Annotated in this window: 32 protein-coding genes (1 of these 32 only partly in view); 14 read left to right on the forward strand and 18 right to left on the reverse strand. The window is 36.4% G+C overall.

From position 1 onward, the window contains the following. From E0946_RS02255 to E0946_RS07220, 12 genes are all read right to left on the reverse strand, one after another. Nucleotides 1–1,116 carry the 5' end (the start) of a hypothetical protein gene (locus E0946_RS02255; protein ID WP_133200848.1) on the reverse strand. The gene continues 4,983 nt to the left of window position 1, outside the view, so only the first 1,116 of its 6,099 coding nucleotides appear in the window; its start codon is at nucleotides 1,114–1,116; its stop codon lies off the left edge, out of view. Nucleotides 1,117–1,120: 4 nt separating this feature from the next. Continuing rightward, nucleotides 1,121–1,909 (reverse strand): type III pantothenate kinase, encoded by a 789-nt coding sequence (locus E0946_RS02260; RefSeq protein ID WP_133200849.1) that lies wholly within the window; start codon nucleotides 1,907–1,909, stop codon nucleotides 1,121–1,123. 128 nt (nucleotides 1,910–2,037) lie between these two features. Then, entirely contained in the window at nucleotides 2,038–2,922 is an 885-nt protein-coding gene (gene era, locus E0946_RS02265) for a GTPase Era (RefSeq protein WP_133200850.1), read from the reverse strand. 60 nt (nucleotides 2,923–2,982) lie between these two features. Beyond that, nucleotides 2,983–4,224: an ornithine--oxo-acid transaminase gene (gene rocD / locus E0946_RS02270; protein WP_207930811.1), complete on the reverse strand. Its 1,242-nt coding sequence runs from the start codon at nucleotides 4,222–4,224 to the stop codon at nucleotides 2,983–2,985. Nucleotides 4,225–4,412: 188 nt separating this feature from the next. Continuing rightward, nucleotides 4,413–5,735 carry a UDP-glucose dehydrogenase family protein gene (locus E0946_RS02275; RefSeq protein ID WP_133200852.1) on the reverse strand — a complete coding sequence of 441 codons (1,323 nt, stop codon included), beginning with the start codon at nucleotides 5,733–5,735 and terminating at the stop codon, nucleotides 4,413–4,415. Continuing rightward, on the reverse strand, nucleotides 5,732–6,679 hold the full coding sequence (locus E0946_RS02280; RefSeq protein WP_133200853.1) for an NAD-dependent epimerase/dehydratase family protein: 948 nt from the start codon (nucleotides 6,677–6,679) through the stop codon (nucleotides 5,732–5,734). The genes E0946_RS02275 and E0946_RS02280 overlap by 4 nt, the downstream gene beginning before the upstream one ends. After that, nucleotides 6,676–7,251: a transcription termination/antitermination protein NusG gene (nusG, locus tag E0946_RS02285; RefSeq protein ID WP_133200854.1), complete on the reverse strand. Its 576-nt coding sequence runs from the start codon at nucleotides 7,249–7,251 to the stop codon at nucleotides 6,676–6,678. Before nusG ends, E0946_RS02280 begins: the two co-directional genes overlap by 4 nt. A gap of 5 nt (nucleotides 7,252–7,256) precedes the next feature. After that, on the reverse strand, nucleotides 7,257–8,660 hold the full coding sequence (gene ahcY / locus E0946_RS02290; RefSeq protein ID WP_133200855.1) for an adenosylhomocysteinase: 1,404 nt from the start codon (nucleotides 8,658–8,660) through the stop codon (nucleotides 7,257–7,259). Between the two features lie 47 nt (nucleotides 8,661–8,707). Beyond that, nucleotides 8,708–10,927 carry a polyribonucleotide nucleotidyltransferase gene (pnp, locus tag E0946_RS02295; RefSeq protein WP_133200856.1) on the reverse strand — a complete coding sequence of 740 codons (2,220 nt, stop codon included), beginning with the start codon at nucleotides 10,925–10,927 and terminating at the stop codon, nucleotides 8,708–8,710. 198 nt (nucleotides 10,928–11,125) lie between these two features. After that, the gene (gene rpsO, locus E0946_RS02300) at nucleotides 11,126–11,395 is read right to left on the reverse strand and encodes a 30S ribosomal protein S15 (RefSeq protein WP_133200857.1); all 270 of its coding nucleotides are present in this window, start codon (nucleotides 11,393–11,395) and stop codon (nucleotides 11,126–11,128) included. Between the two features lie 194 nt (nucleotides 11,396–11,589). Beyond that, nucleotides 11,590–11,892, reverse strand: coding sequence for a T9SS type A sorting domain-containing protein (locus tag E0946_RS02305; protein ID WP_133200858.1), 303 nt, complete (start codon nucleotides 11,890–11,892; stop codon nucleotides 11,590–11,592). Further along, nucleotides 11,852–12,034, reverse strand: coding sequence for a hypothetical protein (locus E0946_RS07220; RefSeq protein WP_207930812.1), 183 nt, complete (start codon nucleotides 12,032–12,034; stop codon nucleotides 11,852–11,854). Before E0946_RS07220 ends, E0946_RS02305 begins: the two co-directional genes overlap by 41 nt. A gap of 368 nt (nucleotides 12,035–12,402) precedes the next feature. On the opposite strand from E0946_RS07220, the gene E0946_RS02310 reads away from it, so the two are divergent. The 4 genes from E0946_RS02310 to E0946_RS02325 are packed head-to-tail and all read left to right on the forward strand — an operon-like array spanning nucleotide 12,403 to nucleotide 17,792. Beyond that, nucleotides 12,403–12,762 (forward strand): ArsR/SmtB family transcription factor, encoded by a 360-nt coding sequence (locus E0946_RS02310; protein WP_133200859.1) that lies wholly within the window; start codon nucleotides 12,403–12,405, stop codon nucleotides 12,760–12,762. Beyond that, on the forward strand, nucleotides 12,759–14,831 hold the full coding sequence (locus E0946_RS02315) for a heavy metal translocating P-type ATPase (protein ID WP_133200860.1): 2,073 nt from the start codon (nucleotides 12,759–12,761) through the stop codon (nucleotides 14,829–14,831). Before E0946_RS02310 ends, E0946_RS02315 begins: the two co-directional genes overlap by 4 nt. Nucleotides 14,832–14,886: 55 nt before the next feature. Further along, nucleotides 14,887–16,791 (forward strand): threonine--tRNA ligase, encoded by a 1,905-nt coding sequence (gene thrS / locus E0946_RS02320; RefSeq protein ID WP_133200861.1) that lies wholly within the window; start codon nucleotides 14,887–14,889, stop codon nucleotides 16,789–16,791. Nucleotides 16,792–16,823: 32 nt separating this feature from the next. Beyond that, entirely contained in the window at nucleotides 16,824–17,792 is a 969-nt protein-coding gene (locus E0946_RS02325; RefSeq protein ID WP_133200862.1) for a KpsF/GutQ family sugar-phosphate isomerase, read from the forward strand. A 2-nt stretch (nucleotides 17,793–17,794) separates the two neighbouring features. Here E0946_RS02325 and glmS read toward each other — a convergent pair whose 3' ends face one another. The 3 genes from glmS to E0946_RS02340 are packed head-to-tail and all read right to left on the reverse strand — an operon-like array spanning nucleotide 17,795 to nucleotide 22,402. Further along, nucleotides 17,795–19,630: a glutamine--fructose-6-phosphate transaminase (isomerizing) gene (gene glmS, locus E0946_RS02330; RefSeq protein ID WP_133200863.1), complete on the reverse strand. Its 1,836-nt coding sequence runs from the start codon at nucleotides 19,628–19,630 to the stop codon at nucleotides 17,795–17,797. Continuing rightward, nucleotides 19,627–21,645 carry an ABC transporter permease subunit/CPBP intramembrane protease gene (locus E0946_RS02335; protein ID WP_133200864.1) on the reverse strand — a complete coding sequence of 673 codons (2,019 nt, stop codon included), beginning with the start codon at nucleotides 21,643–21,645 and terminating at the stop codon, nucleotides 19,627–19,629. The genes glmS and E0946_RS02335 overlap by 4 nt, the downstream gene beginning before the upstream one ends. Beyond that, nucleotides 21,635–22,402, reverse strand: a complete 768-nt coding sequence (locus E0946_RS02340) for an ABC transporter ATP-binding protein (RefSeq protein WP_133200865.1) — start codon at nucleotides 22,400–22,402, stop codon at nucleotides 21,635–21,637. Before E0946_RS02340 ends, E0946_RS02335 begins: the two co-directional genes overlap by 11 nt. 718 nt (nucleotides 22,403–23,120) lie before the next feature. Between E0946_RS02340 and E0946_RS02345 the strand changes: the two genes are divergently transcribed. The 5 genes from E0946_RS02345 to E0946_RS02365 are packed head-to-tail and all read left to right on the forward strand — an operon-like array spanning nucleotide 23,121 to nucleotide 30,612. Next, nucleotides 23,121–23,870 carry a class I SAM-dependent methyltransferase gene (locus tag E0946_RS02345; RefSeq protein WP_133200866.1) on the forward strand — a complete coding sequence of 250 codons (750 nt, stop codon included), beginning with the start codon at nucleotides 23,121–23,123 and terminating at the stop codon, nucleotides 23,868–23,870. Further along, complete coding sequence (gene rho / locus E0946_RS02350) at nucleotides 23,871–25,130, forward strand: transcription termination factor Rho (protein ID WP_133200867.1); 1,260 nt, start codon at nucleotides 23,871–23,873, stop codon at nucleotides 25,128–25,130. 21 nt (nucleotides 25,131–25,151) lie between these two features. After that, nucleotides 25,152–26,270: an SPOR domain-containing protein gene (locus tag E0946_RS02355; RefSeq protein ID WP_133200868.1), complete on the forward strand. Its 1,119-nt coding sequence runs from the start codon at nucleotides 25,152–25,154 to the stop codon at nucleotides 26,268–26,270. Nucleotides 26,271–26,314: 44 nt separating this feature from the next. Continuing rightward, complete coding sequence (gene mutS / locus E0946_RS02360) at nucleotides 26,315–28,909, forward strand: DNA mismatch repair protein MutS (RefSeq protein WP_133200869.1); 2,595 nt, start codon at nucleotides 26,315–26,317, stop codon at nucleotides 28,907–28,909. Beyond that, a complete protein-coding gene (locus E0946_RS02365) occupies nucleotides 28,906–30,612 on the forward strand; it encodes a peptidylprolyl isomerase (RefSeq protein ID WP_133200870.1) in 1,707 nt (568 codons plus the stop codon). Before mutS ends, E0946_RS02365 begins: the two co-directional genes overlap by 4 nt. A 34-nt stretch (nucleotides 30,613–30,646) precedes the next feature. Here the strand turns inward: E0946_RS02365 and E0946_RS02370 are convergent, their stop codons facing one another. Both E0946_RS02370 and E0946_RS02375 read right to left on the reverse strand, forming a co-directional pair. Then, nucleotides 30,647–36,097, reverse strand: a complete 5,451-nt coding sequence (locus E0946_RS02370; protein WP_133200871.1) for a C25 family cysteine peptidase — start codon at nucleotides 36,095–36,097, stop codon at nucleotides 30,647–30,649. 67 nt (nucleotides 36,098–36,164) lie between these two features. Next, nucleotides 36,165–37,178, reverse strand: a complete 1,014-nt coding sequence (locus E0946_RS02375) for an LVIVD repeat-containing protein (protein ID WP_165942060.1) — start codon at nucleotides 37,176–37,178, stop codon at nucleotides 36,165–36,167. A 479-nt stretch (nucleotides 37,179–37,657) separates the two neighbouring features. Between E0946_RS02375 and E0946_RS02380 the strand changes: the two genes are divergently transcribed. From E0946_RS02380 to E0946_RS02400, 5 genes are all read left to right on the forward strand, one after another. Next, complete coding sequence (locus E0946_RS02380) at nucleotides 37,658–38,941, forward strand: hypothetical protein (RefSeq protein WP_133200873.1); 1,284 nt, start codon at nucleotides 37,658–37,660, stop codon at nucleotides 38,939–38,941. 146 nt (nucleotides 38,942–39,087) lie between these two features. Further along, a complete protein-coding gene (locus E0946_RS02385; RefSeq protein ID WP_133200874.1) occupies nucleotides 39,088–40,038 on the forward strand; it encodes an NAD-dependent epimerase/dehydratase family protein in 951 nt (316 codons plus the stop codon). A gap of 2 nt (nucleotides 40,039–40,040) precedes the next feature. Then, entirely contained in the window at nucleotides 40,041–41,030 is a 990-nt protein-coding gene (locus tag E0946_RS02390; protein WP_133200875.1) for a Gfo/Idh/MocA family protein, read from the forward strand. Between the two features lie 8 nt (nucleotides 41,031–41,038). Further along, nucleotides 41,039–42,334, forward strand: a complete 1,296-nt coding sequence (asnS, locus tag E0946_RS02395) for an asparagine--tRNA ligase (protein WP_133200876.1) — start codon at nucleotides 41,039–41,041, stop codon at nucleotides 42,332–42,334. Between the two features lie 97 nt (nucleotides 42,335–42,431). Beyond that, on the forward strand, nucleotides 42,432–43,646 hold the full coding sequence (locus E0946_RS02400; RefSeq protein ID WP_133200877.1) for an aminotransferase-like domain-containing protein: 1,215 nt from the start codon (nucleotides 42,432–42,434) through the stop codon (nucleotides 43,644–43,646). A 517-nt stretch (nucleotides 43,647–44,163) separates the two neighbouring features. On the opposite strand, the gene E0946_RS07475 is transcribed toward E0946_RS02400, so the two are convergent. Further along, a partial coding sequence (locus E0946_RS07475; protein WP_420885480.1) for a FlgD immunoglobulin-like domain containing protein occupies nucleotides 44,164–44,303 on the reverse strand: 140 nt, incomplete at its 5' end.

Raw genomic sequence — 44,303 nt, forward strand, 5'->3', positions numbered from 1 at the left:
AGTACCGTTTGCGGGAAGTAAATTAGGGTTTTTAATTATCCAAGCACCCGTAGGGTCTGTTTTTACTGCATTATTTACCCAACCTGCAGGTACATTGGAAGAAACATCAGCTTGAGTGTAAAGTTCATATACATCATAAGGATTTGCCAGATAATACATAGTTCTGGGGGCATAATCTCTACTACGAAAGATAGTAGAATCCGCCTGACTGGTTCCTACATAATGTTGAGTGTTTTTTTGTCCTTCTTCCGTACTGGCTATAAAAGTTAAATCCAGATTTTTGTATTTTAGTTTTGAGGTTATCCCAAAGAGTCCCTGTGAAGCAGCAGAGTAGCTTATATAACGAGAACCTGGTAAAGAAAGAGCTATATTTCCACCTTCAATGGTCTGAAATAACTCATCTTCGGTACCGGTGTATTTTATGTTGATATTATCAGGGTCAAAAAACTGCTGGTCCTGATTACTATTATATTTTAGATTAACTCCAATCTTCTCACCAATGGTTCCAGTTAAACGAAGATTGGTATCCTGTCTCATTTTAATATCCAGTTGACTGGCTGTATTAGTTTCATAAATAGCCACATTCTTTCTTTTGGTACTACCTACTTCCATACTGATTTTTTCTGTTCCATCTATGTTCAATCTTCCGGCAGAAGAACCCAAAACTTTTTGCACAGCTTTAGGAACGGCAATAGAGGGAAGATCAATGGAAAACTCTTTAATCATACCGGTTTTAGTAACTGTAGTCTGTTGAGCTTGAGTTAAATAAAGGGAAAGCATAGACTTATAAAAGGCTTTTTCTTGCAGATTGGCAAAATAGGTATCAAAAGAAAGAATCCGGGGTGGAACAAGGTCAAAATCATCTATTTTAGTATGAATAATAACCTTCTCCTCAGGATAATTTATCTGTTCTTTGGTGTCAGGTTCAAATTCCCTTATCCAGTAGGGTTGGCTCTTTATATAATTCAATCCTTTATATAATTTATAAACATCTACTTTATTATAAATCAAAGGATGATAACCTTCCAGATAGATGCGAGGTTGGGGTTGTTCTTTAGCAAAAGCCAGAATGATAATTGTCAGGATTATGAAAGTGAGACAAAAACGCTTTAACATCAAATTAATGACGGATGGTCTTGTAAGCCAAATAAAAACCGTCTAAGGTAATGGTTTTATCTACAATATCAACAGAAGGAACCAACGGATAGACTAAATCAGCAATTCCACCGGTCAATATAGTAACAATTTTTTGACAATCAGTATGGTGCGTCTTAATCTGTTGAATATAGCATTCCAACATATAAGCATGACCATTAACTATTCCTGAAAGCAAAGCATCACGTGTGTTTGTTCCTAACAGAACAGAGGGAGGAACTATTTCAATTTGAGAAAGTAGAGCTGCTCTTTCAAATAGGGCATCTGCACTTACTTTTAATCCTGGAGCAATAGCAGTTCCTTCAAAGCTTCCTTCTTTAGTTATAAATTGGATAGTAGTAGCAGTTCCCAGGTCAATAATGATACAATCCGAATCATATTTTTTTAATGCCCCAAAAGCATTTGCTATTAAATCAGCACCAATGAATGAGGGATCATCCACTTTATAACTAATACCCAGCGGACTGAGTGCATTAATCTCCCAGACCTCAGCACTAAAGTATTTTTGAAATAGATGCATCCAGATACGCATCAGTTCTGGAACTACAGAACCAATGACAATACTATTAATATTATTAAGGGATTCAGTATTCAGAAGGGGAATGAGCAAACTGAAATATTCATCAGCAGTACGATGTGCAGAACTGTAAAAACGTGCAAATCGTACCATTTCATCCTGCTGGTATATACCACAGGTTATGTTCGTATTTCCAATGTCCACCACCAGCGTAGTGGTTTCAGAATATTTCTCCATATTAATAACCACACAAAGAGTATTTTGGAAATATAAAAAACATAGCCTATATCAAATTAATGGCTACAATTGCTTAAAGAAGATTTGTGTCAATATAATTCCTGCTCCTGTATAGAAGAAATGCAACGCTATTTAAAACCAAGTTCTTTCAAATCAGAAGGTTTTTTGCGCCATTTAGGTTTAACTTTAACCCAGAGATGAACCATAACTGGAACGCCCATAAAATTCGTAAGTTGTTGTTCGGCATAATCTCTAATCTTTGCCAGACCAGCTCCATTTTTCCCTATGATAATAGGTTTTTGACTTTCTCGTTCCAGCCAAATCACGGCATCAATATGGATTTTGTCATCTAATTCTTTAAATTTTTCTACCAGAACAGCAGTGGAATAGGGTATTTCTTGACTAAAATAATTAAAGATTGCTTCCCGGATAAATTCTTGAGCGAAAAACCGCATAGGTAAATCTGATAGCTGTTCTTCACTGTAATAAGGAGGATGATAGGGAATAAATTGTAGCATAGCCTCCATCAGTTCAGGAACTCCATCACCTCTGGTAGCAGAGATAAAAAAAGCTTTAGAACAGGATTCTGGTAATTGATTGATAAAGAACTCACGGGAATAATCCTTTTGTAAATCTATCTTATTAAAGACAGCAATTTGTGGTATAGGGATATTTTTAAGAAGCTCCAACACTTCTAAATCATAATCCGTTGGAAAGCTGATAATATCACTCATAAACAGGATTAAATCTACATCTTTATATGATTCTGACCATAAATCCTGCATTTTCTCTTGCAATTTATATCGTGGTTTGAGATAGCCAGGAGTGTCAATAAAGACAATCTGACAATCATCCCGGTTTAAAATTCCTTTAATATTATAACGAGTGGTTTGTGGTTTTGGAGAAGTAATGGAAAGTTTTTCACCTATCAGGCGATTCATAAGAGTAGATTTACCAGTGTTGGGTTTACCTAAAATGGTAACAAAACCGCTACGAAATTGAGGATTGTCCATAAAAGGAAAATAGGAGGACAGATTTATCCATCCGTCCTCATTAATTTAGTTTTCAATAGGTTATATCTCATTAAACACATTTTTAATAATTTCTGTTACTTCCATCAACTGGTCTTCTGTAATAACCAAAGGAGGTGCAAGTCTTATAATATGACGATGAGTTGGTTTGCAGAGCACACCCTTTTCTTTCAATTTAAGACAAATATCCCAGGCTTCATAGCTATTCTTCGGTTCAACCACAATAGCATTTAATAAGCCTTTACCCCGTACTAATTTTAGCATAGGGTGCTGAATGTCCCTTAGTGCAGTGCGGAATTTTTCACCCAACACAAAAGAACGCTGCGCCAGATTCTCCTCCTGCACCACTTCTAAAGAAGCTTTGGCTACGGCACAAGCTAAAGGATAACCACCAAAGGTTGAGCCATGCTGACCTGGTTTTATAACCAGCATTATATCCCTGTCTGCAAGCACAGCAGAAACGGGAATAACACCACCACCAAGTGCTTTACCTAAAACCAGAATATCCGGTCTAACTTCTTCATAGTCGCATGCTAATAGTTTCCCTGTCCTGCCCAGTCCTGTTTGAATTTCATCTGCAACAAACAGGACATTATGAACCTTACAAAGTTCATAGCAAGCTTTGAGATATCCATCTTCAGGAACTATAACACCGGCTTCTCCTTGAATAGGCTCAATGATAAAAGCTGCTACATTTTCTCCATACTTTTCCAGACAATTCTTCAAAGCATCCACATCATTATAAGGTATCTTCAATATACCAGGTAGATAGGGTCCATATCCTTCATAACAATCAGGGTCAGTTGAGGCAGAAACCATTGTCATAGTCCGGCCATGAAAATTATTTTCCGCAAAGATTACCAGAGCGCTATTTTTCTCCACGCCCTTAACCTCATAAGCCCATTTCCGTGCCAGTTTGAAAGCTGTTTCCACTCCCTCAGCTCCAGAATTCATAGGTAATACCATATCATAACCAAAGTATTCGGTGATATATTTTTCAAATTCACCCAATTTGTTATTATAAAAAGCACGAGAAGTAAGAGTTAGGGTTTTAGCCTGCTCAATTAAAGCATTGATTATCTTAGGATGGCAGTGTCCTTGATTAACTGCAGAATAAGCAGAAAGGAAATCGTAGTATCTATTCCCTTCGGGGTCCCAGACAAAGACTCCTTCTCCTTTTGCCAGCACTACTGGTAGAGGGTGATAATTATGAGCTCCATATTTCTCTTCCAGTTCCATAGCTTCATTTGAACTGATAGTGCCATACACGAGATTGTTGGACATTTTATTCTCCTGTTTTATTTGATTTTCTTTCAAAAGCCACCTCATTAGTTCAAGTGCCCTGTGTCAAGGACATTCTTATCTTGGTGCAAGGTTAAAAGCTTTTATATAAACGATTCTGACTATGAAAGTAGCTCATTAATATGTTTTAGAGTATCATTGAGAGGTTATCAATCGCTTTCTACCTAAAATTACACACGACCTATAGAATAATATTTAAAACCAAGCTCTTTCATCATCTTGGGCTCGTATTGATTTCTACCGTCAAATATAATGGGTTGACGAAGAGTTGCTTTAATCTTTTCAAAATCAGGATAACGGAATTGATGCCACTCAGTTAAAAGCAACATTGCATCAGCATCTTTAAGTGCATCATATTCATCCGTGGCAAAGTGTATCTTGGGTTGAGAACCGAAAATCCGCTTTGCCTCATTCATTGCAGCTGGATCATAAGCTTGAATATTAGCTCCAGCATCCACTAATGCATTTATAATAGTAATAGAAGGAGCTTCTCTCATATCATCAGTTTTAGGTTTAAAAGATAAACCCCAGATAGCAAAAGTAAGCCCTTGAAGATTTTCTCCAAAATGACTCTTAACTTTATCCACCAGAACCATTTTCTGTTCTTTATTAATCTCTTCTACCGCTTCTAATAATTGAGGATTCAGATTATTTTCTTGAAACATATGAATTAGAGCTTTCACATCCTTGGGAAAACAGGAACCACCATAACCCACACCTGGATATATAAATTTATAACCAATGCGACTATCCGAACCGATACCAATCCTGACTTCGGAAATATCTGCCCCAGTCGCTTCACATAAATGAGAAAGCTCATTTATAAAGGATATCTTTGTTGCCAGCATAGCATTAGCAGCATATTTGGTCATTTCTGCTGAACGCGTGCTCATAATTATGATACGTTCATTAACCTTATTGAAAGATAGATATAGTTCTCGTAAAACTTCTGCCGCACGAGGATTGTCTGCACCAATAATAATTCTATCTGGGCGCATAAAATCTTCAATGGCTGCACCTTCTTTTAAAAACTCAGGATTAGATACCACATCAAAATCTATATCTACACCTCTATCTTGCAATATTTCCTTAACCGTTTTTCTAACTAAATCTGCTGTGCCTACAGGAACGGTAGACTTATCTACAATTATCTTATAATCCTGCATATAGCGTGCAATATCTCTTGCCACTGCCAACACATATTGAAGGTCTGCTGAACCATCTTCATCAGGAGGTGTTCCTACGGCAATAAATATAATTTGAGAAGATTGAACTGCTTCAGCAATATCGGTGGTAAAGCTCAACCTTCCGTCTCTTGCATTATGTTCTACGAGCTCCTGTAATCCAGGTTCATAGATAGGTACGATATTATTTTTTAGCATTTCAATCTTTCTCGGATCATTATCAACGCATATTACCCTGTTTCCCATCTCCGCAAAACAAGTGCCACTAACCAAACCTACATATCCGCTGCCAACCATTGCTATATTCATTTCAAAGACTCCTTATTCTTAAAAAACTCTATGGTTTCTCTAATGCCCGCATCAAGAGTATAAAGAGGGCTCCAGCCTAATTCCTTAAAGGCTTTGGAGCAATCTAAAAGTGACCGTCGTAAATCTCCCTTTCTGGGAGGACCTGGTATTGGTCTGAGGTCCGTACCTAATTGCCAGGCTATAGTTCTATAAAGAAATGAAGTGGTAGTTTCCTGTCCTGTTCCAATATTGAAGACATCATTATCTCCTTTATCCAGTGCTGCAACATTAGCTCTAACCACATCTTTAACATATACATAATCTCTAATCATACCTTCTGGTTCATCAGGATAAGCATAAAGCATAGGAGCTTGGTTATGGAGCAGTTTTTCTATAAAAATTGAGACCACTCCAGCTTCGCTTTGTGCTACCTGTCGGGGTCCATACACATTGGCATAACGCAGTATGGTATAGGTTAAGTTATATTGATATTGATAAAAGCGGACATAATATTCGCTGGTCAATTTATGAATAGCATATATGGATAAAGGATTCAAAGGACAGTTTTCAGAAGCAGGATATTCTTCCGCTTCGCCATAGATAGCTCCACCGGAAGAAATTAAAATAACCTTTCTAACACCGTACTTTACAGAACATTGGAGAACATTTAAGAATCCTTTTAAATTGATTTCAGCATCATTAATGGGATTTTCAATGGAATAAGGAACACTTATCTGGGCAGCATGATGATTTACGACATCAGGTTTTTCTCTGGCAAATATCTCTTCCAGAGCAGGAGAACAGATATTTAACTGATAAAATTTCACCCGTGAATCAAGATTTTCTAAGGACCCGGATGAAAGGTCATCCACCACCACTACCTCATATCCATCAGCCAGATAGGCATCAGCGACATTGGAGCCTATAAATCCTGCTCCACCTGTTATTAATATCTTCCTTTTCATTCTTCTTCTTCTACAATTTCATAATCACCTATAATTTTAATATCACGAGGATCAACTTTAACCGAGACCGCTTGATGGAGAATGTTCACTTGAAGATGAACCTCTTCCAATTTTTTATGACTTTCAACTATTCCACTCACACCCTTAAGAGGTCCATTTATTACCTCTACCATCAGTCCTTCTGAAAGCCACATAGCTTCTCTCATCTCTATCCTACGATTACGAGTTAACCATATATTTCTCAGTTCATCCACCAGTTCTTTCTGAGAGGGAACATTTATGTAGGAGACAATATAACCAGAATAGAGAAGTTCTCTTTTCGTGTAAAAATTAATAATAGTAAAGAGATAACCGTGAAAAATAGGTTTAGTAAAAGTCACTTTTCTTCTTTGATAGATACGACTGCTTTCAGTGAGCGGTAAATAGTAGGATATATTATGTTTTAGGGCATATTCAGCCAATTTCTTTTCACACCTCGGTTTAGTGTGAATCACTGACCAGAAATGATTCTCAGGTGCTAATTCTATCTTCCCAAAAAGCTCTTCTATCTCAACTGGTTTATGAGTGGACATAAAGCTTAATATCTATAATGCTCAGGCTTATAGGGTCCGGAAATGGGGACATTTATATATTCAGCTTGCTGACGTGTTAGATGAGTGAGCACAACCCCTAATTTATCCAGATGTAATCTTGCTACTTCCTCATCCAGTATCTTAGGAAGAGTATAAACTCCAATCTCATAATTATTTTGCCACAAATCTATCTGCGCTAAGACTTGATTGGTAAAGGAACAACTCATAACAAAGGAAGGATGTCCAGTAGCATTACCAAGATTGACTAATCTGCCTTCTGAAAGTAGGATAATATATTTTCCATTAGGCAGATAAATCTTATCCACTTGAGGTTTGATGTTTTCGCGCTTGATGCCTTCTAATTCATATAACTTTTGCACCTGAATCTCATTGTCAAAATGGCCAATATTGCAAACAATTGCCCCTTCTTTCATTCGGAGAATATGGTCTACTCTAATCACATCACAATTTCCGGTAGCAGTTACAAAAATATCTGCATAATCCGCCATATAATCCACTGTATTCACTTCAAAACCTTCCATAGCAGCTTGTAAGGCACAAATTGGGTCTATTTCGCTAACCACCACGCGAGCACCAAAGCCACGCATAGACTTGGCACAACCTTTTCCCACATCACCATAACCACATACCATTACCACTTTCCCTGCAATCATTATATCAGTTCCACGCTTGATTCCATCTGCCAGAGATTCTCTACAGCCATAAAGATTATCAAACTTGGATTTTGTTACCGAATCATTGACATTAATAGCAGGAAATAGCAATTCCTGATTAGCGAGTTTCTGATACAATCTATTAACTCCGGTGGTAGTTTCTTCACTCACTCCCTTCAATCTTTTAACTATACGATGCCATTTCTCAGGATCAGATTGCAAACCGGAAATGAGAAGTTCTTGAACTATCCTCATTTCATAAGAATTTGCATCAATCTCCGGAAGCTTGCCCGTAGCATAATATTGTTCTTCCAGTCTGTATCCTTCATGAACCATAAGAGTAGCATCACCACCATCATCAACAATCAGGTCGGGACCTCCATCTTGCCAGGTTAAAGCATTCCAGGTGCATTGCCAGTAATCTTCCAGAGTTTCACCCTTCCAAGCAAAAACAGGAATACCTCTTGCTGCTATAGCTGCTGCTGCATGGTCCTGTGTGGAAAATATATTGCAACTTGCCCAACGAACCTGAGCTCCAAGCTCAATCAGAGTCTCTATTAATACAGCTGTCTGGACAGTCATATGCAGACTTCCAGTAATTCGTGCCCCTTGCAAAGGTTTTGTTTCAGCATATTTAGACCTGATAGCCATCAAACCTGGCATTTCCGCTTCAGCTAAAATTATCTCTCTTCTGCCAAAATCAGCAAGTGATATATCTGCTACTTTATATTCCATTTTAGTCTCCATAAAATCCTTTATAGTTTAGAGAAGAACGATATCATTTATCTCTTACGATAATTTGGATTATTGTGTCCTGAAGGATGATAACTTCCTTTCCTGTCATCACGTCTATTGGGTCTATCCTGCTTGGTTGAATTGTGGTTGGGTTCAGGATTACCATCTACTCCCTTCATGGTTAAGGATAGTTTCCCTTTTTCCATTCCGAGAGCTTTAACATGGACAATATCACCTAATTTAACCATATCTTCTGGACTACCAATCCTGGATGTATGCATTTGCGATATGTGTACCATTCCCTCTTTAGTCCCTCCCAGAATCTTTACAAAGATCCCATAAGGTTCAATCCTTGTAACCTGTCCTTCAAATTCTTCTCCTATTTCTGGTTCCCTAATAATGCTTTTAATCAATTCTTTTGCTTTTCGGATAGATTCCTGATTGGGAGAAAGGATATGCACCCATCCATCATCTTCTATATTAATTTCCACGTGGCAAGCTTCAATGATAGATTTAATCATCTTTCCATTAGGACCAATTATTTCGCCAATTTTATCAACCGGGACTTGGAAAGCTTCTATACGTGGTGCTGTAGGTGCTAGTTCTTTTCTTGGTTCCGCTATGCACTCTTGCATTATATCCAGAATTTTTAAACGAGCATTATGAGCTTTATCCAGAGCTATTTTCATAATATCTTTGGTGATTCCCTCAATCTTAATGTCCATCTGCATAGCGGTTATACCATCACGAGTGCCTGCGCATTTGAAATCCATATCTCCTAAGTGGTCTTCTAATCCCATAATATCGGTTAAGACCACATAGTTTTCTCCTTCCATAATTAAACCATTGGCAATTCCTGCGACTGGAGCTTTAATGGGGACTCCTGCAGCCATTAGAGCCAGACAACCACTACAGATGGATGCTTGGGAAGAGGAACCATTTGATTCCAGAGTATCGGTAACCACTCTCACAGTATAGGGAAAAATTTCCTTATCTGGCATAACTGCTATTAAAGCACGCTCCGCCAGATTGCCATGACCCAATTCTCTACGACCTGGAGCTCCCATTTTACCAACTTCTCCCACACTAAAAGGAGGAAAATTGTAATGAAGATAGAATCTCTTCTTATACTCCGTTTCCAATCCATCAACTATTTGCTCATCGCTACTACCACCGAGAGTAACTGTTCCTAAAGATTGAGTTTCTCCCCGGGTAAATAAAGCAGAACCGTGAACAATCGGTAATACATCAATCTCACAGGTAACTTCCCGAATATCGTCTAAACTTCTACCATCAACTCTATGATGCTTATTGAGGATTGAATCGCGTACATAGCGTCTAATCAGCTCTTCATAAGCAGCTTTATACCATTTTTCGTTCTGAGCATAGGTTTCTTCATTTTCTGCTTCTGCCTGATATTTTTCCAGCATTTCAGCTTCTGTGGTATCAAATGCATCCTGTCTTTCCTGTTTACCAAATAACATAGCCGCTTCAGCCACTCTACTGCCGTAATCAGCTTCTACCTTTGCCATTATCTCTTCTGGAATACTTTGTAAGACAACCTCTATTTTTTCCTTACCTGCTTCAGCAACAAAGTCATTCTGTAACGCACAGAGTTTTTTAATCTCTTCATGACCTGCATATACAGCATCCAGCATCACTTCTTCACTCAGTTCTTTAGCTGCAGATTCAATCATAACCACAGAGGTTGCAGAACCTGCCACTGCCAAATTAAGTTGAGAAAGATTGTTTAGTTCATTCTGGGAAGGGTTTATGATAAACTGATTCTCAATATAACCTACGGTTACGCCAGCAATTGGTCCATGAAATGGGATATCGGAAATCATTAAAGCTAAGGAAGCTCCAAAAACCCCAATTTCAGAAGGTTCATTCTCACCATCATAGGATAAAACATTAACCACTACATGGACGGGATTACGGAATCCATCCGGGAAAAGAGGTCTTATACTCCTATCTATTAATCTAGCAGCAAGAGTTGCATCTGTAGTTGGTTTAGCTTCACGCTTGAAAAAACCACCTGGGATTTTTCCACTGGCATACATTTTTTCTACATAATCCACGGTTAAAGGAAAGAAATCTTGCTCTTCAGACGGTTCTTTTCCCATTGTAGCTGTTACCAAGATAGAGGTGTCACCATACCTAATGAAGACGCTACCGTTGGCTTGTTTTGCCATCCTGCCCGTTTCAATGTAAAGCCGACGACCACAAAATTCTAATTCCCTTTTAATAATATTAAAGTTATTCATTAACTTCTCCTCTTTATCATATCCAAGGGAGAAGAAGCAATAGGCAGAAAGCGGTTTATATTCTGCTCTCAGCTTATTGCTCAAACTCCCTCGGAATTTATTGCCTTTATTTTCCCTTATAAGATTATTTCAAGAAAGAAGGTGCCCGCAATGATTACTATATTGCGGGAACCCACTTCGTAATATAGGGAGAGTTTACTATTTTCTAAGATTTAGCGCCTTGATTAGTTCTCTATAACGAGCAATATCTTTCTTCTTTAAATAATCAAGTAAACGCCTTCTTTGCCCGATCAGTTTCAGAAGTCCACGACGAGTGCTGAAATCCTTTGGATGCTGCTTCAAATGCTCGGTTATATCATTTATTCTGCGAGTTAGAAGCGCAACCTGTACCTCTGGTGAACCTGTGTCTGATTCATGGAGTCTAAACTCTGCCATGATAGCCTTTTTGGCCTCAGGTGTTAAAGTCATTTCATCCTCCAGATGAATTTTAATACAGACTTTTTTAGCTACTTTATTTGTCCAGCAATTTTTAATAAGTAGAAGATCTTATAATAATACATATTATCTGATAAAGTCAAAGAAAGAATGAAAAGAAGCACTCCGAAATGGTAAACAAGGATACAAAATTAGGGGATACAAATTAAAACCATACCCCCGTTAATTCATACAGATAGGTCTATAATCTTAACATTCCATTTTATAACACAGATTTTTTGAGCAAGCTTCTTTCCTCCAACTTCAGGTTGAATTAGATAAATGCCCTGAGCTACCTGCTTACCATTTTTATCCAAAGTATTCCACCTTAATTTACTATCAGGTTCTACCATATCTTCTTTTACAAGTTCACTTTTGAGATTATATACTTTAACCTTATAGCTGGATTTAGCGCCCTTTAATTCTATATTTACTAAATTAGTGGTAGGATTAGGATAAACTCTTAGCTGAACAGGAATAGACAGTGGGATGTTTCAATGCTTCTTTTTCTTTAATATAAAGAAATGGTACAAAAATGGTCTTCTTCAAAAGAACATAGACATCCTTAGTGATGATAATGTTTATTTTCCGCTCTGGAATCACTTCTTGTAAAACCATATATTCATCCATCATAACTGTATAGACAGGACTTGGGGTTTTATAAAGATAGAGGTCAATATCATAGAGCGAAACATCTGCACCTGAGGGTTTAGTTATAATTTAAAAGCACCAAACAAATCATCTGCACTAAGAAAACCTATGCTTTGTAAAAGACATATTAGGAGAAGTAACCTCTTACTCATTATTTCCTTCTCAGTTTGATGATATTCTATAATTGGAACTCTCTTTTTCTTATATACTGCACAAAAATTATAATGCTGTCGTAAAGAATGCATAATTACCATATCTACACCAGATTGTAGGAGGAGGTGAACAAAAAAAAATTGACATAATCTTAGTCTCTGAATTAATGAACATATATTCATTAATTAGAGGATTGTATGTTAGCTAAGTGTAAGTGTAAGAATATATCTAAGACAAAATTGACAGAAATCATAGATGGTCTTCCTGAAGAGAACATTATAGACCAGCTTTGCGAATTCTTCAGGGTTTTTGGAGACAGCACCAGACTGAGAATATTGTATTTTCTTTCTTGTAATGAATTCTGCGTGGCTGATCTATCAACTTTAGTGGGAATGCAACAATCTGCAGTTTCACATCAACTTCAGACTTTGAGACTTCATCGTCTGGTAAAATGTCGTAAAGAAGGGACTACATCTTACTATTCTCTGGATGATAGTCATGTTCAAGAAATTTTTGGAATAGCTCTGAAGCATATTAATGAAGTTTTAATAAAATGACTACTAAAGAGTATGACATAGAGAATTTGCATTGTGCAGAATGTGGCAGCAGGATTGAAGCCGGAATAGAGAAGTTACCCGAAGTGGAAAGTGCTAATCTCGATTATCAGAATAAAAGGCTTTCTATAAGGTATCACAAAGCGGTTGATGACCCTTTAGCCCGTCTTTATCAAGTTGCTGCTTCCATTGATCCTGGAGTGGTCTTCACTCTTCATCCCGTTAGTATGATCAATAAGCTATCTTCCTTATTCTGGGTATTTTTAGGAATAGGTGTAGGATTGCTCATAGCTACAGAATTTGTTCCTTCAACTTATCAACCTTGGTTAGGAATACTGGGTTGGTTTTTAGTAGGATATAGGGTTCTGGCACAAGCGTTAAAATCTCTCACGCAAAAAAAGGTATTTACTGAACATTTCCTGATGAGTTTAGCCACCATTGGAGCTCTTATTTTAGGTGAATATCTTGAAGCTGGTGCAGTGATGATTTTCTATGAGTTTGGCGAATGGTTAGAAGATAAAGCACTGGAACATTCTCGTCAAATGGTAAAAAATAAACTTAATATAAAGACTGAAATTGCTCATTTACGAACGGAAGATGATATTCAGGATAAACCTTTATCTACTATATCAACTGGTGATGTTATTGTCATCTATCCTGGTGAAAGAGTTCCTCTTGATGGCACCATTATAAAAGGTGAAAGCACCGTGGACACCTCTTCTTTAACTGGAGAAAGCGAACCTCTTTATGTGGGTGAGGGAACCGAGATTTATGCCGGTTTTTTAAATAATTCTGGAATGCTAGAACTTCAGGTAAAGAGTGTTGCCTCTGAGAGCACGATAAGTAGGATCCTGAATTTGATAGAAAATGCAGGAGCAGCCAAATCACCTCAAGAAAAATTTATTACCCGCTTTGCCAGAATTTACACTCCTGCTGTTGTAGCAGCAGCATTTTTAGTATTCCTTATACCAACTTTATTAGGTGCCGAAGCTGCAATCTGGTTTAAGCGTTCTTTGGTATTTCTAATTGTTTCCTGTCCTTGTGCTCTGGTTATTTCTATTCCTTTAACTTTTTTTATCAGCATTGGTATTGCTGCCAAAAAAGGAATAATAGTCAAGGGAAGTGGTTATCTGGATATATTAAGACAGGTACGAACCATAGTTTTTGACAAGACAGGAACTCTCACGACTGGTGAAATGCAAATTGATAAAGTATATGTGAATGGTGATATTAATCCAGAAGTTTTATTAGAAGTTCTCTGGCTTTGCGAATACAATTCATCTCATCCCTTTTCTCGGGCAATTAAAAAAGCCTATCAGGGAAGTTTTGATAGTAAGCAGGTTAAAGCCTATTCTGAATTTCCCGGAAAAGGATTAATTCTTATTTATGGTCAAGACAGATTGGTGGCAGGGTCTGATGATTTCTTTGCTAATATGGGATTTCTGGATTTGATTAATCCACCTAATCAAAGTGTAGTACACTTAGCCAAAAATGGACTTTATCTCGGTTGTATAACCTTTTCCGATGAAGTTAAACCAGGAATGAAAGAGGCAATAGAAAAGCTGAAAAAACAAGGAATAAAGAAGACGGTGATGCTTTCTGGAGACAGAGCTCCTAAAGCTGAAAAAGTAGCAAAGGAACTTGGAATAGACGAGTTTTACGCCGAACTGCTTCCGGAAGAGAAACTGGCTAAACTGGAAGATATAATTAATAAAAATGAGGGAAAAACCGCCTTTGTAGGTGACGGACTGAATGATGCTCCTGCACTTGCTCGTGCAGATGTGGGAATTGCTATGGGTGGAATCGGCAATCAAGCATCCATTGAAAGTGCTGATATTGTCCTATTAAATGACCGTCCTCATCAATTGGTAGAAGCATTTACTATATCGCGCCAAACAGGCAATATGGTAATACAAAACATCGTTCTTGCTTTGGGAATAAAAGTATTAATTATGATTCTGGGGATTTTAGGAATAGCTGGACTCTGGGAAGCAGTTTTAGGAGATGTGGGTGTCACTATTTTAGTGATATTCAATTCCTTGCGATTGCTAAGATACAAAGCCGATACTTGACAAAAACATTTCTTTGTGATTAATGGATTAAATAATGTAATAATCAGGAGTTGGAATGCAGATAAAAATCACCTTGCCAGACGGTTCAGAAAAAATATATGACCATCCTGTAACTGCGATACAGGTAGCAGAAGATTTAAGCCCCCGTTTAGCTGAAGAAGCGATTTGTGCGGAAGTAGATGGGAAACTCGTAGATTTGGATTATCTGATTGACCATAATGCACGGTTAACCATCCATACTTTTAAAACAAGAGAGGGAAAAGAAGTTTACTGGCATAGCACCGCTCATTTAATGGCTCAAGCCGTTAAGCAGCTATTTCCTCAAGTCAAGGTGGCAATTGGTCCAGCCATAGAACAGGGCTTCTATTATGATTTTGATAAGGATGAACCCTTTACCGATGATGAGCTTCAACAGATTGAAGAAAGAATGATTATGCTCAGTAAAGAAAATCTTCCTTATACAAGACAGGAATTAAGCAAAGAAGAAGCTAAAAAAATATTCAGTGAATTAGGTGAAAGTTATAAATTAGAACTACTGGAAGATATACCCGATACTGATACCATTAGCGTTTACAGACAGGGTGATTTTATAGACCTGTGTAGAGGTCCACATCTACCTCATACTGGAAAAATAAAATTCGTAAAACTCCTTAAATCTTCCGGTGCTTACTGGCATGGTGATGAAAAAAATAAAATGCTTCAACGCATCTATGGTATCAGTTTCCCAACTGCCAAAGAACTGGATGATTACCTGGAATTTCTTAAACAAGCAGCTCTTAGAGACCACCGTAAATTAGGAAAGGACCTGGACCTTTTTTCTATAAATGAAGAGGTCGGACCTGGTTTGGTTCTCTGGCATCCCAATGGTGCTATGATTAGACATCTCATTGAGTCTTACTGGAAAGAACAACACCTGCTAAATGGCTATAAATTTGTTTACACACCTCATATCGGAAAAGCCAGTTTATGGGAAACCAGTGGACATCTCGGTTTTTATAAAGAGAATATGTATTCAGCAATGGATATTGAAGGGCAGGATTATTATATTAAACCAATGAATTGTCCTTTCCATATCGCTATTTACAACACTAATCTACATAGTTATAGAGAGCTTCCCATCCGTCTTGCGGAACTGGGAACTGTCTATCGTTATGAAAGGTCTGGTGTTTTGCATGGTCTGATGAGAGTTCGTGGATTTACACAGGATGATGCTCATATCATTTGTACTCCTGAACAACTTAATGAAGAAGTAGAAAAACTCATCGTCTTTGCTCTTGATATGCTCAAGCATTTTGGATTTAAAGAGTTTTTGATATATCTTAGCACTCGTCCAGAAGAGTGTGTTGGAGATTTTACTGATTGGTGTACTGCAACGGAAAGCTTGCGCCAATCTCTGGATAAACTTGGATTGGAATATGAAGTAGATGAAGGTGGTGGTGCTTTTTATGGTCCTAAGATTGATATAAAAATCCGTGATGCTCTTGGAAGAGCCTGGCAATGTACTACCATCCAGTTTGATTTCAATGAACCTACCCGCTTTGATATGACCTATATTGGTGCGGATAATGCTCCTCATCGTCCTTTTATGATTCATCGTGCAATTCTGGGTTCTATAGAACGATTTTTTGCCACTTTACTGGAATATCATTCGGGAAATCTACCTCTATGGTTATCACCTATACAATTAATAATTCTACCCATTACCGATAACCAACTGGATTATGCAAATAAACTAAAGGAACAATTTCTTCAAAAAGGCATTCGCTGTGAAGTGGATGCAAGAAATGAAAAGATAGGTTATAAAATCCGGGAAGCAGAAACAAAAAAGATTCCCTATATGTGCATTGTTGGAGCTAAAGAATTAGAAAACAACATCTTAACTTTGCGTCGTCATCTATTGGGTGATTTGGGTGCAATGACCTTTGATGAAGCTCTCAATCGTTTCAGAGAAGAGCTCTAATCTTACTCTATTTTGTTCAGGAAAAATAGATTATGTCTACTCTTGACCTTATCCGTGAGGAATTAAACCACGAAGCAGAAGCCATCAAAAAAGTAGCTGAACAGCTTAATCCAGAAGAAGTGGATAAAGCGTTTAATTTGCTAAGAAATTGTAAAGGCAAGGTAGTGCTTACCGGTATAGGGAAATCTGGAATTATAGCGAGAAAAATTTCTGCTACTCTTGCCAGTACAGGCACTACTTCCATATTTTTACATGCTGCAGAAGGAGTGCATGGTGACCTTGGAATGTTGCAGCCTGATGATGTGGTTATAGCTGTTTCCAATAGTGGCAACACTCAGGAATTACTTTCTATTATTCCTTACATTAAATATATTGGTATTCCCTTAATTGCCATTACTGGCAATCCACATTCACCTTTAGCAGAGACCGCGGATGCAGTTCTGGATTGCAGTATCCCTCCTGAATATGAAGCTTTAGGGATGGTGCCTACTTCAAGCACTACCGCAGAACTTGCCTTAGGAGATGCACTGGCAATCCTGTTACTTAAGGATAAGGGATTCTCACTGGAGGATTTTGCGCGCTTTCATCCTGGAGGCAATATCGGAAGAAAATTGCTTATCAAAGTTGATGAACTTATGCATACCGGAGATGAATTACCTCTAATTGGAGAAGAAGCCGCTATGAGTGATGCCATACTGGAAATGACCTCCAAAAAACTTGGATGCGTAGCTGTTGTTGATAAAGATAAGCATTTAACTGGCATTATCACTGATGGTGACCTTCGTCGTCAAATTCAGCAAAAACAGGATAACTTACTGCAACATAAAGTTAAAGAGTGTATGACTCCAAATCCTAAGTGTGGTTATCCAGATCAGCTTGCTGCAGAAGCATTAAAACTGATGGAAGACCATAAGATTACTATGCTACCTATTGTAGATAATACTAATTCTCTGGTCGGAATGCTACATATGCATGACCTTATAGAAGCTGGAATATTATAACTTTACTCTACTGTCACACTTTTTGCCAGATTACGCGGCTGGTCTACATCCACTCCTTTTAAATCTGCTACATAATAAGCTAATAATTGTAGTGGTATCACAGTAAGCAGAGGTTGTAAATCCTGTAAAGTTGAAGGCAGATAAATAACACTTTCGGAAATCTTTTCTAAATCTTTATTTCCTTCGTTGGTTATAGTAATTAAGCGAGCTTTACGAGAATGCACTTCTTCCAAATTATTATGAATCTTATCATATAAAGGGTCATTAGTTGCAATAGCAACAACGGGCATTTCTTCATCAACCAGAGCGATAGGTCCGTGTTTCATTTCTGCCGCTGCATAACCTTCTGCATGAATATAGGATATTTCTTTAAGTTTCAAGGCTCCTTCCAGTGCTACAGGATAATTTATACCTCTACCCAGATACATAGCATTGCGTGCATCCTTGATAGTTTCTGCAATCTGACGGATATATTCACTTTGCTTTAGGATACTATCAATTTTAGAAGGGATGGTTTGTAATTCACGGATGTATTCCATACCTTGAAGAGAGGAAAGATTTCTCTGTCTTCCAAGTAAAATTGCCAGTAAGAAGAGAATAGTAACCTGAGAAGTAAAGGCTTTTGTGGAAGCAACTCCAATTTCACTTCCAGCATGGATATACGAACCTCCATTACTTTCTCGGGCTACGGAACTACCCACCACATTGGTGATACCAAAGACCTTAGCTCCTTTGGATTGTGCTTCTCTTAAGGCAGCAAGAGTATCTGCTGTTTCTCCTGATTGACTTATAACGAATATCAAAGTATGCTCCTGAATAATAGGATTGCGATAGCGATATTCAGAAGCATATTCCACCTGTACAGGAATTCTCGCTAAATCTTCTATCATATACTTCCCTATAAGAGCAGCATGATAGGAAGTTCCACACCCAACCAGATGAATTTGTTCAATTTTGCTTATATCTTTAGGTGTAAGCTTTAATCCACCTAATCTGGCATTACCACTGGTTTCATCAATTCTTCCACGGAAAGCATTTTCCACCGTCGTTGGTTGTTCAAAGATTTCTTTAAGCATAAAGTGCTTATAAGGTCCCTTATCAATGGCTGAAATATCCCAATCAACAGTAGAAACTTCCGGTTCAATCTTTTCTCTAAGACCATTGGTGATATCAAAATGATCTTTTTGCAGAATGCATAATTCATCATCTTGAAGATAAAAAACTCTTTTGGTGTGAATTACAATGGCAGAAACATCACTGGATATAAAATGTTCGTTTTCTCCTATTCCAACAATGAGAGGAGAGCCCTTTCGGATTGCCAGTATTTTATCTGGTTCATCTTCACATAAAATTACAAGTCCATAGGTGCCTTCAACTTTGGATAAAGCAGCTCTAATGGCATCTTCCAGAGTAGGTTCCGATTTTCTATATTGCTCAATCAGATGCGCTATAACTTCTGTATCAGTCTCACTACGGAAAGTGTGTCCCAGTTCTATCAGTTGCTTTTTTAAAGGATTATAATTTTCAATGATTCCATTATGCACAATCGCTATTTTGCCGTGACAATCAATTTGAGGATGAGCATTAACTTCACTGGGTTCTCCATGAGTTGCCCATCTGGTGTGAGCTATAGCAACATTACCAGAACATTGATTTGGCTCGGGTAAAGAGCGTTCCAGGTCTACAATCTTACCCTGTTTCTTGTAAATTTGAAGTTTGTTATTATGAATAATGGCACAACCAGCACTATCACATCCAAGATATTCCAGACGTTTTAAAGCTTCAATAACTATGGGCAAAGCATTCCTTTGTCCAATATACCCAACAATATTGCTCATAATTGAACCTCCTTTGAGACGGTTATTTTATTAAATACCTTCATTGATATAATAAATATAAAGATGGCTGGAAGAATAACCCAGTATTTTAAGTTTTCACCATCCTGAATAAAAATCTTCATCCAATTCTGTTCACCAAAGGTAGTAATCACTACTGCCAGAGTGTTATTGATTATATGAAAGAACATACTATTTACGATAGAACCTGTCCGCATAGCTAAATATCCCAAGAGGATTCCTAAAAGCAGCACCGGGAGAAAGCGGAAAGGGTCTAAATGAAAAACAGCAAAAAGAATAGCTGTAGTGATTATAGGATACCAAAAATGCTTTTGCTCAAAGAAACGCATCAGAAAGCCACGAAAAAGTATCTCTTCACATATTCCAGGAATCAGTGCTATTACTATAAACAATTCCCAGAATGAGATATCCTGCGTAAAGATACGAGACATAGCTTCAATATATTCTTGTGGGAAGGGAAAGATATGATTTATCACTTGAGCAATAATGCTCACTATCGTGGAAGCAGATATAGCAATGAAAGGAATTATTGCTAGTTCCTTAGCTTTAGGTGGGTTAAGTCGCAATATTTCAGCAGGTTTGTATTTTCCCAGTCGTAGAACTATTAAAACTGGAAATAAGATTAAAATCAGTTCGGATTGTATCAACCCATTGACTAAATCTGCTGTTTGCCATTTTCCTCCAAGATAATAGAGAGCTACCAGCGCAAGGCAGAAATACACTATCCCATAAAATGGAGAGAAGAAGGTGCGTTTATTCTTTATTTTAATTTTACCACCTTCTTCCTGTGTGCGGAAGAGAACTGATTCAGTATTGAATAATTTCACCGTTATCCAGATGGCAATCACATCCAGAACGAGAGTTGAACCAATAGTCAAAAGCAGGTGTGAAAGTTGATAATTCCCAATTAATACAGCTTTGAAGAGTAAAGCTATGTTTATTATCGGAGCCAAAGCCAGAACATTATTTATTTCTATCGTTGGAAGAAAGCTAACCATTCCCAAAAGCATTGCTATTATCATTATAGGTTGCTCATAGGTTCTTGCTTCTTTCATATTGCGAGAAAAGGTGGAAATAGAGAGTAAAATAGCAGCAAAGAGCGTTGCCAGAGGTATCATTGCCAGAAGTAAAATCAAAAAGGAATTGATTGGCATTTGAATACCCTCCAAATCCAATCCTGTTTGAGAAAGCATATATTGAATGGAAAAACTTATACTAACCAGATTGATTACAACATTAACCATTGCCATAGTAACAATAGTGAGATATTTCCCCAGAACAATTTCCCCACGAGAAACAGAAGAGACCAGCAAAGTCTCCAGAGTTTGTCGTTCTTTTTCTCCTGCAACGAGGTCTGCTGCCACCACAGAAGCACCAGTTATTAGAAGAAGTATCATTAAGTAGGGAAGCATAGCTCCCAGAACACTTCCCATCTTTTTCTCAGCAGTGGATGTATCTATCGGTTTAATTTCCAGAGGTTTAAGGGTCTGCTGGTCTATATGCAAAGCTTCTAATCTTTGAGCAGTAATCTTTTGTGAGGTCTCCAATAATCTATTTTCCAGTTTATGATAGACCATCATACCTTTTTCTCCAGAGCCATCATAGCGAATAGATACTATTAAGACAGGCTCTTGCAAGACATTCAGGGAATCTTTAACGGTCACAATAGCATCAATTTCACCTTCTTGATAAAGCTTTTCCATCGCTGGTGGTGCAGGAATAATGCTGAAATTTTCTATTTTCTTCAAGTCTTCATAGATTGAATCCCTGATTGCTAAAGTTTCAGGAGTACGAAAAGATAGGCTATCCTGAAAAGCTATAGTAGCACCTCTCTTTTCCAGAACATCAACTTGACGACTCATAATCGCACTGAAACCAACAAAAAGCAAGGGATAGAGAATTACTGGTAAAATTATAGTGGTAAACAGGGTGCGTTTATCTCTAAACAGTTCCAGCATTTCTTTTTTATATATGACAATCGCTTTTTTAAAATTCATTCGCAGCTACCTTCAATTCTCCATTAGCTTGATTGATGTAATAGATAAAGATATCATCAAGGTCAGAAAGATTAGTCTCTTCCCTCATTTCTACTAATGAACCCTGTTTTAGAACTCTGCCCTTATGTATCATTACAATTCTATCAGCTAATCTTTCGGCTTCGCGCATTATGTGCGTGGAAAAAAGAACACATTTACCCTGATTCCTACAATCTCTGATGAATGAAACTATATTTCTGGAAGTTAGAATATCCAATCCTGCTGTGGGTTCATCAAATATCATCACCGGTGGATTATGGATAATAGAACGTGCAATGGAAACCTTTTGTTTCATACCACTGGAAAGAAATTCTATCTTTTTATCCAGAAATTCATTCATATCCAGAATCTCAGACATCTCTCTGATTCTATGTTCTATCATTCCTTCAGGAACTCCATAGAGTCTACCAAAATAAGTGATAAATTCCCGGGGAGTTAACCTTTGATATAAACCAGTATCACCAGAGAGAAAACCTAAATTTTCTCTAACTTTATCTGCTTCAGTTACAACATCATATCCTTCAACTTCAGCTTTTCCTGAATCAGGTTTAAATATGGTAGAAAGTATGCGCATAGTAGTAGTTTTGCCCGCTCCATTAACTCCTAAAAGACAGACTATCTCATTATTTGAGGCATCAAATGTGACCTCATCTACAGCACGAAAACTCGTTCCATCCTTTTGTATGAATTCCTTTACCAAAGACTGGACTTTTATCATTAGTATCCTTTTACCATACTTTTTTATTAGTGTTAAAGAAATTAGCATACACTACTAATGTCAAGTTTTTCTCATATATCTTATTTTCCTCTTCTCTAAAAATCTAAGATAAATAGTATACAGAGATAATGAAAATAGACAAATAGTTAGATTAATTTATTGATTATCATAATATTATGAGATAATAGATAATCTTTCCAGTTCATTATTTATTATTGAAAACAATGTTCCTGTTCATATATTAATAATTTTGCTTATCTTGTATCTTACCTCTAAAAAGATAACCACCTTATGTCCAGCTTATGTCCAGCTTATGTCCAGCTCATGTCCGAAATCGGTCATAAGTTATACTTTTATAAAAGATAAAGTATCCATCTGTAAACAAAGAAGAAAAATCCACACAAAAACCAAAGCTGGATTTTATAATAATAAATGAATCTAAGGGCAACAAGTATTGGATATTTTCCTAAGAGGATGGACTTTTAATTTATTAGAAATAAATCTGTTTGTGCATAAAGAAGTCTGGAACTTATTTTTTCTGTTATAATTTTGAATTGCAGTCAATAATAAGAACAAAAATAGAAGGAAAAGCTTGACTAAAAAGTATACATATAAAAAGGTAGTAATAGTAAATATAGAGCGCTGTAAGGACCAGCAAAAATAGATAAAGCGAGATAATCAATCATCCCATCACTATAGGAAGTGAGGAATATCCATTATGAGAGACCCATTCAGTATACTTAACACCCTGGAAGCTGCTTATGTTTTGGATGTAGCTACAGGAAGAGGTGACTTCATTAACATATTAAGAGACAATCTAAAATCTTATGTTAAGATAATAGGTGTAGATGCATCGGACAAAAATGTTGACCGTGCCCAAAAGCTTTTCCCCGAAAATGATATAGAAATATATCAGATGAATCTGGGAGCATTACGTTTGGATGACAATAGTTTTGATCTGGTAACTATCGCAGATTCCTTGCATCACCTTGACAATCTGGAAGCAGTATTTTCTGAAATGATGCGTGTATTAAAACCAGGTGGTTCTTTATTAGTGATAGAAATGTATAGTGATGGAGACCAAACTGAAGCACAAAAAACTCATATTATGCTTCATAACTGGTTAGCAGCAATTGATCGTAAGATGGGTGTATTTCATAATAATATTTATCCCCGGGAAGAGATTCTTTCTTTAGTGAACAAACTTGGATTGGATGAATTGATTATTGATGATTTTTACTACCCTGTAGACAATCCTAAAGATACCAAAAATTGCGAATCTTTAAAGAAAACCTGTCAGGAATCCTTTAAACGTTTGGAATCCTTAGAAGACAATGAAGAGCTTATAGCTGAAGGAAATTCCTTATTAGATCGTATCAATAGGATAGGATGTGCCTCTGCAAGTAAACTACTTATAATGGGGAAAAAACCCCTTAGCAATAAAAAAGAAAATCACAAGGAGAAATAAATGCCTATAGAAGAAAATCTATTTGAAATGTCGCAATTACAACTTACACGTTTAGCTAAAAAATTAGAAATTCCTGGTTACAGTCAATTAAAAGGTAAAGACCTGGTGTTTAAAATATTAGAATTTCAAGCAGCACAGGAAGGTCTTGCTTTTGTTACCGGATGTTTAGAGATAACTGATGATGGCTTTGGTTTTCTGCGTTTCCCAGAAAACAACTATCTTCAAGGTAAAGATGATGTCTATGTGTCTCAGACTCAGATACGAAGATTTGGTTTGAAAACAGGTCATATGGTTTCCGGACCAGTTCGTTCCCCCAAGGAAGGTGAAAAATATTATGCACTTCTAAGAGTTGAAGCAGTAAATGGTATGTCCCCTGATTCTGTCCAAAATCTACGTTCCTGGGACGAACTTACCCCCTACTATCCAACTGAACGCTTGAACCTGGAATTTGACCCACATAACTATTCAACTCGTATCATAAATCTTTTTACTCCTATTGGAAAAGGACAAAGGGGCTTAATTGTCGCTGCACCTCGTACAGGAAAGACCACTTTATTACAAAATACTGCTAATGCTATTTTGACCAATCATCCCGAGGTTCATTTAATTGTGTTATTGGTTGATGAACGTCCTGAAGAAGTTACTGAAATGAAAAAGATTCTTAAACCAGGAAATCGTGAAGTGATAAGCTCTACCTTTGATGAATCACCCAAAAACCATGCTGCAGTAAGTGAAATGGTTCTGGAAAAAGCTAAAAGAATGATTGAATTGGGTCAGGATGTTGTTATAGTATTAGATAGTATCACTCGTCTGGCTCGTGCTTATAATAACATAACTCCCTCCAGCGGAAAAGTTCTTAGTGGTGGAATTGATGCTAATGGATTGATAAAACCAAAAAAATTCTTCGGTGCAGCCAGAAATACAGAAGAAGCTGGTTCTTTGACTATAATTGCCACTGCACTAATAGATACTGGTTCCAAAATGGACCAGGTTATCTTTGAAGAGTTTAAAGGTACAGGTAATATGGAACTGGTGCTGGATAGAACTATTTCTGATATGCGACTTTATCCTGCTATTGATTTGGTAAAAAGTGGAACCAGAAGAGAAGAACTGCTCCTAACTAAAAATGAATTGAATCGGATGTATGTGCTGCGTCAATATTTAAAGACATTAAGTCCTGTCCAAGCGATTGAAACTTTACGTAAGAAGATGCAAGCCACCAGTACCAATGCAGAACTATTGAACTCTATGAGCAATTAAAATAGATAATTGTGATGTTCTATGCCCTATAAACTAAGGGTATTTCTACTAACTGCCTTACTAATTGCTTTGCCCTTAATGGGATACTCAGCAGGATTAAGCAAAGATTTCCAGATTCTGGAAAATAAGTTTCAGCAAGGTGATATTGCTGGAATATCTTCTCTACTCCCCACTGCCAAAGCTAATAATGATGAAGATAGGGCACTACAACTATATCTTTCAGCAATGCTGAAAAAGACAGAGAATGAAACCATCTCCTCACTACAACAAGCAGCAAATTTATATCCCAAAACCTATTATGGACAGATGAGCATACTGGAACTGGCTAAATATCACATTCTGAAAAGAGAAATAAATCAAGCTGAAGAACTTTTACATAAAATTACCAATGTTCAACTCATAGAAAAATTCTATTGGTTAGCATATTGTGCTGATTCAAAGAGTAATTACGATAAGGCAATATCCTATAGTGAAAATTACCTTAGAATGACATCAGATAATAAATATTTGGAAAATACTTACTACATAATTGCAAATGCATATAGAAAACAGGGTAAATATCAAAGTGCAATCACTACCCTGGAAAAGTTAAAAAAGATAGAAGGCTATCCTAAAAATGAGCAATATTTCTATTATCAATTAGGGTATTGTTATCAACTTTTGGGAAATGTAGCCGATGCCTATCAAAACTATAAAAAAGCCTTTGAATTGAATCATAATTCACCTCTGGCATTTATGGCAGAAGACAAACTATTTGAGCTTCGTAATCGTTATAATCCATCCTTAGATCTATCTTTCCTTTATCCTTATACAACTCTGGATATTCCAGGACTAATCCAACCAGAAATAACAATTCCTCCAGCGGCTTCAATAATACAGGATTTGCCACTTAAACTGGAAAATAGACCTGAAACAGGTTATTATGTTCAGATAGGTTGTTTTAGTTCTGAAGCCAACGCTCGTAAAAGAACAGAAGAAATTCGTGGTCTCAATATCTCTGCTATATATTTTGAGGATAAGAATAAGAAGAATACTCCCTGGGTTGTTGCCAGCGGTCCTTATTCTTCCATAACGGAAGCAGAAACTTTAAAAAGTATTCTGGCTCAAAAATCTGTGGATAGTTTTATCACCAGATACTAATAAAGATGCAGTCTCCTTCCCCCTCTAAGACTAAACTCACCCCAATGATTGTTCAATATCAAAAGATAAAGAATGAACATCCGGATAAACTTATCCTTTTCCGGATGGGTGATTTCTATGAGACTTTTTTTGAAGATGCTTATACTGCATCAAAAATATTAAATATTACTCTCACTTCACGAGATAAAAGTGATGAACATCCTGTTCCGCTGGCTGGTTTTCCTTATCATGCTTTGGATAACTACTTGGATAAACTGATTAAAGCAGGAATTAAAGTGGCTATCTGTGAACAGATGGAAGACCCTAAACAGGCAAAAGGATTGGTGAAACGAGAAGTTGTAGAGATAATTACTCCTGGAACGGTTTTAGACCATAACTTACTTGGTGGTACAGCAAATAACTTTCTTTCCGCTATCTACTATGAAGATGAAAATCGTAAAATAGGTTTAGCCAGTTTAGACCTTTCTACGGGAGAATTCATCTTTACAGAATTAAGCAAGAATGAGCTGGCTAATGAATTGCTAAAATTGAAACCCAGTGAAATAATTGTTAATGGTTCGGACTCAGAAGCTTTTATCAAAAATTTAAATCTGGAATATGAACCAACTATCACTATCTTTGATAACTGGCAGTTCAGACCTTCCGAAGCAGCCAATGTCTTAAAGAAACATTTTCAGGTTCATTCGCTGGAAGCTTTCGGTGCACTGGGAAAAAATATGGGAGTTACTGCTGCTGGAGCTGCTCTTGCCTACATTCAATCTCTAACCTCGGATCCCTTATCTCATATAAGCTCACTTCGTTTCTATTCCCTGGATAACTTTATGCTGCTGGATGAAATCACCCGCAGGAATCTGGAATTGACCCATTCTTTAAGATACAATGATAGACATGGAAGTTTACTCTATGTTCTTGATCAGACTCAAACACCAATGGGCTCTCGTTTATTACAAAATTGGCTACTTCATCCCTTGCTGGATAAGGAACAAATTATAAAAAGACAGGATTTAATTAAAGCTTTTTTGAATAATACTGCCTACTTGAAAGATGTAAGAACTATACTACATAATATCGGTGATATTTCACGTTTAGTATCCAAACTTGGTGCTCTGCGTATTAACCCAAGAGAGCTACTTGCTCTCAATTCCTATTTATTAACCGTTGCCGACCTCAAAAAAAAGCTAATAGCATTCAATCATCCTCTTCTGGATAATTTTATTCCTGCTCTGGAAGGATTTGAGGAAATAATTGAAATAATCAGTAAAGCTATTCGTCCTCAACCTCCTATCACCATAACTGAAGGTGGAATCTTCAATCAGGGCTATAATCCAGATTTAGATGAATTACTGGAAATCATTCATGATGGAAAATCCTGGATTGCAAGATTGGAAGAAGATGAACGTAATAAAACAGGAATCTCCAATCTAAAAGTCGGTTATAATAAAGTCTTTGGTTACTATATTGAAGTTACTTCTTCCCAGAAAAGCAAAGTGCCAGATTACTATATTCCCAAACAAACTCTGGTCAATTCTGAACGCTATATATCCCCTCGTCTGAAAGAATTTGAAGCCAAAGTACTCAGTTCTGAAGAAAAAGTAAAAAATCTGGAATATGAACTATTTAAACAATTACGTCAACAGCTTGCAGGTTATCTGGACAAATTACAAAGCTTAAGTGAGACTATTGCCTTAATAGATGTGCAAAGCTGTCTTGCCTGGTTAGCCTGGCAAAATGGTTATTGTTGCCCTGAATTTACTGAGCAAAGAACTCTGAAAATTGTTGAAGGTAGACATCCCGTAATAGAAAAGCTACTCACCGATACTGATTTTATTCCTAACGACACGGAACTGGATTATCCTCAGACTACTATCGCTATAATTACTGGACCTAATATGGCGGGAAAATCAACCTATCTGCGCCAAGTTGGATTACTGGTAATTATGGCACAAATGGGAAGTTTTGTTCCGGCAAAACAACTCCAGATGCCTATATTTGATAGGGTATTTACCAGAGTGGGAGCTTCCGATAATTTAGCTCAAGGACAGAGCACATTTCTGGTAGAAATGATTGAAACAGCGAATATTTTAAATACTGCCACACCGGACTCTCTTATCTTATTGGATGAAATAGGAAGAGGCACCTCTACATTTGATGGGTTAAGTTTAGCCTGGGCTATTATTGAATACATAGAAAAATATAAACATTCCCTAACTCTTTTTGCTACTCATTACCATGAACTAACTGAACTGGAAAGTATCTATCCCGATATACGCAATTACAATATTGCCGTCCGTGAGTATAATGAGCAGATAATATTTTTGAGAAAGATTGAAAGAGGCGGTGCTGATCAAAGTTATGGTATTCAGGTTGCACGTTTAGCAGGAATACCGGAAAGAGTTATTCGTAGAGCTAAAGAAATCCTGAAGAATTTGGAAGAACATGAAATATCACCTCAGGGACTGGCATCATCTTTACGCAAAAAGCTTCAAGAAACTTCACCTCAGATGGAATTATTTGAGGTTCTGGCAGAAAAAGCGGATGAGCTTGACCATATTATAAATGAGATTAAAGACCTGGATCTGGATTCTCTAACCCCCATCCAAGCTTGGCAAAAATTAAAAGAATTACAGGATAAGTTATGAAAAAGCATCTTTTGAAAATTATCCCCCTCATTGTTTTCGCTTTGTTCGCCATTTCTATTAATGGTGCACAAAATAATCCTGAATTAGCTGGTGTAATAAATGGAACACCTATCCGCTATGATGAATTTATTCAGGAACTACTCTTAAATTATTATAATTTCCAGTATGAAAATAACCGTGCTCCTGATAGTAGAGAAAAAGAATTGATTAGACAACAGACCTGGGAAGAAAAAACTATGTATGTAATCCTCAAGGACTACTATAAAAAATACAATATTAAAGTAACAACTGAAGAGACCATAGAGTATTTAAAGAGTAATCCACCTGAAACACTTAAGAAATCTCCACTTTTTATGAGTGATGGCAAATTTGACCAAAAAATATATGTTCAATCTCTTCTTTATGATACACCCTATAACCTTAAACCCTATAGAGACCGGTATCAGAATTATCTAATACCCAATCTTATACTACAAGACTATATTATCCGAGATGAACTTCTAACTTCATCAGAAAAGAAACTTATCTCAAAAATTCTTCAGAGCAGTGCAAATATTAAATGGACGATTTTAGATACTGAGAGCATAAATCCTTATATCACTGAAGAAGAAATTCAGATATACTATCAGAAACATCTTTCTGATTTCAAACTAAAGCCTTATATTAATCTTGCCTATACCACGATTAGCGTGGTTCCCTCTAAGACAGATATTAGATTGACCAATGCTATAGCTGATTCTATATACAATGAATTAATGCGAGGAAAAACTGTTCAGGACATATTAGAAAGTGAGTTACCCATTGCTCCTCATCTAAGTTTCATCAGTATGGATTATGTGAGAGAAAGTGAACTTGAACCTTCAATTTATACGATATTAAGCCAGCTAAAAGAAGGAGAATTCAGTCTTCCTATAGCAGATAAAGAAGGACTCAATATCTATCAATTAGAAAGCCGAACCAAAAGTATGTGTAGTTATAATGTCCTAAGAATACCTTATATTCCATCTCAGTCCAGTATAGATGTGGTTCTTCCAACTGCTCAACAGGTTGTAAAACTTGCCCGTAAAGAAAATCTATCTATTGCCTGCGATGAGATGAACCTTGATTATCAAAAGACAGGCATTATTTCCCCTGATTATGATTGGTTTGGAGATTCTCAGGTGGTAAATAATATCTTGAATTTAATACCCAACTATTCCGATAGATATGTCTTTGACCCCATCTATTCTCCCAAGAAAAAGGTCTGGGTCGTGGTAGAATTGCTGGAATCTTCACTTTATTCATATCAATCCCTGGATGAAGTGAGACCACAAATTAAGAAAAAGCTGGAAGAACAGAAAAGAGCTGAATTAGCCTTGCAACTGGCAGATAAAATTAACTCAGGACAATCTACTATACCTTCTGATGCTCCCACTATTTACATTGAAAATATGACTATCAATACCCCCTTACTTGACAATGATGCTGCAAATATCTATTATCAGACCCTTCGCTGTTATTTTAAAAAGGAGAAACCTAAAGCCTTTATCATAGATGAAAAGATTGTATTACCTGAAGTAATTTCAGTTAAGATAGATAAGAAGAAAAAAATCTCCCAAGACCAGATTATACAGGTATACAAGAATAACCTGCCTCCAGATTGGTTTAATAATTGGATGGCATCTAAGGTTAAGAAGGCAAAAGTTAAAGTTTACATTCAATGAACTTTTACCTTCTTAGGTTTTGAATCTTAGAGAGCTATTTCATTAAAATAGCTCTACGAACTGAGTTGAATTCTTTAGATTCTATCCGAATAAAATAGATTCCTGATGATACACTTCGGTTCTGTTTGTCCTTTCCATTCCAGACAATAGTATGACTGCCTTCTCTCAAATAATCATCTACCAGACAATTAACCAATTGTCCTTTTATATTGTATATACTCAACTTTACTGGTCCACCTTTTGCTAAATCAAACCTTATGGTGGTAGAAGGGTTAAAAGGATTAGGATAATTCTGATATAGCTTGGATACCAGAGGATTTATATTCTGGTCCGTAATATCCTCATAAGGAAAGCTGAAACTTATCGGTTCAGTTCCCACGCTTTCTCCCGTTTCATAACAGGTTACCACATAATAGCGATAATTTCCAATGGTGCTAAGTTGTTCGTTATAATAAGTTTGAGAATATATTCCCATAAGTTCATAATTTCCTGCATTAAGCTTACGAAATACTTTATAATTCAAGATGGGATAAAACGGCTCTTCTGGAGCTGACCAGTTTAGATATAATGAATCCTGAACTACCCTAAAGCTTAAATTTGTAGCTGGTGCAAAATAAGCTAAAAAGAAGTCGTGATTAATTGCAGGATTTTGCAAGTTAATATTAATTGAAGATAAAGTCTCGGTTTGATATCCTGGTGCGATAGCATTTACACTTTGCAAGCCCCCCGGAAGGTACAAAACATAATTCCCATCGGAATCTGGTTGTGAAGTTAACAGGGTGGAATTTTGAATTAAAACTTGAGAATAGTTAATTTCAGGATTGGAAGAGAAAACTATGCCATATAATTTACCAGCAAAGGGAATATATCCTGTGGTTTGTACATCATCAATATACCAGCCCCAACCCTGAATGCCTGGATCAGAAGAAAAAGTCCAGCGAAACATAACATTCTGATTGGCATAATTACTGAGATTAAATCTGGCTAATACCCATCCCTGACTATTACCAGTGTAACCTGGGCCACTAAGAGCAGAAACATTTTGATATGGATAACCCCCTTCTGGAGTTAAAAGAGTCCAAGAACCGCCTGAATTAGTGGATATTTTTAAATTTCCTCCATCATATCCCTGTTCCATATCATACCAATGCCAGAACTCAAGTACAAAATTGGGTCCTATATATATTACCGGAGAGGTTAAAGTCCAGGTTGCATAATTAGGATATTGCTGATTCAATAAAGTTCCCCAGCACTTTGTTCCTGAATGAGCACCTACGATTGAATCAGAACCCCATTGCCAGGCATTATTTGCCGGTTGGGTGACAAATGAACCATTATTATTCTCAAAATCAGCATACATCCCGGTAGTACCAACATTTAAACGGATAGTCTCATTATGCGCTTCTATGGCTTCACCCAGATAAGTTATATAGAAAGTGAGATTATTACCTACCGATACATTAGGTGAAAGAGTGATTTCATAGATAACCTGACAGGTTGCACCTGCTGGTATATAATTAATCAATTGCTGAGGATTTAAAATATCCACATCTGAACTCATACAACTGATATTGCTGGTGATATTATAGGCTGCAACACTTCCATCATTGGTGTAGTGCACAATTAAATTAAAGGTCTCAGCTGGATCTGCCATTCCATTAATATTGCCCTGCAGGTCATTCATATAGACCCCGCTCAAACTTAATTGAGGTTTTTTTACCGTTATGTTTTGAATGTAGTTCCAGCTATTGCCACTAATACTGACCGTAAGATTTAATTCAATAGTCGTATTATGAGGACATTCTGGACTAATAGATATAGTTATCGGGTCTATATTCACGGCAGAACCACTTCCTGGTATATCGGGATAATCACTTTCGGCATTTTGAATTAAGACCTGGGGATTAACAGTATTTGCTATGATATGCACATCAGTTGCAGTAGCTATTCCCAAGTTGTTCAATTTTATACCAATTTCTCCACTTTCTCCAGGTTCCATCCAGCCATTTCCATTATCATCCTGCAAAATAAAATCCCCAATAACCAGGTGGGGTCTTTCCTGAAGTATTGGCACCGTAGTAATAAGAAGTGCTTTATTATTGGTTAAAGGTTGTGCAGCTAAGGGATATTGATTGTTGAAGGTATATTCTAAGCCTCTTCTATTAGTATGATCTCTAATACCTACTGTGGCATATTTTCCATGAGAGGGTGAATAGCCACCACTTCCAACATCTACATTATTAAAAACTTTATATTGGAATTTAATCATTCCATCACCAAGACTGGTAGGATAGTAATGAGGATCATAAAAGATAACTTCAAAAGTCTCTTCAGATGTACGGTTAAACCCATTTTTTAGATTGTGGTATTCTACAATGAAAATATGATTAACTGTATCATAATATTGATAAATACCAGCATTGGATAAGATTATCAAATCATCCCAGAAGGGAGCAATCATTGGTGATGGTCCTTGACCTCCAGGCATTCTTCCATTTCTAAATTCTCCATTTTCAGTAACTCCAAATGCAATGAACCCATTAACACAGACAGTAATTTGATTATATTCTATACCGTAATAAGGAAAAGTGAAAGGTAAATTTATCGTTTCCAGAACATCGCTTCCCACCTGATCTCCCTCATCATCAATTAAACCCGAATCATTCAATCCAGTAATAAGGGTTCCACTTCCTCCTAAACTAGGCACAATTTCTATCCAATCATAAACTGGACAATCAGGATAAGCTGTATCAGAGACATCATAGATAAAATAGCCATATTCATCAGGACCCAGTGGTGTATTTTGACTAACGGTTCCTATAGGAAGATTAAAATAGGTTAATTGTTCAAATCCTGTAGAATTATATAACCTGAGTTGAAAAGGAATTATCATACCTGGAATTAATTGAGGTCGTGCCATAATGCTAAAACCATCAATAGAATTTACCGTCATACCAGCCAGCACATTTCCGAAATAAGAAATAGAATCCGAAACAGAAACTAAATCATTCATAGATTGTAATTCGCCATAGATATCAATAATCCCACAGATAGAATTATTGGTTATACTTACTGTTAATATCCCTGTTTCCGAAGGATCTAAAATAGTGTCGCCACCTGCAAATACATATCTGTTATTAACATTAAAATTGGCATTATATGCACCCATATGGAATATTATTTGATATATATTTTGTTGAGTATCGGTCAATTCCAGATTAAAACGAGCGTTGAGAAATGATGGGATATTATTCGCAAAGTGTAATAAGAAATAAGTATTATTTACACCTGTGTCCTCTGGAACAATATCAGGATAGATAGCTTGAGCTTGTTGTATATTTATATATGGATTAGTGGTGCTCAATATACCTTGAAGTCCACTGATGTTATGAGTAGTAGTATTTTTAATTTCAACATTCAAAGCTATAGTCTCACCTGCCTCAATAAAACTGTCCCCATTACCTGAGGAACCAGCAGTTCCATTATCAATGATGTATTTTTCAAAATAAACAAGAGAACCCTCTTGATTTAATGATAGGGTCTTTTGTACTGGTTTACAGTTATGCTGAGAAGCAGTTATCAGTAAATTACTCGCTATAAAAGAAGGAATTTGTAAAGTAACAGTCCCTGTTTCATCAGTATAACCTTTTGACACTACATTTTGATATACTGAATTATAGAGAGTAACGCTAACACCTTCCATAGGATTCTGAAATAAATCCGTGATATTGATATCAACTAATGAACAACCACGAGGAATAGAATCTGGAGCATTAATCAGCAAACCCTTAGGAATTCCCACAAAAGCTTCAACCGTTGGGTCCCCTATTAAATTGCACCAATGCGCAAAAGAATTAGCATAAGAAGTGTTCGCAGTGCCATAAACATTCCAGAGATATAACTTTCCATTTAATAAGGCTTCTCCCATATTTCGCATTCCATAAAGAAATATTCCATCAAAAATTCCACAGGAGAGAGCATTATTGAACAATGTGTGAGTTCCTGAGGTTGCCATTCCAATAGCTGTTAAAGCTCCCTTAGGAACAGCTTCACTGCCTAAGCGTACAAAAGTTTCTGTAGTTGAAGTCCCCCCAAAACTTCCCGTTCCACAAGTTAGAATCACCGAATGTGGAAGTCTGGGTCCATTATTAAGACTTTCTGAAGGATTCCAGCCACTCATACCGATATATCCACGATAATTGAAGAAGCTTACTCCTTGATTGATGCCTGAATTCATTGTGGAAGAACAACTACTGGTATAATTTTCAATATAAGTATAATCTGGATGAATTTTAGAAGACATTTCTTTAATATATTTGTTGGAATATATAACGGAGATCCCAGATGAACTGGGATCACCAATTAAAAGCATACGATTTAACCAAGACGCTGCATCATCAGATATATTAATATTCTTTTCATAAGTATAGATTTTATTGAAGACGGTTGCAAGTTGAGATAGATTTTCCACTGAGATTCTTCCTATAAACACATCCCCAAGAGTATCATTTCCGGCTAAATGCGTATAAGGATAGTCACCTTCACCATTATAATTACTATAATTTTCATACCAGGTAGGAATTATATAACTACCAGTAGTATCTCCAAGCAGTATAATATAATCGGGTCTAGTCTCAGGATTATCATATTGATTTTGGATATAATTTTTTATTGAAGTATTGCTTGTTCCTCCAGTTTGTGCAGTACTAACTACATTCACTTCATACCCTTTCTGGCGTTTCCAAGTAACAAATTCATTTAATTTAGTAAGAAAATTGGCATCTGTAGTATTTCCATAGATGAGCAAAATCCTGCCTTGTTCAGGAGCAATAAGAGGATTGCGATATTCATCAAAATTGGCTATCTGTGCTTCATAAATATTCTGAAAGACATAGCTATAATTATCATAGGACTCAAAGGGGAGTTCATTGATACCTTTATCAGTAGTATAATTAATATGCACCTGAATATTATGATAATATCGCAATTGCTGTTTTGTAAAGTCATACTGACAGGGATATATATTTAGTTGGATAACACGGAAATCTCTTAAAATAGCAGGTTCGGAAAAGCTAACAAAATTTTCTGGGAAAAGATTTTGTGCGTCTATAGTTATGGGTAAAGCCCCTTCTTCAGTATAATATAGCTTAGGATTATTCAAAGGAATTATATCTACAGAATCATAAGTGAAAGTCACATTAAAATTCCCTTGTGGAGGGATGGCTATGAGGGTTCCCAAAATAGGTAATTCGGGCATACCATTATAAACTGTAGAATTTTTAACCCCTTGTAACTTTATTTCTTTTACCTCTTGATTATTTTGTATACTCTCTTTGAGAGTCAGCTGAGTTGATTCTAACTTTAGCTTAGTTTGGTGGTTATCAGATTTAACTATACTAATTAATTTTTCTGCTTCCAAATTTTCCGCTATTAAACAAGTCTGTAGTAGCAAGAGCGACATAAGAAAGACTAATATTTTTTTCATTTTTATCCCTTTATTTTATACAAAAAAACCTGGAGTTAAACCTCCAGGTATAATATATTTTCAGCTCTTAGTCTATTTCATAGATAAGAATACCCTTATCTCTTGCAGCAACTATAAGCTGATTATTATAGAACTTAGCATTATTGGTATATCCAGCGGAAGTAATATTTTGCTTTAGAAGAGGATGAGATGGACTGGATACATCAAACAAATAAATTCCACCCCCACCAGAACTAACTACTGCCTTATTATCTTTTACATCAATTGAGGTGGCATAGCCAGTAGTATCAAAATTACTTACTAAAAGTGGTTCAGTCCTATCTGCTATATTTACTATCGAAAAACCACCTTGTCTACAAGCAAGATACGCATAATTTCCTACTACCTTAACTTTTTGAGCTTCTCCAGGAACCGCTATTTCACTTATCATTTCTAAGCTATTACGATCATAAATCAACAAACCTCTCTGTTGTGCTGCTATATAGACATATCTATCATCCAAATCAACTCCAGAGGCAGATGCCGGAGGATAAATACTGAAAGTGCTACCTAACCATAAGGTCCCATTATATTTTCCATAATGAACATTGCGTCCTGCAGAATATATTATCTCTATCACATTATCATCTACTGGATTTATAATTTTCTGCACTTTCATATCCTGAATATCCTGAGTAGCACCAGTAATTGAATCTATGATGCGCAAGCTATCTAAATTGCTATTATCTACTATCAAAATCCTATCCGTGGCATCAGTCTCATTTAAAAATAAACGATTATATTCACCTACCACACCTATCTTGCGAATCTTAAATAAAGGAACAACAGACTCATCTGAACTGGAAAGTATGGTATACCATTTCTGACTATAATTTGCACTGTTTATTATTGATATCCCGCCTTGATCCAATGCCACATAAATATTCTCTGTATCAAATGAAATATCCAAGGGATTACCTACTACCTCAATATGTCTTTTTAAGGTTAACATATCTTCGTTCTGCCAAGGAGTATTCCGTTTGGCACATCCAGCTAATAAAAGCACAAGTATGGCAGTAATCAATATAATATGCTTCTTCATTTTCAAAAGATTCCTTTTATTCTTTTCTCTAAGGAGATAATTTAATAAGATGCAAAAATTATTCCTCATTTGAATAATTATTCCTTCATTGATTTTATTCAACTATCTTTCTAAAAACTAATCTCAAAAAATTGGTTTTCAGTAATAAGATTAATACTACTCCTGAAAATATAAATCAGACAGGATAAATTCAAAAACTGCTTGAGTTCTTTAGGAGTTCCAATTTAAAAGGTATATTAGCTCATTCTTTCATTACTCGCTATTCTTAATATTGAAAAATCTGTGATTTATTCTTGGTGAACATTGAATCCCTTGTATTAAAACCAAATTTATAGATATTTCAATAGGTGTTGTATCTTTATATTCATTACTATCTAAAAGAATAATGACCTTCTAAAATAATTTTCCCTTGACAATCAATGCCCTATCTTTATCTTAATATAATATTTAGGATTTTAAAGGAGTATTAACCTGAGCTAATGATTGGCATCTCAAAGAAAATCACTACCTTATTAATAACTGTGATATCATTATTTATGATTTCTTGTAGTACAACAGGACATTTGTATAAATCTTCTCTGGAACATTATAATAAAGGTGATTATGAGGCAGCCCTGGAAAAAGGAAAACAGATACTGGAATTGAAACCGAAAGATAAAAAAGCTCAGGAATTGGTTCAAAAATCATATCTTCAACTGATTGAAGAAACCCAGGCAAGAATTAATCTGATTGAGGCTAAGGCACCACCTGATATGTGGGACCAATTAGTGAAAGAATACACTCTTCTGATTGAATATCAAAATAGGATAAAACCTGTGGATTTTTCGCGTCTTAGTAAAGAAGAAAAGGCTTTTTTAACCAGTATTCAAGATTATACTGCTCGTTTAGCTATATGTAAATATCAGGCAGCAAGAGTACATTTTCAAAATGGACAACAGCTAATGCAAAGCAGTAACGACCCTGATGTTCAGTGGGAAGCAGCACAAGAATTTAAAATTGCAATGGAATTTTTCCCTGATTATCCTAATGCTGCTAATCTATATGCTTTAGCAAGAAAAAACTCTATTAAAAAGGTGGTTATAAAAGAATTTGAAGATAAATCTGGAACCCCTAAAAGTTATGGTAGTGTAGGTGAAATCCTTTCTTCTTCTATTATCGCTAAATTAGTCCAAGATTCTCTAACTTGTGAGTTTATTAATATTATAAATACTAACTATCTTAACAACTCAAATTCTGGAGAACAGATAATAACTAATCTTCCAGCTGATTCGATAGCTGAGATAAGTTCCTTGGCAAAGCCTAATAAATCGCCAACTTGTAATAATATAATAGAAGGAAAAATCCTCCAGATTAATTACATTGCTCCTCAAACCACTTCCGTTGAATTGAAAGATAATCCCAATACAAACCTCCAAAAATCGGCAACTTCAAAGAAAAAAAGTAAAAATAAAACCAATGAAGTTACCTGTACCTACCAAAAATTTATCAAGACTTCTTCTTTAAAAATTATTGCTACTTACTATATTATAGATGCTGAAAATGGTATTGTAGAATATACCGACTCTGCGACTGGTTATTATGCCTGGAAAGATGAATGGGGCAAACTTTTAAGCGGTGATGAGCAAAATCTATCTGATAACACCCGGATGCTTATTCAAAAACCTGAACCTATTCCACCTTCCGAACTTGATATGCTTAATTTTGCAATTACAGAACTCAGTGATGAGATTGCACTAAAACTGAAAGAATACTACATTAAATAACCTATTTCATTATTAGTTAACTTATTGCAAATTTAGCCAGATTGATAAATAACTTGCTACTTATAAACAACTAACAGTTAAAAGAATTGACAAGGCTCCTTGATTCAAAAAAAAGGATAAAAATAATATTTTACTAGGAGAAGTAAATGAAAAACATCCTCGTTCTCGGTTCAGCTGGACAGATTGGCTCTGAGCTGGTGCCATATCTTCGTAACATCTATGGAAATAATAATGTTGTTGCTACCTATCATCGTCAACCTCTTATTCCAGAAATAAAAGATGGTGGACCCTGTGAGAATCTTGACGCTCTGGAACCCGACAAAGTTATGAATGCGGTCAAAAAATATAATATAGACACAATTATTAACTTGGTAGCAGTTCTTTCTGCAGTTGGCGAATCCAAACCAACCTTAGCCTGGAAAATCAATATGGATAGTATGTTAAATGTTCTGGAAATAGCTAAGGAAGCACATTGCGCTGTTTTCATTCCTTCTTCTATTGGTGCTTTTGGTCCAACTACCCCTCATGATAACACTCCTCAAGATACTATTATGCGTCCCACAACTATCTACGGTATCTCTAAAGTTGCGGCAGAACTGTTGGGAGATTACTATTTTCTGAAATATGGAGTAGATGCTCGGGGCTTAAGGTATCCTGGAATCATTTCTAATGTAACTCTCCCTGGTGGTGGAACAACAGATTATGCTGTAGAAATCTACTATGAAGCTATCAAGAATAAAAGTTATGTATGTTATCTGAAACCTGGCACTTTTCTGGATATGATGTATATGCCTGATGCTTTAAGAGCACTTGTGGATTTAATGGAAGCTGATCCTTCCAGATTGAAACATCGCAATTGTTTTAATGTTACAGCAATGAGTTTTGACCCTGAAATGATAGCCGCAGAAATTAAAAAACATATCCCTGAATTTCATATGGAATACCAGATAGATTCTGTAAAACAAGCTATTGCCGATAGCTGGCCTAATAAAATGGATGATAGTGCTGCCAGAGAAGAATGGGGTTGGAAACCTGAATATGATTTAGCTTCTATGACTGAAGATATGCTTCGTGTCCTCTCTACTAAACTTTCCTGATTATGTTAAAAATTGGCTTAGTCGGAGTAGGACATTTAGGAAGATTTCATGCAGAAAAGTTGAAATCCAATCCTCTTTGCCAACTGGTAGGAATCTATGATTCCAATCCAGAGTGTTGTAAATCCGTTGCAGAAGAATTTAATTTAACTGCCTTTCCCGGATATCAGGAGCTACTTAGTGATGTGGATGCTGTTGATATTGCAACCACCACTTCTTCGCATTATGCACTGGCAAAACAAGCTCTTGAACAGGGAAAGCATATTTTCATTGAAAAACCTATTACTTCTGAACTATGGCAAGCTGAAGAACTGGTTAATTTAGCAAATCAAAAAGGCTTAAAGATTCAAGTCGGACATATTGAACGCTTCAATCCTGTAACTCTGAAGGTAGAAAATCTGATTGAAGACCCGCTTTTTATTGAATCTCATCGTATATCTTCTTTTCAACCACGAGGCACTGATGTTCCTGTTGTTCTGGATTTGATGATTCATGATATTGACCTTATCCTTGACTTCATCCAAAGTCCTGTAAAAAAGATTTATGCTAATGGAGTGGGAATCTTTACTCCCAGTATTGATATTGCCAATGCCAGAATTGAATTTGAAAATGGTTCTATTGCTAATGTGACTTCATCCCGGGTCTCTTTGAAACACGAAAGAAAGATTCGCTTTTTCCAGCGGGATGCTTATATTTCCCTGGATTTTATTGCTAAATTAGCCTCTGTCACTAAAATAAATCCTGCAATGATGAGATTCATACCCTTAATCTTACAAGGCACTATGGACATTAAACCAGAACAATTGGTTGAAATTCAGCGTTTTGACCTTTCTGATTCTGAACAGGATGCACTTGCTTTGGAACTGAACTCATTCATTGAAGCAATTATTGAAGACAAAAAACCCGTGGTTGATGGACAAGCTGGATACCGTGCTTTGCAAGTAGCAATGCAAATTCTTGATTGTATTAACCATCAACCTTCAACGCATATCTAAATAAAATTATGAAATATATCTTAGTTACTGAAATCGCTGAACATATCGGAGAGGAAATAATCCTTAAAGGATGGGTACGTAATATCCGTCATAGCGGAAAACTCCTATTTATCATTTTCCGGGATGGCACTGGAGATGTGCAATGTGTAGCTTTTCAACCAGAATTGGGAGAGGAAAAATTTGACCAAGCAAAACATCTTACTCTGGAATCTTCCGTTATTATTACTGGACTGGTGAGACCACATCCAAAGCTGGAAGGACAATTTGAAGTAGCTGTTACCGACCTCTCTATTATTCAAATTGCAGAAGATTATCCCATCGGAAAAAAAGAACACGGTGCCGATTTCCTACTTTCTCATCGTCATCTCTGGATTCGTTCTTCCAAACAATGGGCTATCCTTCGCATCCGTCATACTGTGTATTATGCTATCTGTGACTTCTTGCATCAAAATCATTTTACTCGTTTTGATTCTCCTATTCTTACACCTAATGCCTGTGAAGGAACCACTACTTTATTTGAATTGCAATACTTTGATGAAGGGAAAGCCTATCTTTCTCAATCTGGACAACTCTATCTGGAAACAGGTATTATGAGTCTTGGAAGAGTCTATGACTTTGGTCCAGTTTTTCGAGCAGAACGCTCTAAAACACGTAAGCATCTTACCGAATTCTGGATGATGGATGCAGAAGCCGCTTTTATTGAACATAATGAAAATATTCAACTTCAAGAAGAGCTTATCCGATATGTAATCCAAACTGTTCTAAAAGAAAGAGATAATGAACTAACCATTTTGGAGCGAGACAAGGAAGCCCTAAAAGCAGCTGATGCACCCTTTGGAAGAATGTCTCATTATGAAGCAGTAGAATATCTTCGTTCTAAAGGAAGCGATATCACTCATCAAAGTGATTTAGGTGCTCAGGATGAAGTTCTCTTAACCGAAAATTCACCTGTACCTATTTTTGTAGAGCGCTGGCCCAAAGAAATTAAAGCATTTTATATGAAACGTGACCCTGAAAACCCAGATTTAGTGCTGGGTAGTGATTTAATTGCTCCTGAAGGCTTCGGAGAAATAATTGGAGGTTCACAGCGTGAGGATGATTATGAGCTCTTACTTCAAAGAATGAAAGATGAAAAGATGCCTATTGAAGATTATCGCTGGTTTCTGGACCTCCGTAAATATGGGACAGTTCCACATAGTGGTTTCGGAATAGGATTGGAAAGATTGGTTAGCTGGATTAGTGGAGTGCATCATATCCGCGAAACTATTCCTTTCCCTAGGATGATTTATAGAATTTATCCATAAACTCTCTATCTGTTAGTTAAAATATTAATCTTAAGAATAGGATTTATTCTTGAGAACCGATAATCGTGTATTTTTTAATAAAATAAATGGAGAAAACATGCATTACCCTGATTCCTTTTCCCGGATTACTCAAGTGATGAAATCCTCTTTAATTCGTGAGTTAGTGGCTTCCACTAAAAACATTCCAGATTTAATTTCTTTTGCTGGAGGTTTTCCTTCTCCTGCAACTTTTCCTACTCAACAATTAGCTGAACTCTTTGAAGAAGTGATTAAAAATGGAGGTAGCGATGTCCTACAATATGGTGCAAGTGAAGGAGATATCCTGCTTAAAAAACAACTTATGCAGTGGGAAGGTTACGAACTAAAACCTGAAGAAATGGTGATTACCGTCGGTGCTACAAATGCTATCTATTACTATGCCAGATGTCTGATTAATCCAGGAGATGTCATTCTCTGTGAAGCACCTTCTTTTCTGGGTACTCTGGTCACTTTTGATGCCATTGAAGCTGATTGTCAGAGCGTTCCTATAAATGATGAAGGAATTATTATAGAAGAATTGGAAGAAAAAGTAAAAATTCTGCATCAACAAGGGAAAAATATCAAATTCCTCTATATTATCCCAGATTTTCATAATCCTGCAGGTATAACCTATTCTCTCCAAAGACGAAAAGAGATTATCCAGTTTTGTATTGATAACAATATTCCTATTCTGGAAGATAATCCTTATTCTCGTTTGCGCTTTTATGGAGAACCTGTTCCCACCTTCTATCAAGTTGCCAGAACTGATTTTGCTCCTACTAATATAGTCACTGAAATAGTATCTTTTTCCAAAATTCTTGGTCCCGGTCTTCGTATTGCCTATGCCAAAGGTGATAAAGAACTTATTGAAAAAATGGTCTCTTGGCAACAAAAAGTAACCATCACACCCGATTGTGTAGCTGAAAGAGCAGTAGCTCGTTTTCTGGAAAAAGGGTTAATGGATACTCATCTAAAGTACATCGCTGAATACTATCGTCCTTATCTACAAAAAATGCTGGATGAACTGGAAAAGCAAATGCCACCTGAAGTGCAATGGACTAAACCAGAAGGAGGCATTTTCCTTTGGCTTACACTTCCAGAATATATAAATGCAGATGAACTCTTTGTAGAAGCCAGTAAACACAAAGTATCTTTTATCCCTGGCTCTAAATTCTATCCTGAAGGTCAGGAAAAGTTTAATACCCTGCGTTTGAACTTTACTTATTCAACCTTCGAACAGATTGAACAAGGTATCCGCTCTCTGGCTGAATTACTTAAAGAAAAAATAAAATAGTAAGGTTTAATACATCCTCGTGTAGTTGATGACAAGAGGTCCTCGTCTTGTAGAGAGGATATTATATTTCCTCGTGCATATGGTGGCAAGACGTCCTCGTCTTGCCAAAGCCGTAAGGCTTTTCTTAATAAAAAATATCAACCCCGTTTAATTTAAAATTCATTACAAAATAAAAACTCTTCCATTACTTGGTATTTAAGGACATATCCTACTCACTTTAACAAAAATAGCAAGCTCCTATACCTACTAACCTTCCCACCTATCCTTTGTCTTTTTTTCCATTCAATGTTAAAATTTTAATATGCTCTATCTTATTTATTCCCTGTCTCTTGTAAGCTTAAGAGCCAAGAAGGAGGCAGGAAAGAGTAAAAAAATTCTATAACTAATGATATTTCATACCATTTTTAATGCTTTAATATTTGAAATTTATCTTTTATAAAAACTCGCTATAGATAATGAAAGAAAGACCCCGGTTATCCACCAGGGTCATTCTCTTGATTTATAAAGAAAAATGAAACTACTTCATTAGGACAGCTTTTCTTTGACTGATTTGATTACCAGCTTTCATAACGATATAATATATTCCATTTCCGCTAAGATTACCATCATTATCTCGTCCATCCCAGGTTATTCTATGATGTCCCTTCTCCTGACTGC

Source organism: Candidatus Syntrophosphaera thermopropionivorans (assembly GCF_004353895.1).
Taxonomy (GTDB): domain Bacteria; phylum Cloacimonadota; class Cloacimonadia; order Cloacimonadales; family Cloacimonadaceae; genus Syntrophosphaera; species Syntrophosphaera thermopropionivorans.

What these genes read in the sequence shown, in the direction of transcription:
- E0946_RS02260 (WP_133200849.1), bottom strand. Translation starts at nt 1,909, where the DNA reads ATGGAGAAATATTCTGAAACCACTACGCTGGTGGTGGACATTGGAAAT.
- era (WP_133200850.1), bottom strand. Translation starts at nt 2,922, where the DNA reads ATGGACAATCCTCAATTTCGTAGCGGTTTTGTTACCATTTTAGGTAAA.
- rocD (WP_207930811.1), bottom strand. Translation starts at nt 4,224, where the DNA reads ATGTCCAACAATCTCGTGTATGGCACTATCAGTTCAAATGAAGCTATG.
- E0946_RS02275 (WP_133200852.1), bottom strand. Translation starts at nt 5,735, where the DNA reads ATGAATATAGCAATGGTTGGCAGCGGATATGTAGGTTTGGTTAGTGGC.
- E0946_RS02280 (WP_133200853.1), bottom strand. Translation starts at nt 6,679, where the DNA reads ATGAAAAGGAAGATATTAATAACAGGTGGAGCAGGATTTATAGGCTCC.
- nusG (WP_133200854.1), bottom strand. Translation starts at nt 7,251, where the DNA reads ATGTCCACTCATAAACCAGTTGAGATAGAAGAGCTTTTTGGGAAGATA.
- ahcY (WP_133200855.1), bottom strand. Translation starts at nt 8,660, where the DNA reads ATGGAATATAAAGTAGCAGATATATCACTTGCTGATTTTGGCAGAAGA.
- pnp (WP_133200856.1), bottom strand. Translation starts at nt 10,927, where the DNA reads ATGAATAACTTTAATATTATTAAAAGGGAATTAGAATTTTGTGGTCGT.
- rpsO (WP_133200857.1), bottom strand. Translation starts at nt 11,395, where the DNA reads ATGACTTTAACACCTGAGGCCAAAAAGGCTATCATGGCAGAGTTTAGA.
- E0946_RS07220 (WP_207930812.1), bottom strand. Translation starts at nt 12,034, where the DNA reads ATGATGGATGAATATATGGTTTTACAAGAAGTGATTCCAGAGCGGAAA.
- E0946_RS02310 (WP_133200859.1), top strand. Translation starts at nt 12,403, where the DNA reads ATGTTAGCTAAGTGTAAGTGTAAGAATATATCTAAGACAAAATTGACA.
- E0946_RS02315 (WP_133200860.1), top strand. Translation starts at nt 12,759, where the DNA reads ATGACTACTAAAGAGTATGACATAGAGAATTTGCATTGTGCAGAATGT.
- thrS (WP_133200861.1), top strand. Translation starts at nt 14,887, where the DNA reads ATGCAGATAAAAATCACCTTGCCAGACGGTTCAGAAAAAATATATGAC.
- E0946_RS02325 (WP_133200862.1), top strand. Translation starts at nt 16,824, where the DNA reads ATGTCTACTCTTGACCTTATCCGTGAGGAATTAAACCACGAAGCAGAA.
- glmS (WP_133200863.1), bottom strand. Translation starts at nt 19,630, where the DNA reads ATGAGCAATATTGTTGGGTATATTGGACAAAGGAATGCTTTGCCCATA.
- E0946_RS02335 (WP_133200864.1), bottom strand. Translation starts at nt 21,645, where the DNA reads ATGAATTTTAAAAAAGCGATTGTCATATATAAAAAAGAAATGCTGGAA.
- E0946_RS02340 (WP_133200865.1), bottom strand. Translation starts at nt 22,402, where the DNA reads ATGATAAAAGTCCAGTCTTTGGTAAAGGAATTCATACAAAAGGATGGA.
- E0946_RS02345 (WP_133200866.1), top strand. Translation starts at nt 23,121, where the DNA reads ATGAGAGACCCATTCAGTATACTTAACACCCTGGAAGCTGCTTATGTT.
- rho (WP_133200867.1), top strand. Translation starts at nt 23,871, where the DNA reads ATGCCTATAGAAGAAAATCTATTTGAAATGTCGCAATTACAACTTACA.
- E0946_RS02355 (WP_133200868.1), top strand. Translation starts at nt 25,152, where the DNA reads ATGCCCTATAAACTAAGGGTATTTCTACTAACTGCCTTACTAATTGCT.
- mutS (WP_133200869.1), top strand. Translation starts at nt 26,315, where the DNA reads ATGATTGTTCAATATCAAAAGATAAAGAATGAACATCCGGATAAACTT.
- E0946_RS02365 (WP_133200870.1), top strand. Translation starts at nt 28,906, where the DNA reads ATGAAAAAGCATCTTTTGAAAATTATCCCCCTCATTGTTTTCGCTTTG.
- E0946_RS02370 (WP_133200871.1), bottom strand. Translation starts at nt 36,097, where the DNA reads ATGAAAAAAATATTAGTCTTTCTTATGTCGCTCTTGCTACTACAGACT.
- E0946_RS02375 (WP_165942060.1), bottom strand. Translation starts at nt 37,178, where the DNA reads ATGAAGAAGCATATTATATTGATTACTGCCATACTTGTGCTTTTATTA.
- E0946_RS02380 (WP_133200873.1), top strand. Translation starts at nt 37,658, where the DNA reads ATGATTGGCATCTCAAAGAAAATCACTACCTTATTAATAACTGTGATA.
- E0946_RS02385 (WP_133200874.1), top strand. Translation starts at nt 39,088, where the DNA reads ATGAAAAACATCCTCGTTCTCGGTTCAGCTGGACAGATTGGCTCTGAG.
- E0946_RS02390 (WP_133200875.1), top strand. Translation starts at nt 40,041, where the DNA reads ATGTTAAAAATTGGCTTAGTCGGAGTAGGACATTTAGGAAGATTTCAT.
- asnS (WP_133200876.1), top strand. Translation starts at nt 41,039, where the DNA reads ATGAAATATATCTTAGTTACTGAAATCGCTGAACATATCGGAGAGGAA.
- E0946_RS02400 (WP_133200877.1), top strand. Translation starts at nt 42,432, where the DNA reads ATGCATTACCCTGATTCCTTTTCCCGGATTACTCAAGTGATGAAATCC.